Source organism: Leptothrix sp. (in: b-proteobacteria) (assembly GCF_965250675.1).
In the GTDB taxonomy this organism is placed as follows: Bacteria; Pseudomonadota; Gammaproteobacteria; order Burkholderiales; family Burkholderiaceae_C; genus Sphaerotilus.
On record NZ_CBDFPH010000001.1, the window covers coordinates 282,635 to 336,541 of the forward strand.

General features: G+C 69.0%; 55 protein-coding genes (2 of these 55 only partly in view). 29 read left to right on the forward strand and 26 right to left on the reverse strand.

All coding sequences use genetic code 11. The annotated features are described in order from the left end of the window. The 9 genes from cysW to AC5IG3_RS01095 form a co-directional block, all read right to left on the reverse strand. On the reverse strand, window positions 1-63 hold the beginning of the coding sequence (gene cysW / locus AC5IG3_RS01055) for a sulfate ABC transporter permease subunit CysW (RefSeq protein ID WP_491896963.1). Its footprint begins 804 nt before the window's first position; only the first 63 of its 867 coding nucleotides appear in the window; it begins with the start codon at window positions 61-63; the stop codon falls past the left edge of the window. A 14-nt stretch (window positions 64-77) separates the two neighbouring features. After that, window positions 78-911: a sulfate ABC transporter permease subunit CysT gene (cysT, locus tag AC5IG3_RS01060; RefSeq protein ID WP_491896964.1), complete on the reverse strand. Its 834-nt coding sequence runs from the start codon at window positions 909-911 to the stop codon at window positions 78-80. A gap of 14 nt (window positions 912-925) precedes the next feature. Beyond that, complete coding sequence (locus AC5IG3_RS01065) at window positions 926-1,948, reverse strand: sulfate ABC transporter substrate-binding protein (protein ID WP_491896965.1); 1,023 nt, start codon at window positions 1,946-1,948, stop codon at window positions 926-928. Window positions 1,949-2,070: 122 nt separating this feature from the next. Next, on the reverse strand, window positions 2,071-3,078 hold the full coding sequence (locus AC5IG3_RS01070; RefSeq protein ID WP_491896966.1) for a sulfate ABC transporter substrate-binding protein: 1,008 nt from the start codon (window positions 3,076-3,078) through the stop codon (window positions 2,071-2,073). A 143-nt stretch (window positions 3,079-3,221) separates the two neighbouring features. Further along, window positions 3,222-3,851 (reverse strand): GTP cyclohydrolase II, encoded by a 630-nt coding sequence (gene ribA / locus AC5IG3_RS01075; RefSeq protein ID WP_491896967.1) that lies wholly within the window; start codon window positions 3,849-3,851, stop codon window positions 3,222-3,224. Between the two features lie 57 nt (window positions 3,852-3,908). Beyond that, complete coding sequence (locus tag AC5IG3_RS01080; RefSeq protein ID WP_491896968.1) at window positions 3,909-4,949, reverse strand: SLAC1 family transporter; 1,041 nt, start codon at window positions 4,947-4,949, stop codon at window positions 3,909-3,911. 50 nt (window positions 4,950-4,999) lie between these two features. Beyond that, window positions 5,000-5,290, reverse strand: coding sequence for a metal-sensing transcriptional repressor (locus tag AC5IG3_RS01085; protein WP_491896969.1), 291 nt, complete (start codon window positions 5,288-5,290; stop codon window positions 5,000-5,002). Window positions 5,291-5,367: 77 nt separating this feature from the next. Further along, on the reverse strand, window positions 5,368-6,570 hold the full coding sequence (locus tag AC5IG3_RS01090) for a DUF1501 domain-containing protein (RefSeq protein WP_491896970.1): 1,203 nt from the start codon (window positions 6,568-6,570) through the stop codon (window positions 5,368-5,370). 48 nt (window positions 6,571-6,618) lie between these two features. Next, window positions 6,619-7,983: a DUF1800 domain-containing protein gene (locus AC5IG3_RS01095; RefSeq protein ID WP_491896971.1), complete on the reverse strand. Its 1,365-nt coding sequence runs from the start codon at window positions 7,981-7,983 to the stop codon at window positions 6,619-6,621. 76 nt (window positions 7,984-8,059) lie between these two features. Between AC5IG3_RS01095 and AC5IG3_RS01100 the strand changes: the two genes are divergently transcribed. The 5 genes from AC5IG3_RS01100 (at window position 8,060) to AC5IG3_RS01120 (ending at window position 14,110) form a co-directional block, all read left to right on the forward strand. After that, window positions 8,060-9,127, forward strand: a complete 1,068-nt coding sequence (locus tag AC5IG3_RS01100; protein WP_491896972.1) for an adenosine deaminase — start codon at window positions 8,060-8,062, stop codon at window positions 9,125-9,127. Window positions 9,128-9,141: 14 nt separating this feature from the next. After that, the gene (locus AC5IG3_RS01105) at window positions 9,142-11,124 is read left to right on the forward strand and encodes a sensor histidine kinase (RefSeq protein ID WP_491896973.1); all 1,983 of its coding nucleotides are present in this window, start codon (window positions 9,142-9,144) and stop codon (window positions 11,122-11,124) included. Between the two features lie 26 nt (window positions 11,125-11,150). Continuing rightward, a complete protein-coding gene (locus AC5IG3_RS01110; RefSeq protein WP_491896974.1) occupies window positions 11,151-11,894 on the forward strand; it encodes a response regulator transcription factor in 744 nt (247 codons plus the stop codon). A gap of 195 nt (window positions 11,895-12,089) precedes the next feature. Next, window positions 12,090-12,908 carry a GGDEF domain-containing protein gene (locus tag AC5IG3_RS01115; RefSeq protein WP_491896975.1) on the forward strand — a complete coding sequence of 273 codons (819 nt, stop codon included), beginning with the start codon at window positions 12,090-12,092 and terminating at the stop codon, window positions 12,906-12,908. Between the two features lie 77 nt (window positions 12,909-12,985). After that, window positions 12,986-14,110 (forward strand): BMP family ABC transporter substrate-binding protein, encoded by a 1,125-nt coding sequence (locus AC5IG3_RS01120; protein ID WP_491896976.1) that lies wholly within the window; start codon window positions 12,986-12,988, stop codon window positions 14,108-14,110. A gap of 21 nt (window positions 14,111-14,131) precedes the next feature. Here the strand turns inward: AC5IG3_RS01120 and AC5IG3_RS01125 are convergent, their stop codons facing one another. Further along, on the reverse strand, window positions 14,132-14,749 hold the full coding sequence (locus AC5IG3_RS01125) for a TetR family transcriptional regulator (RefSeq protein WP_491896977.1): 618 nt from the start codon (window positions 14,747-14,749) through the stop codon (window positions 14,132-14,134). A gap of 127 nt (window positions 14,750-14,876) precedes the next feature. Between AC5IG3_RS01125 and AC5IG3_RS01130 the strand changes: the two genes are divergently transcribed. Genes AC5IG3_RS01130 through otnI form a run of 4 tightly spaced genes read left to right on the forward strand, consistent with a single transcriptional unit; the run spans window position 14,877 to window position 21,521 of the window. After that, a complete protein-coding gene (locus AC5IG3_RS01130) occupies window positions 14,877-16,100 on the forward strand; it encodes an efflux RND transporter periplasmic adaptor subunit (RefSeq protein ID WP_491896978.1) in 1,224 nt (407 codons plus the stop codon). Between the two features lie 13 nt (window positions 16,101-16,113). Further along, window positions 16,114-19,290: an efflux RND transporter permease subunit gene (locus tag AC5IG3_RS01135; protein ID WP_491896979.1), complete on the forward strand. Its 3,177-nt coding sequence runs from the start codon at window positions 16,114-16,116 to the stop codon at window positions 19,288-19,290. A gap of 4 nt (window positions 19,291-19,294) precedes the next feature. Continuing rightward, the gene (locus AC5IG3_RS01140; RefSeq protein WP_491896980.1) at window positions 19,295-20,704 is read left to right on the forward strand and encodes an efflux transporter outer membrane subunit; all 1,410 of its coding nucleotides are present in this window, start codon (window positions 19,295-19,297) and stop codon (window positions 20,702-20,704) included. 31 nt (window positions 20,705-20,735) lie between these two features. Then, window positions 20,736-21,521, forward strand: coding sequence for a 2-oxo-tetronate isomerase (gene otnI, locus AC5IG3_RS01145; protein WP_491896981.1), 786 nt, complete (start codon window positions 20,736-20,738; stop codon window positions 21,519-21,521). Window positions 21,522-21,543: 22 nt separating this feature from the next. Here the strand turns inward: otnI and AC5IG3_RS01150 are convergent, their stop codons facing one another. The 3 genes from AC5IG3_RS01150 to AC5IG3_RS01160 are packed head-to-tail and all read right to left on the reverse strand — an operon-like array spanning window position 21,544 to window position 25,000. Beyond that, the gene (locus AC5IG3_RS01150; RefSeq protein WP_491896982.1) at window positions 21,544-22,695 is read right to left on the reverse strand and encodes a GGDEF domain-containing protein; all 1,152 of its coding nucleotides are present in this window, start codon (window positions 22,693-22,695) and stop codon (window positions 21,544-21,546) included. Window positions 22,696-22,725: 30 nt separating this feature from the next. Continuing rightward, entirely contained in the window at window positions 22,726-24,213 is a 1,488-nt protein-coding gene (locus AC5IG3_RS01155; protein ID WP_491896983.1) for an AMP nucleosidase, read from the reverse strand. 28 nt (window positions 24,214-24,241) lie between these two features. Next, a complete protein-coding gene (locus AC5IG3_RS01160) occupies window positions 24,242-25,000 on the reverse strand; it encodes a response regulator (RefSeq protein ID WP_491896984.1) in 759 nt (252 codons plus the stop codon). Window positions 25,001-25,047: 47 nt separating this feature from the next. Between AC5IG3_RS01160 and AC5IG3_RS01165 the strand changes: the two genes are divergently transcribed. Next, window positions 25,048-27,282 (forward strand): ATP-binding protein, encoded by a 2,235-nt coding sequence (locus AC5IG3_RS01165; protein WP_491896985.1) that lies wholly within the window; start codon window positions 25,048-25,050, stop codon window positions 27,280-27,282. Between the two features lie 3 nt (window positions 27,283-27,285). Here the strand turns inward: AC5IG3_RS01165 and AC5IG3_RS01170 are convergent, their stop codons facing one another. Beyond that, entirely contained in the window at window positions 27,286-27,618 is a 333-nt protein-coding gene (locus AC5IG3_RS01170; RefSeq protein WP_491896986.1) for a hypothetical protein, read from the reverse strand. 221 nt (window positions 27,619-27,839) lie between these two features. Here AC5IG3_RS01170 and modB point away from each other — a divergent pair, with 221 nt between their 5' ends. Genes modB through AC5IG3_RS01190 form a run of 4 tightly spaced genes read left to right on the forward strand, consistent with a single transcriptional unit; the run spans window position 27,840 to window position 30,891 of the window. After that, window positions 27,840-28,514, forward strand: coding sequence for a molybdate ABC transporter permease subunit (modB, locus tag AC5IG3_RS01175; RefSeq protein ID WP_491896987.1), 675 nt, complete (start codon window positions 27,840-27,842; stop codon window positions 28,512-28,514). Window positions 28,515-28,542: 28 nt separating this feature from the next. Further along, window positions 28,543-29,295 carry a molybdate ABC transporter substrate-binding protein gene (gene modA / locus AC5IG3_RS01180; RefSeq protein WP_491896988.1) on the forward strand — a complete coding sequence of 251 codons (753 nt, stop codon included), beginning with the start codon at window positions 28,543-28,545 and terminating at the stop codon, window positions 29,293-29,295. Further along, the gene (locus AC5IG3_RS01185) at window positions 29,292-30,104 is read left to right on the forward strand and encodes an ABC transporter ATP-binding protein (RefSeq protein ID WP_491896989.1); all 813 of its coding nucleotides are present in this window, start codon (window positions 29,292-29,294) and stop codon (window positions 30,102-30,104) included. Before modA ends, AC5IG3_RS01185 begins: the two co-directional genes overlap by 4 nt. Beyond that, window positions 30,097-30,891, forward strand: coding sequence for a TOBE domain-containing protein (locus AC5IG3_RS01190; protein WP_491896990.1), 795 nt, complete (start codon window positions 30,097-30,099; stop codon window positions 30,889-30,891). Before AC5IG3_RS01185 ends, AC5IG3_RS01190 begins: the two co-directional genes overlap by 8 nt. A gap of 1 nt (window position 30,892) precedes the next feature. Here AC5IG3_RS01190 and AC5IG3_RS01195 read toward each other — a convergent pair whose 3' ends face one another. Genes AC5IG3_RS01195 through AC5IG3_RS01215 form a run of 5 tightly spaced genes read right to left on the reverse strand, consistent with a single transcriptional unit; the run spans window position 30,893 to window position 36,098 of the window. Continuing rightward, a complete protein-coding gene (locus AC5IG3_RS01195; protein WP_491896991.1) occupies window positions 30,893-32,296 on the reverse strand; it encodes an MATE family efflux transporter in 1,404 nt (467 codons plus the stop codon). Window positions 32,297-32,318: 22 nt separating this feature from the next. Continuing rightward, window positions 32,319-32,837 (reverse strand): heme-degrading domain-containing protein, encoded by a 519-nt coding sequence (locus AC5IG3_RS01200; RefSeq protein WP_491896992.1) that lies wholly within the window; start codon window positions 32,835-32,837, stop codon window positions 32,319-32,321. A 20-nt stretch (window positions 32,838-32,857) separates the two neighbouring features. Continuing rightward, entirely contained in the window at window positions 32,858-34,060 is a 1,203-nt protein-coding gene (locus tag AC5IG3_RS01205) for an AGE family epimerase/isomerase (RefSeq protein ID WP_491896993.1), read from the reverse strand. Window positions 34,061-34,076: 16 nt separating this feature from the next. Continuing rightward, a complete protein-coding gene (locus AC5IG3_RS01210) occupies window positions 34,077-35,072 on the reverse strand; it encodes a Gfo/Idh/MocA family protein (protein WP_491896994.1) in 996 nt (331 codons plus the stop codon). Between the two features lie 36 nt (window positions 35,073-35,108). Continuing rightward, window positions 35,109-36,098, reverse strand: coding sequence for a LacI family DNA-binding transcriptional regulator (locus tag AC5IG3_RS01215; RefSeq protein ID WP_491896995.1), 990 nt, complete (start codon window positions 36,096-36,098; stop codon window positions 35,109-35,111). 211 nt (window positions 36,099-36,309) lie between these two features. Between AC5IG3_RS01215 and AC5IG3_RS01220 the strand changes: the two genes are divergently transcribed. From AC5IG3_RS01220 to AC5IG3_RS01235, 4 genes are all read left to right on the forward strand, one after another. Continuing rightward, window positions 36,310-36,471, forward strand: a complete 162-nt coding sequence (locus AC5IG3_RS01220; RefSeq protein ID WP_491896996.1) for a hypothetical protein — start codon at window positions 36,310-36,312, stop codon at window positions 36,469-36,471. 168 nt (window positions 36,472-36,639) lie between these two features. After that, window positions 36,640-37,425 (forward strand): enoyl-CoA hydratase-related protein, encoded by a 786-nt coding sequence (locus AC5IG3_RS01225; RefSeq protein WP_491896997.1) that lies wholly within the window; start codon window positions 36,640-36,642, stop codon window positions 37,423-37,425. Further along, window positions 37,422-38,981, forward strand: coding sequence for a 3-hydroxyacyl-CoA dehydrogenase (locus AC5IG3_RS01230; protein ID WP_491896998.1), 1,560 nt, complete (start codon window positions 37,422-37,424; stop codon window positions 38,979-38,981). The genes AC5IG3_RS01225 and AC5IG3_RS01230 overlap by 4 nt, the downstream gene beginning before the upstream one ends. A gap of 120 nt (window positions 38,982-39,101) precedes the next feature. After that, entirely contained in the window at window positions 39,102-39,362 is a 261-nt protein-coding gene (locus AC5IG3_RS01235; RefSeq protein WP_491896999.1) for a hypothetical protein, read from the forward strand. Window positions 39,363-39,386: 24 nt separating this feature from the next. On the opposite strand, the gene AC5IG3_RS01240 is transcribed toward AC5IG3_RS01235, so the two are convergent. The 6 genes from AC5IG3_RS01240 to AC5IG3_RS01265 form a co-directional block, all read right to left on the reverse strand. Next, window positions 39,387-39,962: a YceI family protein gene (locus tag AC5IG3_RS01240; protein ID WP_491897000.1), complete on the reverse strand. Its 576-nt coding sequence runs from the start codon at window positions 39,960-39,962 to the stop codon at window positions 39,387-39,389. A 56-nt stretch (window positions 39,963-40,018) separates the two neighbouring features. Then, window positions 40,019-40,591: a YceI family protein gene (locus tag AC5IG3_RS01245; protein WP_491897001.1), complete on the reverse strand. Its 573-nt coding sequence runs from the start codon at window positions 40,589-40,591 to the stop codon at window positions 40,019-40,021. 34 nt (window positions 40,592-40,625) lie between these two features. Then, window positions 40,626-41,192: a cytochrome b gene (locus AC5IG3_RS01250; protein ID WP_491897002.1), complete on the reverse strand. Its 567-nt coding sequence runs from the start codon at window positions 41,190-41,192 to the stop codon at window positions 40,626-40,628. Window positions 41,193-41,299: 107 nt separating this feature from the next. Beyond that, complete coding sequence (locus tag AC5IG3_RS01255; RefSeq protein ID WP_491897003.1) at window positions 41,300-42,235, reverse strand: NUDIX hydrolase; 936 nt, start codon at window positions 42,233-42,235, stop codon at window positions 41,300-41,302. Between the two features lie 4 nt (window positions 42,236-42,239). Then, entirely contained in the window at window positions 42,240-43,112 is an 873-nt protein-coding gene (locus tag AC5IG3_RS01260) for a ferritin family protein (protein ID WP_491897004.1), read from the reverse strand. 78 nt (window positions 43,113-43,190) lie between these two features. Continuing rightward, the gene (locus AC5IG3_RS01265) at window positions 43,191-44,153 is read right to left on the reverse strand and encodes a MerR family transcriptional regulator (protein ID WP_491897005.1); all 963 of its coding nucleotides are present in this window, start codon (window positions 44,151-44,153) and stop codon (window positions 43,191-43,193) included. A 365-nt stretch (window positions 44,154-44,518) separates the two neighbouring features. On the opposite strand from AC5IG3_RS01265, the gene AC5IG3_RS01270 reads away from it, so the two are divergent. The 8 genes from AC5IG3_RS01270 to AC5IG3_RS01305 are packed head-to-tail and all read left to right on the forward strand — an operon-like array spanning window position 44,519 to window position 51,564. After that, window positions 44,519-45,838 carry an NAD(P)/FAD-dependent oxidoreductase gene (locus tag AC5IG3_RS01270; protein ID WP_491897006.1) on the forward strand — a complete coding sequence of 440 codons (1,320 nt, stop codon included), beginning with the start codon at window positions 44,519-44,521 and terminating at the stop codon, window positions 45,836-45,838. Between the two features lie 19 nt (window positions 45,839-45,857). Further along, window positions 45,858-46,649, forward strand: coding sequence for a DUF1365 domain-containing protein (locus AC5IG3_RS01275; RefSeq protein WP_491897007.1), 792 nt, complete (start codon window positions 45,858-45,860; stop codon window positions 46,647-46,649). 43 nt (window positions 46,650-46,692) lie between these two features. Then, a complete protein-coding gene (locus AC5IG3_RS01280; RefSeq protein WP_491897008.1) occupies window positions 46,693-47,928 on the forward strand; it encodes a class I SAM-dependent methyltransferase in 1,236 nt (411 codons plus the stop codon). Window positions 47,929-47,936: 8 nt separating this feature from the next. Beyond that, on the forward strand, window positions 47,937-48,512 hold the full coding sequence (locus AC5IG3_RS01285; RefSeq protein ID WP_491897009.1) for a chalcone isomerase family protein: 576 nt from the start codon (window positions 47,937-47,939) through the stop codon (window positions 48,510-48,512). Continuing rightward, window positions 48,509-49,780 carry an MFS transporter gene (locus AC5IG3_RS01290; protein WP_491897010.1) on the forward strand — a complete coding sequence of 424 codons (1,272 nt, stop codon included), beginning with the start codon at window positions 48,509-48,511 and terminating at the stop codon, window positions 49,778-49,780. Before AC5IG3_RS01285 ends, AC5IG3_RS01290 begins: the two co-directional genes overlap by 4 nt. Beyond that, window positions 49,777-50,328: a DUF3833 domain-containing protein gene (locus tag AC5IG3_RS01295; protein ID WP_491897011.1), complete on the forward strand. Its 552-nt coding sequence runs from the start codon at window positions 49,777-49,779 to the stop codon at window positions 50,326-50,328. Before AC5IG3_RS01290 ends, AC5IG3_RS01295 begins: the two co-directional genes overlap by 4 nt. 7 nt (window positions 50,329-50,335) lie before the next feature. Then, entirely contained in the window at window positions 50,336-51,109 is a 774-nt protein-coding gene (locus tag AC5IG3_RS01300) for an SDR family NAD(P)-dependent oxidoreductase (RefSeq protein ID WP_491897012.1), read from the forward strand. Further along, window positions 51,106-51,564, forward strand: coding sequence for a nuclear transport factor 2 family protein (locus AC5IG3_RS01305; RefSeq protein ID WP_491897013.1), 459 nt, complete (start codon window positions 51,106-51,108; stop codon window positions 51,562-51,564). Before AC5IG3_RS01300 ends, AC5IG3_RS01305 begins: the two co-directional genes overlap by 4 nt. A 16-nt stretch (window positions 51,565-51,580) precedes the next feature. On the opposite strand, the gene corA is transcribed toward AC5IG3_RS01305, so the two are convergent. Next, window positions 51,581-52,543, reverse strand: a complete 963-nt coding sequence (corA, locus tag AC5IG3_RS01310) for a magnesium/cobalt transporter CorA (RefSeq protein ID WP_491897014.1) — start codon at window positions 52,541-52,543, stop codon at window positions 51,581-51,583. Window positions 52,544-52,768: 225 nt separating this feature from the next. Here corA and hpf point away from each other — a divergent pair, with 225 nt between their 5' ends. The 3 genes from hpf to hprK all read left to right on the forward strand — a co-directional run. Continuing rightward, window positions 52,769-53,116: a ribosome hibernation-promoting factor, HPF/YfiA family gene (gene hpf, locus AC5IG3_RS01315; protein ID WP_491897015.1), complete on the forward strand. Its 348-nt coding sequence runs from the start codon at window positions 52,769-52,771 to the stop codon at window positions 53,114-53,116. A 238-nt stretch (window positions 53,117-53,354) separates the two neighbouring features. After that, window positions 53,355-53,825: a PTS sugar transporter subunit IIA gene (locus AC5IG3_RS01320; protein ID WP_491897016.1), complete on the forward strand. Its 471-nt coding sequence runs from the start codon at window positions 53,355-53,357 to the stop codon at window positions 53,823-53,825. A gap of 16 nt (window positions 53,826-53,841) precedes the next feature. Continuing rightward, window positions 53,842-53,907: the 5' end (the start) of an HPr(Ser) kinase/phosphatase gene (gene hprK, locus AC5IG3_RS01325; protein ID WP_491897017.1), read on the forward strand. 894 nt of this gene lie beyond the right edge of the window; only the first 66 of its 960 coding nucleotides appear in the window; the start codon lies at window positions 53,842-53,844; its stop codon lies beyond the right edge, outside the window.

Below are 53,907 nucleotides of genomic sequence, written 5' to 3' on the forward strand. Positions count from 1 at the left end.
CGTGCGGCGCACCCAGGCGGGTTCGCGCGTGGCTTCACGCACGGAATGGGACGATGTACTCATGTCGTGCGCTCCGGTCACTGGCCCTGGCGCTTGCGCGTCCAGGCCTGCAAGAGATTGATGACCAGCAGCATCACGAAGCTCGCCAGCAGCATGACCACCGCAATCGCCGTGGCGCCCAGGTAGTCGTACTGCTCCAGCTTGGCGATGATCATCAGTGGCGTGATCTCGCTCACCATCGGAATGTTGCCGGCAATGAAGATCACCGAGCCGTACTCCCCCAGCGCCCGCGCGAACGCCAGCGCGAAGCCGGTCGTCAGTGCCGGCAGCAGGATCGGCAGCACCACCAGCCGGAAGGTCTGCCAGCGGCTGGCGCCCAGCGTGGCGGCGGCTTCCTCGTACTCGGTCGACAGGTCTTCGAGCACCGGCTGCAGCGTGCGCACCACGAAGGGCAGGCCGATGAACAGCAGCGCCACGAACACGCCCAGCGGCTTGAAGCTGACCTTGAAGGGCAGGTACTGGCCGATCCAGCCGTTCTCGGCGTACAGCGCCGTCAGCGTGATGCCGGCCACCGCGGTGGGCAGCGCAAACGGCAGGTCGACCAGCGCGTCGATGAAACGCTTGCCCGGAAACTCGTAGCGCACCAGCACCCAGGCGATCAGCAGGCCGAAGATGGCGTTGATCAGCGCCGCAGCCAGCGACGCGCCAAACGTCAGCCGGTAGCTGGCGACCACGCGGGGCGAGGCCACCGCCTCCCAGAACGCCGGCCAGGTCATGCCGGCAGTCTTGATGAAGGCGGCCGACAGCGGGATCAGCACCACCAGGCTCAGGTAGAGCAGGGTGAAGCCCAGCGCCAGGTCAAAGCCCGGCAGCACGCTGTGGCGCTTGAGGAGCAAGCGGGAAAAGATCATCGGCTCAACTCAACTCAGCGCTTGGCCAGGATCTGGTCGTAGATGCCGCCGTCGTTGAAGTGGTCGGCCTGCGCCTTCTTCCAGCCGCCGAAGACCTCATCGACCGTGAAGGTGTTGATCTTCGGGAAGCTGGCCGCGTTCTGCGCCATCAGCGCCTCGTTGCGCACGCGCAGGTTGTGCTTGATGCCGATGGCCTGCGCCTCGTCCGACCACAGGTACTTCAGGTAGGCCTCGGCCTGCTTGCGGGTGCCCTTCTTGTCGGCCACCTTGTCGACGACCGCGACCGGGTTTTCGGCCAGCACGGTGCGGCTGGGGTAGACCATGTCGTAGTTCTTGCCGAACTCCTCGACGATGGACTGCACCTCGCTCTCGAAGGTCACCAGCACATCGCCGATGCCGCGCTGCGCAAACGTGGTGGTGGCCGCGCGCCCACCGCCGTCGAACACCGGCACGTTGGCGAAGATCTTCTGCACCTGCTCGCGCGCTTGCGCCGGCGTGGCACCGCCCTTGATCGCCGCGCCCCAGGCGGCCAGGTAGCCGTAGCGGCCGTTGCCGGTCACCTTGGGGTTGGGGATGATGACGCTGGTGCCGGCCTTGGCCAAGTCCGCCCAGTCCTTGATGCCCTTGGGGTTGCCCTTGCGCACCATGAAGATGGTGATCGAGCTGGTGGGCGCCGCGTTGTTGGGCAGGCGCTTGGCCCAGTCCGGTGCCATCAGGCCGCTGGCGGCCACCATATCGATGTCCAGCGCTTGGTTCATGGTGATGACGTCGGCGTCCAGCCCTTCGATGATCGAGCGCGCCTGCTTGCTGGAGCCACCGTGGGACTGGTTGATCACCAGATCCTCGCCGGCGGTCTTCTTCCAGTAGGCGGTGAAGGCCTTGTTGTAGTCCTTGTAGAACTCGCGCGAGACGTCGTAGCTGACGTTGAGCAGCGGCCCGGCCGCCAGTGCGGCGCCGGAGGCCAGCAGGGCGCTGGCGCCGAGGCCCAAGGCCAGGACGTGATTCAGGGCAGAACGGCGGTTGATGGCGGTTTTCATGGCGAGTCTCGTGGCGTGTGCGTAGGGCGCGGATGCTAGAGGCTCGCCAATGGCCTTTCAACCACTGATTTGCTCGTTGCTTATGTGTTTTGCAAATAAGCGATCGCCAAACGGCGCGGGAGTCAACGCTTGACCACGATCCGGTCGAAGATGCCGCCGTCGTTGAAGTGGGTTTTCTGGGCCTCGCGCCAGCTGCCGAACACGTCTTCGAGCTTGAAGAGGTCCAGCTTCGGAAACTGACGGGCGTACTTGGCGGCGGCCTTGGGGTCGGTCGGGCGGTAGTAGTTCTGGCCGGCAATGTCCTGGCCTTCCGGGCTGTAGAGGTACTCCAGATAGGCCTGGGCCACGGCGCGGGTGCCCTTCTTGTCGACCACCTTGTCGACCAGCGCGACCGGCGGCTCGGCCAGGATCGAGCTGCTGGGCGCGACGATGTCGAACTTCTCGGGGCCGAGTTCCTTGATGGCCAGCAGCGCCTCGTTTTCCCAGGCCAGCAGCACGTCGCCGATGCCGCGCTCAACAAAGGTCACGGTCGAGCCGCGTGCGCCGGTGTCCAGCACCGGCACGTTGGCGAAGATTTTCTGCACGAAGTCCTGTGCCTTGGCGTCCGAACCGTACTTCTTCTTGCCGTAGCCCCAGGCCGCCAGGTAGTTCCAGCGCGCGCCGCCGCTGGTCTTGGGGTTGGGGGTGATCACGGCGACGCCGGGCTTGACGAGGTCGTCCCAGTCCTTGATCGCCTTCGGGTTGCCCTTGCGGACCAGGAAGACGATGGTGCTGGTGTAGGGCGAGCTGTTGTGCGGCAGGCGCTTCTGCCAGTCGGGCGGCAGGAGCTTGGCCTTGTCGCCGATCTCGTCGATGTCATAGGCCAGCGCCAGCGTCACGACGTCGGCTTCGAGCCCGTCGATCACCGAGCGCGCCTGCTTGCCCGAGCCGCCGTGCGAGGCCTTGACGCTGACGTTGTCGCCTGTCCGGGCCTTGTACTGGGCGGCGAAGGCCTTGTTGAAGTCCTGGTAGAGCTCGCGCGTCGGGTCGTAGGAGACGTTGAGCAGCGTGAAGTCTTTGGCCTGGGCCAGGCCGCCGATGGCGGTCAGGGCCGTGGCCAGGAACAGGGTGCGGAGGGCGTGACGGCGCATGGTGGGGTCGCAAGAAGCGTGGAGTGAAGCCATGCCGCCACGTTATCGACCGCCCTTATTTGCGCCAACGAAGCAATTGGCGCTTGCTTATGCGCAAAAAAATCATGCGGAAAACGTTGCTGCCACCCTGGGTCTAAATCCGGTCAACGCGCCAGCAGGTGCCCCATGCGGTCGCGCTTGGTGTTGAGGTAGGCGCCGCTCTCGGCGGTGGGGTCGACTTCATGCGCCTCGCGCTGCGACACCCGCACGCCGTGTTCCTGCAGCGCCAGCAACTTGAGCGGGTTGTTGCTCATCAGCCGCACCGACTGCACGCCCAGGTGGTGCAGGATGGCAGCGGCCGCGTCGAAGCGGCGGCTGTCGACCGGCAGGCCCAGCGCTTCATTGGCCTCGACCGTGTCCAGGCCCTGGTCCTGCAGCGCGTAGGCGCGCAGTTTCTGGGTGATGCCGATGCCGCGGCCTTCGTGGCCGCGCATGTAGATCAGCACGCCGCGGCCTTCGGCGTCGATGCGGCGCAGCGCCAGCGCGAGCTGTTCGCCGCAGTCGCAGCGCAGCGAGCCGAAGATGTCGCCCGTCAGGCACTCGGAGTGGATGCGCAGCAGCGTGTCCTCGCCGGCCACCTCGCCCTTGACCAGCGCGATGTGCTCCAGCGCCTCGCCTTCGAGGTGGTAGCTGTGCATGGTGAACTCGCCGAAGCGCGTCGGCAGGCGCGCGGCGGCCAGGTGTTGCAACTGAGGGGTGGGCGACGCAGGCGGCGCAGGGGAACGGGAACTCATGCCGGAATGATAGGTGTCGGGCCGGCGGCGGGCATTCACCCGGCGCGCACGCTGCGTTCAGCCGGCAGCGGCCTGAACCGGCTGGATCACCGCCACCTGCTCGGGCGCCAGCATCGTGCCCTGGCGCAGGCCGCGCACGGTGGCCAGGCCCAGCCCGAGGATCACCAGCGACGTGATCGCCAGCAGCATCGGCCCCAGCACTGCCAGCAGCCCGCCGGGCTGCGCCAGCCGCAGCGTCAGCGCCGTGAAGGCGGCCAGCGGAAACGACATGCCCCAGTGCGCCAGCCCGAAGGGCTGGGCCAGGATGCGCGGCATCAGCGCTCCGGCCCACAGCAGCGAAAACAGCGCCATGCCCCACAGCGCCCAGCCCAGCAGCAGCGGCGCGCCCAGCTGCAGCGCCGACAGGCCCACCACCGCCGGCGGCGCGATCAGGATGAAGGCCGCCGGCAGCAGCCGCTCCGGCCACAGGCCCTGCAGGGCGATGCGCACCAGCAGCAGCGCCATCACCACCGGCCAGAACATCAGGCCGACGCCGAACTGCGCGGCGGCCCACTCGACCTGACCGAGTGGCACGCCCGCCAGCGGTGCCAGCACATTGCCAACGATCGGAATCAACAGCACGGGCGTCACCCCGGCCCATTGCAGCCCGCCGGTCTTTGGGGAGGTCGCGCCGCGCCACCAGCGCGTCACGACCCACAGCGTCACCGCCAGCTGCGCCAGGCAGCCCAGCCACCACAGCCCGACCAGGGCCGAGCGCAGCGTGGGCAGGCTGTCGAGCGGGGCACCCAGCGCGCTGGTGCCGACCGTCGCCAGCAGGATCACCGCCGCCGGCCCCGCTGCGACGAAGGCGTAGCGCACCGGGTGGGCTGCGTCTTCCTGCCAGGCCTGCGGGTGCTGCCGCAGCCGCATCACGCTGGCGGCCAGCAGCAGCACGAACACCAGCGCGCTGGCCGCGCCCAGCGCCAGCGCGATGCCCTGCGCCGCCTCGCCCATCAAGGGCACGGCCCGCAGCCACGCCAGCGACAGCCCGCAGCCGCCCATCACGATGGAGAACCAGGCGGGGCCGAGGAATTTGAGCGGGGTGGGGTGTGCAGCCATGGCGGGATGTTAGGGGCCTGATGCCGCGCGTTGTGGTCGCCGCAAGGGGATTAGCGCACCTTGCCCAGCAGCGTCTGCACGTCGTCGAGCAGTGGGGCCAGTTCGGCCATCGTGTCGTCGCTGGCGCCCAGGCGCTGCTGCAATTCCTGCTGCATGAAGCACACCGTCATGCGCACATAGGCGCTGTCGAGCGCCTTGCGCACGGCGGCCATCTGGCCGGCGATGTCGAGGCAGGGCTGGCCCTCTTCGATCATGCGCTGGATGCCACGCAACTGCCCCTCGGCGCGCTTGAGGCGGTTGAGGAGGTCTTTTTGTGCGGTGCCATCTTGCAGTTGAGCCATGGTGCAGGCGATGAGGTGAAGCGGTGAAGGGTGAGTGTCGATTGTCAGCCCGCCGGGGCGACAGGCCTCAAGACGTGTCACGTGCGGGCGTCCGCCGCGTCCAGCAGCAGGTCGCTCCAGGCCGCAGGCGCGCCGGGCAGCACGGTTTTTTCCATCGCGGCGCGCGGGATCGGCCAAGTGGCTTCGAGCACGGCGCGTTGCAGGCCACGCAGGTCGGCGGTGGGGCGCAGGTCGCGCTGCTGGTGCAGTTGGGCCGGTGCCAGGCCGGGCCAGTCGGTGCGCACGCGGCCGCCGCGTACCCGGCCACCGGCCAGCAGTGCGATGCCGGCGGTGCCGTGGTCGGTGCCGCCGCTGCCGTTCAGGGCGGCGGTGCGGCCGAATTCGGTCATCACCAGCACCAGGGTCCGGGCCCAGCGGGGGCCGAGCGCTTCGCGCAGCGCGACCAGGCCGGCGTCGAGTTCGCCCATCGGCGTCTGCAGGCGCTGGGCCTGGGCGCTGTGGGTGTCCCAGCCGCCCACTTCCAGCCACGCCAGGCGCGGCCCGGTCGGATCAGCCAGGAATCGGCCCGCTTGCCGGGCCAGGGCGGCAAAGGCGCCGGTGCGCACGGCCCGGCCGTTCATGGCCGTATCGGCACTCACCCTGTCCTGCTGCGCCATGGCCCTGGCCCACGGGGCGGCCAGCTGTGTGTCGGCGCTGTAGAGGTGCTGCACGCGCTCCAGCAGGTCGGTGTCGGCCTCGCGTTCGCTGCTGGGCGCCCAGTTGCCGGCCTGGTCGCTGCCACGCAGCGCCAGCGGCAGTTGCGGCGACAGCGCCATGCCGGGCTGTCGCATCACGGCCAGCGCGCGGCCGAGCCAGCCGGTGTCCAGCTCGAACGGCACGCGCCCGCCGCTTTCAAGCATCTGCTGGGCATCGAAGTGCGAGCGCTCGCGGTAGGGCTGGGCCACCGCATGCGCGATCAGCAGGCTGCCGTCGCCCCACCAGCCGTGCAGGCCGGCGAGTTGCGGGTGCAGCGCAAAGGTGTCGTCCAGCGGCAGCGGTGCGCCCAGGCGGGCAAAGTCGGCCTGCGCGGCGGGGCGCAGGGCGTTCCATTGCGGGTCGCCCAGCGCGGGCACTGCCGCCAGGCCGTCGAGCGCACCACGCAGCAGCACCACGGCCAGGCGCGGTGCGGTGGCCGGATCGGCGGTCGGGTTGGCCGCGCCCAGGGCGAGGCGGGCGGTCGCGCTGCCCAGCAGCAGGCCGGTGGCGCTGCGGGTGAGCCAGTGACGTCGGTTCAGGTTCATGAGGTGTGCGTCTCCAGCTTCGGGGCCAACTCCGGGAAGTTCTGGGCTTCAGCGCCGCATGAAGTCCGGGCTGACCAGCAGCAGCGCCAGCGCTTGCGCGCCGCTGTCGGCGCGGGCGATTTCGCGGGCGCTGGCCTCGCTCAACTGCGGCCCGAGGCTGGCGGCGGCCAGCGCGCGGGCGTCCAGGTTCGGCCCGGCGCGCGAGGCAGCGGTCTCGACCTGGCTGAAGCGCTGCGCCCACTGCACGCGCTTGAGCAGCGCGTCCGGGCCGAGCCAGTCCTCGGCGCGATCCGGCCAGCCCTGCGGCGAGGGTGGCCGGCCCGGCGGCTGGCCCATCTGCGTCAGCGTGCCGATCAGTCGGGCGGGCGCGGGCGGCGCGATGCCCAGCAGCCGGTGGGCCGAGATCAGCCATTCCTCCGGTCGCTTGAGCTTGGCCGGCGGCCCCTGCCAGGCAGCGGGATGCTGGAACAGCGTCTGCGCCACCGCCATCAGGTCGCCCTGGCTGCGCAGCCACTGCCCGATCAGCGCCTGGACCAGCGCGGGCGGCGGGTCGTCGGCCACGAAGTGCCGCGCCAGCTGGGTGCTGACGTGGCGGGCGGTCGCCGGGTGCGTGGCCAGGCGCTGGAAGAGCTGCCCGGCTGCTTGCGGTCCGGCCTCGTAGCGCTGGCCCAGCACGGTCTTGGCGCCGGGCTCGTGCAGCTGCGGGTTGAACTGGACGGCAAAGGGTTCGCCGCGCCGCGCCACCGTCCAGCCGGTCAGCAGTTGCGCTGCCTGGGTGACGTCGGCCTGGCTGTAGCCGGCGTCCACGCCCAGGGTGTGCAACTCCAGCAGCTCGCGGGCCTGGTTTTCGTTCAGGCCTTTGCTACGGCGCTGGCCGGCGCGCGAATTCGGACCGATGGAGGCGGCGTTGTCCAGGTACAGCAGCATGGCCGGGTGCAGGCTGGCGGCGCGCAGCAGCGCCTCGAACGAACCGAGCGCGTGGGGCCGGATCGCCTCGCGCTCATACGGCAGCACCAGCGGCCCGACCAGCCCGCGCGTGCCCGAGACGCAGAAGTGGTTGGCCCAGAACGCCACCCAGCGCTCGTAGACCGGGCTGGCCGTGCTGACCTGGTGTTGCCACAGGCGGCCCTGCGCGCGCACGGTGGCGTTGCGCAGGGTCTGGCGGGCGTCGATGCGCTCGCGCTCGGCCGCGTCGCCCGCACCTTCGGCCACCACGCGGTGGTTGAGGGCGCCGACTTGGAGCGTGCCGAGCAGATCGTCGGCGTTGAACGGCACCGGCTGGCGCAGCTGCTGCATCACCCAGGTGGCCGGATCGGCGCCCACCCCCGCCAGATCGGCCTCGCCCAGCCCGAAGCGGTGGGCAGCCATGGCGCTTTGGCGCAACAGGGAGGCATTCGGTGCATTCAGGGCCATGGAGACAGCTCGGTTCGGGGTCGATGGCGGCAGCGTGATCGGGCACAGTACACACCTACGATTCTGGAGCCTTTCAATGAGCACTGCCCCGCTGTCCGCCGACCTGAGCCGCGCGCTCGACACCCTGCCGCGCGAGCGCCTGCCCACGCTGCTGCGCCTGATCCCGAAGGCCGAGCTGCACATCCACATCGAAGGCTCGCTGGAGCCCGAGCTGATCTTCAAGCTCGCCCAGCGCAACGGCGTCAAGCTCGCCTACGACAGCGTCGAGGCGCTGCGCGCCGCCTACGCCTTCAGCGACCTGCAGAGCTTTCTGGACATCTACTACGCCGGCGCCAGCGTGCTGCTCAAGGAGGCCGATTTCTTCGACATGGCCTGGGCCTATCTGGAGAAGGCGGCGGCCGACAACGTCGTGCATGCCGAAATCTTCTTCGACCCGCAGACCCACACCGAACGCGGCGTGCCGTTCGAGACCGTCATCAAGGGCCTGAACCACGCGGTGCACCGCGCCAAGACCGAACTGGGCGTGAGCGCCCGGCTGATCCTGTGCTTCCTGCGCCACCTGAGCGAAGAAGACGCCTTCAAGACGCTGGAAGAAGCCTTGCCCTGGCGGCATCACTTCATCGGCGTGGGCCTGGACAGCAGCGAGCGCGGCCACCCGCCGAGCAAGTTCGAGCGCGTGTTCGCGCGCTGCCGCGAACTCGGCCTGCACATCGTCGCCCACGCGGGCGAGGAAGGCCCGCCGGCTTATATCTACGAGGCGCTCGACCTGCTGAAAACCGAGCGCATCGACCACGGCGTGCGCTGCGTCGAAGACCCGGCGCTGGTCGCCCGGCTGGCCGCCGAGCGCATGCCGCTGACGGTCTGCCCGCTGTCGAACATCAAGCTCTGCGTCTTCAGGACGATGGCCGAGCACAACCTGCCCGCGCTGCTCGACGCCGGCCTGTGCGCCACGATCAACAGCGACGACCCGGCCTACTTCGGCGGCTACATGAACGAAAACTGGCTCGAAACCTTCGCCGCGCTGCCGCAACTCGGCGCGCGCCAGGCCTATCAGCTGGCTGCCAACAGTTTTGAGGCGAGCTTTGCGACGCCGGAGCAGAAGGCGGCCTGGATGCGGCAGCTGGATGCGGTGGTGCTGGGGTAAGAAATCCCCGGCCCATGAAACGCCTCCTCACGTCCCCTGGCTGGCCGGCCTTGTGGATCGTCGCCCTGCTGCTGAGCGCCACGACGGCCTTCGCGCTGCCCTTGTCGGGGTCGATGCTGCCGGTCGAGCTCAGCGCCACCACCCATCAGGTCAACCTGGGCGCCCAGGTGGAGCGCTGGGTCGACCCGACCGGCCGGGCCGACTTCGAGCAGGCGCAGCAGCACTGGGCTGCGGGCGACTTCAAGGCCTTTCCGGGCCTGCCCAGCGCTGGCTTCACGCTGGCGGCGCACTGGTTCCGGGTCCGGCTGGCGCCCCAGCCCGCAGCGCCTAAGCATTGGGTGCTGGCCATCGGCGCCAACTACCTCAACGACGTGCAGGTCTGGACCCGCGAGGTGGACGGCACTTGGGCGCATCACCAGCGGGGCGATCGCTTCACCGTCGAGCCGCGCCCCTTCGCCGCCCGGCTGAACGCCGTCAACCTTCGGCTGACACCCGGCCAGCCCGCCGAGGTCTGGGTGCGCGTGCAGACCACCAGCGTCATGAACGTCACGCTGGACCTTTGGCAACCCGACGCCTACGCGGCCAGCGAGACGCTGGCCGGCATGGCCTATGGCAGCTTCGTCGCCGTGATCGCGCTGGTGGTGCTGGTCTACGCCATGCTGGGCCTCGGGCTGCGCGACCGGGTGCTGCTGTCCTACGCCGGCTATATGTCGACGCTGGCGGTGCTGTACTTCTGCAACGGCGGCCTGCTGCAGATGCTGCTGCCGATCCGGCCCTGGTGGCTGAGCGACATCCTGGTGTCGTACGGTGCGCTGGGGGCGTTCTACATCGGCAACCTGATGTGGGCGGAGGTGCTGGAGCTGCGCCGTTACTTCCGTCGCCTGGCCTGGGTGTATTACGCCGCCTCGGCGCTGGTGGCGGTGCTGTTGCCGCTGTCAGCCACCGATTTCTACTCGGTCATGGCCAACACGGTGTACTTTGCCGCCCTGCCGCTGGCGCTGTGCAACCTCTATGCCGTGCTGGCCCTGTGGCGGCGGCGGCGCGAGTCGATCAACGTCATCTATGTGATCTCCTTCGGCATCAGCAGCGCGGGCACCTGGGTCATCCTCGGCGTGTTGCTGGGCTGGCTGCCGCGCAATGCGTGGACGCTGGGCGTCTATCCCGCCAGCACCGCCATTCACATCGCGATGATGAGCGTGGCCATGGTCATGCGCGTCATCCGCGTCCAGCGCGACAAGAACGAGGCACAGAAGGCCAGCGCCCTGGCGGCCCTGCACACCGAGAACCAGCGCCGCTTCGTCGCCATGCTGACGCACGAGTTCCGCAACCCGCTGGCCGGCATCGACCGCGCGGCCAACCTGCTGCAGGCCATGCCCGGCCAGAAGCCCGAGGACGTGGCCCGGCGGCTGGGCGGCATCCGCACCCAGGTCAGCCGCCTGGGCACGCTGGTCGACAGTTTCCTGCTGTCCGAGGCGGCCGACCAGAAGCATCTGCAGCCCCGGCTGCAGACCGTCGATCTGCAGCACACCTTGCACGACCTGCAGCAAGGCCTCAGCGCGGAGATGCGCGACCGCATCGAGGTGCGGGTCGAGCCGCCCCATCTGCAGGCCCGCGTCGACGTGAGCCTGCTCGGCCTGGCCTTGCACAACCTGACGGACAACGCCTTGCGCTACGCGCCCGAGGGCACGCCCGTGGGACTGCACGCCCGGATGGACGCTGGCGACCCGGCCTGGCTGCGCATCGAGGTGAGCGACCAGGGCCCCGGCCTGTCGGGTGACGAACTGGCCCTGCTGGGCACGCCGTACTACCGCGCCAGCAGCGCGATCGGCAAGCAGGGCACGGGCCTGGGCTATCACTTCTGCCGCAGCCTGGCGCAGGCCCACGGCGGCCACATCGAAGCCCGCCCGAACGGAGCGCGCGGTTTGCGCGTGACCTTGCGTCTGCCCCAGCCTCAGCCTCAGCCTCAGCCTCAGCCTCAGCAATCGACTCATCGATGACCGCATCCACCTTGTCCGCCCCGCCCATGCATGTGCCCCGCCCTCACCGGATCGCGGTCGTCGAGGACGACCACCACCTGCGGCATGACCTGCTCGATTTCCTGAACTGGAAGGGCTTCGACGCCCAGGGCTGCGAAAGCGCCGAGGCCTTCGACGTCCTGCACGGCCGCCGTCCTGTGGACCTGGTGCTGCTGGACATCGGCCTGGCGGGCCGCAGCGGCCTGGTGCTGGCGCGCGAGCTGCGGGCCTTGCCGCAGCCTCCGGGCATCGTGATGCTGACGTCCTTCGGCACCGATGCGGATCACATCAGCGGCCTGGCTGAAGGGGCTGACGCCTATCTGGTGAAAGGCAGCTCGCTGGAGCTGATCATGGCCACCTGCCAGAGCGTGCTCCGGCGCCTGGCGATGGGCGCCGCCGAGGCGCCGCCCGGCCCCGCTCTGCCCGTCCTGGCCACCGGCGCGGGTCCCTGGCACCTGCACGTCGCTGCGGCTGAGCTGCGCGCGCCCGACGGGCAGCGGATCGGCCTCACGCACATGGAGTGCGTGTTCCTGCACCACCTCATGACGTCGCCCGGGCAAGCCGTGGCGCGTGGTGTGATCCTGGACGAACTGGGCAAGCCCGGCAGCTACAACAGCCTGCGCAACCTCGACAACTGCGCCACCCGCCTGCGCCGCAAGGTGCTGCAGGGCGTGGGCCAGGAGCTGCCGGTCCGCTCCTGCTACGGACAGGGCTATGCCTTCGGCGGCCTGGCCCGCATCGTCCTGACGTGAACGGCTCACGCTCTTGAGACAGGGTTTGACAGTGTTCGACTGAATTCAATGCAGCGCGCGTGATCGGGTTTTTCTACATTGCCACCTCGACCGAATTGCAGGAACGCGATTCCGAGCAGCGTGTGGCGGATGACAAAGACACTGACAGCATCGACGACGAATGAATCCCACCGCACCCCGGACCTTTCGCCGCGATTGACGGCGCTGCTGGACCTGGCCTTGCGGTGGGGAGCGCTGCGCCTGAGCCTGCTGGTCGGTTTCATCGGGGCCTGTGTCACGCTGCTGATCTTCGTGCTGGCGGACGCCTGGCTGGGTGTCAGGCATCCCTTGTTGTCCGCGTGGATTGGCGGTGTTGCGGTCTGTGTCGGTCTGCCCTTCACGCTGCTCAGTGCCGGGCTGGGATGGCGGCTGGTGCTGGCGCTGGAGCGCACGCGGCGTGCCGCCCGCGAGATGGCGATGACGGACGCACTGACCGGCCTGGGCAACCGTCACTACCTGTTCCACCACGCGCAGCGCCTGTGGACGCAGGATCACGTCGATGCGCAGGTGCGCCCGCTGGCCGTGCTGATGGTGGATGTGGACGCGTTCAAGCGCGTCAACGACCTGCACGGCCATCTGGTGGGTGATGCGGTACTGACCCTGGTGGCTGCGCAGTGCAAAGCCATCTTCCGGTCCACCGACGTGCTGGTCCGCTATGGGGGCGAGGAGTTCGTCGTGCTGCTGCCCCGGGTGTTCACGGCGCAGGCCATGGCGCTGGCCGAGCGGCTGCGAGCCCAGGTGGCCACCGTTTCCGGGCCTGCCGGCCTGCTGCCTCTGGTGACCATCAGCATCGGCGTGGCGGCGCTCGACACCTGCCGCTGCGCGACGTTGGCCGATTTGATCGCCGCGGCGGACCGGGCGTTGTTCATTGCCAAGAGCGATGGCCGCAACCGCATTCATGGTGCTCACCAACTGCCTGCGGGCCGGGGCGATCCGGATATCAATGTATGGCACCCGCCCAGTGCATTGCTGTGACAATCATTCCGAGCCGCCTGTATGCCCCAGCAGGCGGCTTTTTCACTCCTGAATCCGGGGCCATGTAGAGGACCACCATGTCAAAAAACCTCGCCAACGGCCGCCGTGCCGTTCTCCGTGCCGTTGCGCACGCTTCCACCGGCCTGATGCTCGCGCCGTTTCTTGCGAGGTCCGCGCAGGCGGCCAAGCCGCCGATCCTCGGGCCCTTGAAAGTCGGCTTCGTCTACGTCAGCCCGGTGGGCGACGCGGGCTGGACCTATCAGCACAACCTCGGCCGCCTGGCGATGGAGCAGGCGCTGGGCGACAAGGTCTTCACCACCGTGGTCGAGAACGTCGCCGAGGGGCCGGACAGCGAGCGCGTCATGCGCGACCTGGCCGCACGCGGCCACCACCTGGTCTTTGCCACCAGCTTCGGCTACCTGGAGCCGGCGCTGCGCGTGGCGGCGGATTTTCCGGGCGTGATGTTCGAGCACATGGGCGGCTACAAGACCGCGCCCAACCTCAACACCTACAACGCCCGCTTCTACGAGGGCCGCTATCTGGCCGGCATGGTGGCGGGCCGGATGAGCCGCACCGGCGTGGCCGGCTACGTGGCAGGTTTCCCGATCCCCGAGGTGATGCAGGGCATCAATGCCTTCACGCTGGGCATGCGTGCGGCCAACCCGCAGGCGCAGGTCAAGGTGGTGTGGCTCAACACCTGGTTCGACCCGGCGCGCGAGCGCGAGGCCGCACTCAGCCTCATCAACCAAGGCGCCGACGCCCTGACGCACCACAGCGGCTCTACCGCCATTGCGGCGCTGTGCGAGGAAAAAGGCGTCATGCTGCTGGGCTACCAGAGCGACATGCGCCACATCGCCCCGACGGCGCAACTCACCAGCGTCACCCACGTCTGGGGCGATTACTACACCCGCGTGGCGCGGTCCGTCATTGCGGGCACCTGGCAGCCGCAGCCCTACTCGGGCGGCCTGCGCGAGCGGGTGATCCGCATGGCGCCCTACGCCAGGAGCGTACCGGTGCAGGTGCAGTACCAGGTGACCGAGGTGGAGCGCGCCATCGCCGCCGGCCGCATCCGCCCTTTCGCGGGCCGCATCGTCGGCCAGGACGGCCAGGTGCGGCAGGCCAAGGGCACGATGAGCGATGCCGACATCGCCGGCATGAACTTCTTCGTGCAGGGCGTGGTGGGGGTGTTGCCGGTGCGGTGACGGCGGGTTAGCGGTGCGGCTTCAAGGGCTCTTCAGCCCCGCCAGATACACATCCAGCGCCTGCAGCCCGGCGGTGATGCTGGGCTCGGCGGTGGGCTTGAGCGTGGCGTGCATCAGCAGGCCGTCGAGCAGGGCCGACAGGCCGAGGGCGGCGCTGGCGGCGTCGAGGTCGGTGCGCACTTGGCCCAGTGCCTGGGCGGCGCGCAGCAGGCGTTCGATGCGGGCTGCGAACTGCGCCAGCGCCTGTAGGTGGCGTTCGCGCGCGGGCTGCAACTCGGCGGTGTATTCGGTGTGGTGGATGGCGATGGTGAAGACACGGCGCAGCCGGTCGTCCTGGCGCAGTTTCTGCATCGGCTTCTGCAGGAGGTCGCGCAGCATGCCGAGCGGATCGTCGTGGATGCGCTGCTCGGCGGCGTCGAACTCGGCCTCGCAGGGCAGCACGACGCGATCCATCATGGCAATGAACAGGTCGACCTTGTCCTTGAAATGCCAGTAGATGGCGCCGCGCGTCAGGCCGGCGGCGCTGGCGATGTCCTGCAGCGACGAGCGTGACACGCCGTGCTGCAGAAACACCGCTTCGGCGGTGTCGAGCAGCAACTCGCGTGTGGCGGCGGCTTCTTCCTTGGTGCGGCGGACCATGGTCAGGTTGTCATCGTGATTTCACGGCAAACAGTAAACATACATGCTTGATTGTATGTAAACTGCGGACCAAATTCTGAAGCGCCGCCTGCGGCGCAATCGAGGCTCTGTGATGAAGAACAAACCCATGCATTTTTCTGCCCTTTGGGCGCCTGCACTGCTCACGCTCGCCGTGTTGGCGGGCTGTGGCGAGGGCTCGGGCGCCGCCCCTGCCGCCGGCCCGGGCGGCGGCATGCCCCCGCCGCCGCAGGTGAGCGTGATCACGGTGCAGACCGGCGCGGTGTCGATTGCCGCCGAGCTGCCGGGTCGGCTTGAAGCCTGGCGCACGGCTCAGGTGCGCGCCCGGGTGCCCGGCGTGGTGCAGAAGCGCCTGTTCACCGAAGGCAGCGAGGTCAAGGCCGGCCAGTCGCTGTTCCAGCTGGACGCGGCGGTCTACCGCGCCGCGCTCGAGAGCACGCTGGCCGCGCAGGCCAAGGCCGATGCCAACCTCGCCCAGGCCCAGGCCACCTACGACCGCAACGAGTCGCTGGCGGCGGCCAAGGCCATCAGCCAGACCGAATGGATTGCGGCGCAGACGGCGGTCAAGCAGGCTCAGGCCGATCTGGCCACGGCCAGGGCCGCCGTGCAGACCGCGCGCCTGAACGTCGACTACGCCGCCGTGCAGGCGCCGATCGGCGGCCGCATCGGCCGCGCGCTGGTGACCGAAGGCGCGCTGGTCGGCCAGGGCGAGGCCACCCAGCTGGCGCTGATCCAGCAGACCCATCCGCTCTACGTCAACTTCACCCAGTCGGCGGCCGAGGCGCTCAAGCTGCGCCGCGCGTTCGAGTCTGGCCAGTTCAAGAAGCTGGGCGGCGCGGCCGAGGTGCGCGTGGTGCTCGACGACGGCAGCGACTACCCGCTGGCCGGCAAGCTGCTGTTCTCGGACCTGACGGTCGACCCCGGCACCGGCCAGGTCAACCTGCGCGCCGAGCTGCCCAACCCGCAAGGGCTGCTGCTGCCCGGGCTGTACGTGCGCGTCAAGCTGACGCAGGCGCAGGCCGAAGGCGGCGTGCTGATTCCGCAGCAGGCGGTCACGCGCGGCACGGCCGGCGACACGGTGCTGGTGGTGGGCGAGGGCAATGTGCCCGCGCCGCGCCCGATCAGGATCGCGGGTGCGCAGGGCTCGAGCTGGGTGGTGCTGGAGGGCCTGAAGGCCGGCGAGCAGGTCATCGTCGACGGCTTCCAGAAGATGCGGCCCAAGTCGCCGGTGACGCCGGTGCCGTGGACGCCGGGTGGTGCGCCGTCGGGGGGCAAGCCGGTGGCGTCCGCCGCTTCAGCGGCTGCGCCGTCGGCCTCGGCGGCCAGCCGTTGAGCGGGGTCTGAGCATGTCATCGCAATTCTTCATCACGCGGCCCATCTTTGCGTGGGTGATCGCGCTGTTCATCGCCGTGCTCGGTGCGCTGTCCATCAGCCGCCTGCCGGTCGCGCAATACCCCAGCGTGGCGCCGCCGTCGCTGGTCATCAGTGCCGCGTATCCGGGCGCCTCGCCGCAGGTGCTCGAAAGCAGCGTGCTGGCCGTCATCGAGCAGGAGCTCAACGGCGCGCCCGGCATGATCTACATGGAATCGACCGCGCAGGCCAACGGCGGCGGCTCCATCAACGTGACCTTCGAGCCGGGCACCAACATCGAGCTGGCGCAGGTCGAGGTGCAGAACCGCCTGAGCCGCGCCACGCCCCGCCTGCCCGCCGCCGTGGTGCAGCAGGGCGTGCGCGTGGACAAGGCGCGCACCAACTTCCTGATGTTCGTGTCGGTCACGTCCACCAACCCGGCGTGGGACCCGATTGCGCTGGGCGACTACGCCGCGCGCAACATCCTGCCCGAGCTGCAGCGCGTCTCCGGCGTGGGCCAGGCGCAGCTGTTCGGCACCGAGCGCGCCATGCGCATCTGGATCGACCCGGCCAAGCTCGCCAGCCTCGGCCTGTCGCCGGCGGACGTGAGCACCGCGCTGCGGGCGCAGAACGCGCAGGTCTCGGCCGGCAGCATCGGTGAGCAGCCGGGCCTGCCCGGCACGACGATGAGTGCGGTGGTGGTCGTCAACGGCCAGCTGCGCACGGCCGCCGAGTTCGGCGCCGTGGTGCTGCGCGCCAATGCCGACGGCTCGTCGGTGCGCTTGCGCGACGTGGCGCGCATCGAGCTCGGCGCGCAGGCGTACGCGACCTCGTCGCGCCTGAACGGCAAGCCGTCCACCGGCATCGGCGTGCAGCTCGCGCCCACCGGCAACGCGCTGGGCGCAGCCACCGCCATCCGCGAGCGCATGGAGGCGCTCAAGCCCTACTTCCCCGAGGGCGTGAACTACGAGATTCCGTTCGACAGCTCGCGCTTCGTCAAGATCTCCATCCAGCAGGTGGTGCAGACGCTGGCCGAGGCCATCGTGCTGGTCTTCCTGGTGATGCTGCTGTTCCTGCAGAACCTGCGCTACACGCTGATCCCGACCATCGTGGTGCCGGTGGCGCTGCTGGGCACCTTCGGCGTCATGCTGATGGCGGGCTTCTCCATCAACGTGCTGACGCTGTTCGGCATGGTGCTGGCCATCGGCATCCTGGTCGATGACGCCATCGTGGTGGTGGAGAACGTCGAGCGCATCATGGCCGAGGAGGGGCTGGGGCCCAAGGAAGCCACCGCCAAGGCGATGGGCCAGATCACGGGCGCCATCATCGGCATCACCGTGGTGCTGGTGAGCGTGTTCATCCCGATGGCGTTCTTCAGCGGCTCGGTGGGCAATATCTACCGGCAGTTCTCGATGTCGATGGTGGCGTCGATCCTGTTCTCGGCGCTGATGGCGCTGACGCTGACGCCCGCGCTGTGCGCGACCTTCCTCAAGCCGATCGCACCGGGCCACCATGAAAAGCGCGGCTTCTTCGGCGCCTTCAACCGTGGCTTCAAGCGCACCGCCAAGGGCTACGAAGGCTGGGTGGCGCGCATCCTGCGCCGTGCCGGTCGCTACGTCGTGATCTTCGGCGTGGTGGTGGCGGCGGTGGGCTGGATGTACACGCGCCTGCCGACGTCCTTCCTGCCCAACGAAGACCAGGGCTATCTGCTGGTGAACGTGCAGCTGCCACCGGGCGCGACGGCGGAGCGCACGCGCGCCGTGCTGCAGCAGGTCGAGGGCTTCTTCATGGCCCAGCCCGAGGTCGACAAGGTCACCACCGTGGTGGGCTTCAGCTTCTCGGGCCAGGGCCAGAACGCGGCGCTGGGTTTCATCACGCTCAAGGACTGGAAGGACCGCGCAGGGCCGCAGCACAGCGCACAGGCCGTGGCCGGCCGGGCCTTCGGCGCGCTGATGGGGGTCAAGGACGCCTTCATCTTCCCGCTCAGCCCGCCGCCGATTCCTGAACTCGGCACCGCCACCGGCTTCAACTTCCGGCTGCAGGACCGCAACGCGCAGGGCCGCGAGGCGCTGGTCGCCGCGCGCAACCAGTTGCTGGGTATGGCGAGCCAGTCCAAGATCCTGTCCGGCGTGCGTCCGGACGGCCTGGAAGACGCGCCGCAGCTGCAGCTCGACATCGACCGCGAGCGCGCCTACGCCCAGGGCGTGAGCTTCGACGCCATCAACGGCGTCCTCGCCACGGCCATGGGCTCGGCCTACGTCAACGACTTCCCGAGCCAGGGCCGCCTGCAGCGCGTGATCGTGCAGGCGGACGCCAACGCCCGCATGTCGCCCGAGGACCTGCTCAAGCTCTACGTGCCCAACACGCGTAGCCAGCAGGTGCCGGTGTCGTCGTTCGCCAGCGTCAAGTGGATCACCGGCCCGATGCAGACCGTGCGCTACAACGGCTACCCGGCCATGAAGATCGGCGGCGACGTCGCGCCGGGCCGCAGTACCGGCGAGGGCATGGCCGAGATGGAGCGCCTGGCCGCGCAACTGCCCCCGGGCTTCGGCTTCGAGTGGACCGGCCAGTCCCGCGAGGAAAAGCTCTCGGGCTCGCAGGCCACCATCCTGCTGGCGTTCTCGATGCTGGCGGTGTTCCTGTGCCTGGCGGCGCTGTACGAGAGCTGGAGCATTCCGCTGGCGGTGCTGCTGGTCGTGCCGCTGGGCGTGCTTGGCGCGTTGCTGGGCGTGACGCTGCGCGGTATGCCCAACGACGTGTACTTCAAGGTCGGCCTGATCACGGTGATCGGCCTGTCGGCCAAGAACGCCATCCTGATCATCGAGTTCGCCAAGGACCTGCAGGCCGAGGGCAAGGGCCTGCTGGAGGCGACGCTGGAAGCCTGCCACCTGCGCTTCCGCCCGATCCTGATGACCTCGCTGGCCTTCATGCTGGGCGTGCTGCCGCTGGCGATTGCCACGGGTGCCGGCTCGGCCAGCCAGCGCGCCATCGGCACGGGGGTGATGGGCGGCATGTTCACGGCCACCGTGCTGGCGGTGTTCTTCGTGCCGGTGTTCTACGTGGTGGTGCGGAAAATTTTCCCCAGCACCCACGTCGCACCGCACAGCACGGCGCTATCGTCCGCAGCCAACGACGCGGCCGCTGCCGCCGCACTCCAACGCGCAGAGCATTGAGATGATGAATCGAACTCACTTGCCCAACCTGTCCCGGCTGACGCTGCTGGCCTCGGCCCTGATGCTGGCCGGCTGCATGAACCTGGCCCCCACCTACCAGCGCCCCGCTGCGCCGGTGCCAGCGCAGCTGCCTGAAGCCGCAGGCGCGGTCCAGGCTGAAGCGGCCCAGCCGATGGGCTGGCAGCGCTTCATCCAGGCGCCGGCCCTGCGCCAGCTGGTCGAGCGCGCGCTGGCCAACAACCGGGACTTGCGCGTGGCGGTGCTCAACGTCGAGCGCGCCCGGGCGCTGGTCGGTGCCAGCGAAGCCGATCGCTTCCCCACCGTCGGCGCCGGCCTGACCGCCAGCCGTGCGCCCAACAGCGCCGGCAAGCAGTCCAACAGCTACAACGCCGGCCTGCAGATCAACGCCTGGGAGGCTGACTTCTTCGGCCGCATCCGCAACCTCAACGAAGCGGCCCGCGCGCAACTGCTGGCCAGCGATGCCGGCCGGCGCAGTGCCGAGCTGGCGCTGGTGGGCGCGGTGGCCAGCAGCTACCTGAGCCTGGCGGCCGACGCCGACCTGCTGGCCGTGGCCGAGCGCACCGCCGCCAGCCGCGAGTCCACGCTCAAGCTGACGCAGCTGCGCGCCGACGCCGGCGCCAGCTCGCAGCTGGAGTTGCAGGCTGCGCAGAGCCTGACGGCGCAAGCCCGCGTGGCGCTGGTGCAGGCCACCCGCCAGCGCGCGCAGGACCTCAACGCGCTGGCGCTGCTGCTGGGCGAGCCGGTGCCGGCCGATCTGGTGCCGCAGGCGGCGCCTGCGACGGCTGATGGCGCGCCCGCGTCGTACGCCGCCGCGCTGGCCGACGTGCCGGTGGGCCTCAGCTCCGACGTGCTGCTGGCCCGGCCCGACGTGATCCAGGCCGAGCAGGCGCTGATCGCCGCCAACGCCAACATCGGCGTCGCCCGCGCGGCCTTCTACCCGCGCCTGACGCTGACCACCAGCGCCGGCCTGGCGTCCAACTCGCTGAGCAACCTGTTCGAGGCCGGCAACTTCGCCTGGACCCTGAGCGGCCAGGCGCTGGCGACCATCTTCGACTCGGGCCGCAACCAGGCCAACCTGGACGCTGCCAAGATCAGCCGCGACATCGCCGTGGCGCAGTACGAGCGGGCGGTGCAGGGCGCCTTCCGCGACACCGCCGACGCGCTGGCCGGCCTCGCCACCTGGCGCGACCAGCTCACCGCCCAGCAGCAGCAACTGCAGGCCAGCCGCGACATCGCCCGCCTGACCGAGTTGCGCTACAGCAAGGGTGCGGCCAGCGAGCTGGAGCGCCTGGATGCCCAGCGCAGCCTCTACGCGGCCGAGCAGGCCGAGGTGCAGACCCGGCTGGCCGAGCAGATCAACCGCGTCGCGCTGTTCAAGGCGCTGGGCGGTTGAGCGCACAGGGCTGATTTTTACGAGGGCTGCCATGCCGCGCTTCGCTGCCAACCTGTCGCTGATGTATGGCGAGCACGACTTCCTCGACCGCTACGCCGCTGCGGCGGCGGACGGCTTCGAGGCGGTCGAGTGCCTGTTCCCCTACGCCTGGCCGCAGCGGGAAGTCGCCGCGCGGCTGCACGGCACCGGCCTGCAGCAGGTGCTGATCAACGCACCGCCGGGTGACTGGGCAGCGGGCGAGCGCGGTATCGCCGCCTTGGCCGGCCGCGAAGACGAGTTCCGGCGCAGCTTTCTGGAGCAGGCGCTGCCCTACGCGCAGGCGCTGGGCTGCGCGCGCATCCACGTCATGGCCGGTCTCGTTCCGGCAGGCCACGCGGATCAACGTGAACGCATGCTCGACACCTTCCGCGCCAACCTCGCCTGGGCGGCCGAGCAGGCCGCCAGCGCGGACGTGACGCTGCTGATCGAGCCGCTCAATCCGCGTGACATGCCGGGCTACCTGTTCAGCCACCAGGCCGAGGCGCACGCCATCAACCGCGACGTGGGCGCCGCCAACCTGCAGGTGCAGATGGACCTGTACCACTGCCAGATCGTCGAGGGCGATCTGGCCACCCGGCTCAAAACCTGGCTGCCGAGTGGCGGTGTCGGCCACCTGCAGATTGCTGGCGTGCCGGACCGGCACGAGCCGGACACCGGCGAGGTGCATTACCCCTATCTGTTCGAGCTGATCGACGACCTGGGCTACGACGGCTGGGTCGGGTGTGAATACCGGCCGCGCGGCGCCACCTCGGCGGGCCTGGGCTGGTTGCCGCGCTGAACCCTTTCGCTGACTGCAGCGGTCAGACCGCTGCGATCAGCTGGCCGCGTCCTGCGTCCTTGGCCTGATACAAGGCCGCGTCGGCGCGGCGCAGCAGGTCATCGAGCGACGTGTCCGAGGGCCGGTATTCGGCCAGGCCGACGCTGTAGTCGAGCGCAAAGCCCAGCTCGGCCATCGAGCGCCGCTGCAACCGGCGGCGCAGGCGCTGGTCGAACACCCGGGCCGCCGCTTCGCTGGTGTGCGACAGCAGCACGCAGAACTCCTCGCCGCCGTAGCGGCCGATCAGGTCGCTGTGGCGCAACTCCTCGCGCAGCACGCGGGCGGCCAGTTGCAGCGCCTGGTCGCCGGTGGCGTGGCCGTGCTGGTCGTTGATTTCCTTGAAGTGGTCGAGGTCGATCATCAGCATGATGACCGGGTGGCCGTAGCGGCGCGCGTCGGCCAGCAGCACGGTGGCGCGTTCGGCCCAGGTGCGGCGGTTGAGCAGCTGGGTCAGGCCGTCGGTGATGGCCAGCATGCGCAGCTGGGTTTCGGCTTCTTCGCGGTAGGCCACCAGCAGGCCGATGGCCGTCAGCACCACGGTCACGTTGTTGACCAGCAAGGCCAGCACGTTGACCGGATGCGGCGCCCCGAAGCTGGGATATTCGGCCGTGAAGAAGGCGCCCAGCACGCCGCGCCAAGCCGTCAGCACGGCCATCATCGCCATGCAGGTGAAGACCAGCAGGCGCCAGCGGCCACTGCCGGTCGTCCCCGGGCGCGCGACCTCGGCACAGATCAGCAGCATCTGCGCGGCCAGCACCGCGTTGGCCAGCCCGACCCGGAACGGGTAGTCATCGAAGCCCAGCCCGTAGGCCAGCGGCATGAGCAGCAGCAGCCACGCGGCCTGGGGCGCCACGCCGCGCCGGCCCAGCCACAGCCGGATCGCCTGCCACAGCAAGGCCAGCGCCGCCGACACACCTACCATGGACAGCATGGACAGCGCGCGGTCGGGCCATTGGCCGGTCCAATGGTCGGAGGCAATCAGGCAGGCCCACGCCAGCGCCTGTACCACCGTGCTGCCGACCGCGCAGCGCGCCGGCAGGCTGACCCGCCAGCCCAGCAGCGTCGCCAAGGCCAGCGCCACCGCGAAGATGTTCACGGTGTAGACGATCAGCAGGGTGGGGACATCCAGCGCCATGAAGCGACCCGTGCAGGGGCTGCGCCGGACTTACTGGAACGCCACCTCGGCAAAGCTTCTCAGCTTGCGGCTGTGGAGGTGGTCGAGCCCTTGGTGCCGCAGGATCTCGATCGCCCGGATGCCGATGCGCAGGTGCTGGTCGACCCGCTCGCGGTAGAAGGCGTTGGCCATGCCGGGCAGCTTGATCTCGCCGTGCAGCGGCTTGTCGCTCACGCACAGCAGCGTCCCGTAGGGCACCCGGAAGCGGAAGCCGTTGGCGGCAATCGTCGCGCTTTCCATGTCCAGCGCCACCGCGCGGCTCTGGCTGAAGCGGCGCTCCGGACCCGGGTGCGGCAGCAGCTCCCAGTTGCGGTTGTCGGTGCTGGCCACCGTGCCGGTGCGCATGATCTTCTTCAACTCGTAGCCGGAGAGCTGCGTCACGTCGGCCACTGCGGCTTCGAGCGCGAGCTGGATCTCGGCCAGTGGCGGGATCGGCACCCACAGCGGCAGCTCTTCGTCGAGCACGTGGTCCTCGCGCACGTAGCCGTGCGCCAGCACGTAGTCGCCCAGCTGCTGGGTGTTGCGCAGGCCGGCGCAGTGGCCGAGCATCAGCCAGGCGTGCGGGCGCAGCACGGCAATGTGGTCGGTGATGGTCTTGGCGTTGGCCGGCCCCACGCCGATGTTGACCATCGTGATGCCGCTGTGGCCGTGGCGCTTCAAGTGGTAGGCCGGCATCTGCGGCAGGCGCGGCGGCGGGGCACCCAGCTCATCGCCCGGCTCGGCAGCCAGGCCGGTGCGGCGCGTCACGACGTTGCCAGGCTCGACGAAGGCGGCGTATTCGCTGTTCCCGTCGGCCATCAGCTCATGGCCCAGGCGCACGAATTCGTCGATGTAGAACTGGTAGTTGGTGAACAGCACGTAGTTCTGGAAGTGCTCGGGCGCGGTGCCGGTGTAGTGGCGCAGCCGGTGCAGCGAGTAGTCGACCCGCGGCGCGGTGAACAGCGCCAGCGGGTGGCGCACCACGCCGTCGTGGCCGGGCTTCGGGTCGTCGCTGCCGTTGGCGATGCCGTCGTCCATGGCGGCCAGGTCGGGCAGGTCGAACAGGTCGCGCATCAGCTGGCGGCGCTCGGGCGGCATCGCGCCTTCCAGATGGTCGCCTTCGCCGAGGCTGAAGTGCACCGGAATCGGCTGGCTGGAGAGGCCCACTTCCAGCGCCACGCCGTGGTTCTTCAGCAGCAGCTCGAACTGCTCGCGGTAGTAGTGGCGGAACAGGTCCGGCCGGGTCAGCGTGGTCTCGTAGACGCCCGGGCCGGCGACAAAGCCGTAGGCCAGGCGCGAGTCGGCGCGGGCCACGGTGTCGACCTTGACGCGCACGAAGGGGTAGCAGGCACGCACGCGCCCGGGGAAATCATGTCCGCCGACGAACTCTCTCAGCGCCTGCCGCAGGTGGCCGATGCCGCTGTCGTAGATCGATTTGGCATGCGCCAGCGCGGCGTCGGCATCGGTGTAGGACTGGGTGTTGATGAGGGTGCGCGTCATGCGGGGCATTGTCACCGCTCGACCCTGCTTAATACAGCGTCTGCACCTCGGCATCGAGCAGATATCCCGCGCCGCGCTGGGTGACGATCAGCGCGGGCTGGGCGGGATCGGCCTCGATCTTGCGGCGCAGGCGCAGGATCTGCACGTCGATGCTGCGGTCGTAGACCTCGGCCTCGTGCAGGCGCGACAGCGACAGCAGTTGCTCGCGGCTCAGCACCCGGCGCGGCGCGCCGCACAGCGCGGCCAGCAGGCTCAACTCGCCGTTGGACAGCTCCACATCGGCGCCGTCGGGCGAGCGCAGGCGGCGGCTGCGCAGGTTCAGCTCCCAGCCGGCAAAGCGGAAGGCGCGGCGGCTGCTGTCGCGCTCGGGCAGCGTCGCCTGGATCTGGTAGCGGCGCAGCACGGCGCGCACGCGCGCCAGCAACTCGCGCGGGCTGAAGGGCTTGGTGATGTAGTCGTCGGCACCCAGCTCCAGCCCCATCACCCGGTCGGCCTCTTCGGCGCGGCCGGTGAGCAGGATGATGGGCACGGTGGCGCGTTCGCGCAACGCGCGTGCGATCTGCATGCCGTCCTCGCCGGGCAGCTTGAGGTCGAGCAGCACCAGGTCGATGGCCTCGCGCTCCAGCAGCGCGTTCAGGTCGCGCCCGCTCTGGCCCACGCTCACGCGCAGGTCGTGGCTGGAGAGGTATTCATGAATCAGGTGGCCCACGCTCGGGTCATCGTCGATCACGACGATGTGAGGGGCCACGGTCAGCGGCGCGGGCGCCGTCACTGCATCGTTCAACATAGGCGGGTGATGCTAGTGCAGCCGGACCGTGGTGGTAGGCTGAATGCATGAAGTCCTTGCTCACATGGCGTCTTGGCGTGATCTCCCGCAATCGTTCCGAGCCCGATGCGGGCGACGACACGGTGGCCGGTCGCCTGCGTGTGTCGCCGGCCATGCTGGTGGCGGGCGGCCTGGCGCTGCTGCTGGTGGTCGTGGTGATGGCCGGGCTGTGGCAGCTGCGCAGCGACGCCATCAGCGGCCAGTCGCGCGAGCTGACCTCGCTGACCCGCGTCCAGGCCGATGCACTGGAGCGCAGCCTGCAAGGCGTCGAGCTGGCGCTGCTGGGCACGCGCCTGGAGATGCAGGAGGGCGGCCTGGCGGCGGTCTCGGGCCGGGGCGACCGCCAGCTGGCGCGGCGCGTGGCGCTGCTGTCGCTGGTCCACAGCGTGACGGTGCTGGACGAGCAGCGCCAGCTGGTGGCCTCGTCCGACGCGGTCGCCAGCCACATCCCGACCGATTTCCTGCCCGACCTGAGCGCGTTGGGTACCGACGAGGTCGCCTTCAGCCAGCCCTATGGCGCTGACGACGGCCGCCGCGTCGCCGCTGCCGTGCGCCTGATGCCGCACGCCGGCCAGCCCGGTGGCTGGGTGCTGGCCGAGTTGTCCCCCAGCGCGCTGGTCGGGCTGTTTGCCCGGCTGGCGCCGGCGGCCGACGCGCGCATGGTGGTTTACCGGCGTGACGGCGTGCTGCTGGGCGGCTCGCTGGCGCGTGGCCGGGGCCAGGCCGAGCCGGACGTGCAGGCCTGGGTCAACGGCAGCGCCGCTGCCGAGGGTCGCCAGGCGCTGGACGACGGCACGCGCCGGCTGGTGCACGCGCAGGCGCTGTCTCGGTTTCCGCTGGTGGTGGTGCTGACGCGCAAGTTCGACGCCGCCATCGATGCCTGGTTCGGCGTGGTCCGCTTCGCCGCCATCGGCGTGACGCTGGCGCTGGGCCTGCTGATGGCCTCCGCCTGGCGGCTGCACCTCGCCGAGCAGCGGCGGCGCCAGTCGCAGGCGGCGCTGCAGGCGCACCTGGAGCGCACCAACAAGCTCGAATCCCTGGGCACGCTGGCCGGCGGCGTGGCGCATGACTTCAACAACATCCTCGCCGCCGTGCAGGGCTATGGCGAGATGGCGCGCGGCAACGCGCCCGAAGGCAGTGCCCAGGCCCGCCAGCTCGACCATGTGCTGCAGGCCGCCACGCGCGGGCAGAAACTGGTCGCGCGCATCATGGCCTTCAGCCGCGAGCGGCGGCGCTCGCGCACGGTGTTCGCGGTGCGCGCGGTGGTGGAAGAGGTGCTGGGCCTGCTGCACGCGTCCTTGCCCGCCGGCGTGTACATCGACCGGCACCTGAGCGGCGCCGACCTGCACCTGGAGGGCGACCCGACCCTGGTCTTCGAGGCCGTGATGAACCTCTGCACCAATGCCGTCCAGGCCATGCCCGAGGGCGGCAGCCTGAGCGTGAGCCTGGCGCGTGAAGACGTGCTGAAGGCGGGCCTGATTTCGCACGGCGAACTGCGCCCCGGCGCCTACGCGCGCCTGAGCGTCTGCGACAACGGCCCCGGCATGACACCCGAAGTCATGGCCCACCTGTTCGAGCCCTTCTTCACCACGCGCGGCCAGCACAGCGGCACCGGCCTGGGGCTGGCGGTCGTGCATGGGGTGGTGGCCGATTTCAGTGGCGCCATCGACGTGCGCACCCAGCCCGGCCAGGGCAGCTGTTTCGTGCTTTACCTGGGCTTGAGCGAGCGGCCACTGCGCCCGGAGAGCAGCGATGTCCGCCGTGAAGCCCACCGCGCCAGCGAACTGCCGCCTGGCCAGGGCCAGACCCTGCTCGTGCTGGACGACGAACCGGCACTGGTGCGGCTGGCGGAAGAACGGTTGGCCGAGATCGGCTACGAGCCCATTGGCTTCACCGACCCGGCGGCGGCGTTGGCAGCACTGCAGGCCGACCCGGCGCGCTTCGATCTGGTCATCACCGACGAGGTGATGCCCGGCATGTGCGGTACCGAGTTCGCCACCGCCGCCCGCCGTTGCGCTCCCGCGCTGCCGGTGGTGATGGTCAGTGGCTACGGCGGCCAGCAACTTTCGGCACGGGCGGCCAAGGCCGGCATTGCGCGCCTGCTGACCAAGCCGATCCAGCGTGGCGAACTGGCTCAGGTGCTGGCCGAATTGCTGACGGCGCCCGGGTCGCCGTCAGCTGCTTCGACCGCATCCATCCACTCGGCCCAGTCGCCCCAGTCCGGGCGACAGCCGGGCGGCTGAAGTTCACTCCAGGCGGTTGAGTTCGTAAAACCCGGCGTTCACGCGCTGGCTGGAGATCACGCGGCCTTGGGCGTCGTAGTTCACCTGCAGCACCCATTCGCTGCCCAGCGTGCCCCCGCTGATGTAGTACAGGTCGCTGGAACCCGGGGCGAACAGGTAGCTGTTGCGCTTGGTCGGCTCGCCGAAGGCGGCGTGCACCGAGTCCATGCTCTGGCCGATCGACACCTGGCCGACAGCGTTGGGTTCCACGTCCTTGGCCATGACGGCACTGGCGCCACCGAAGGCGAGTGCAGCAGCCAGGGCGAGGCGGGCGGTCAGGGATGAGGTCTTGTTCATGATGCGTTCCTTGAAGTGCGGTTGATGTTTCACGGAACCGGCTTTGCTGGAGTGCTTGGCCTTGATCCGATGACTTCAGTGTGCAATCGGCCCGTTGCCGCTGCATTACCGCCCGCAGACGCTTTGTTTCATCTGTCATGGAGCCCGACACAGATCGTGAAACGGGCCGGGATCTGTCGTTATCATCGTTATGTAATTTATGACATAGCGATTGAGGCTCCATGCTCGCCACCCTGTCCACGCTCGACTGGTTTCCGCTCTGGCTCACGCTCCAGGTCGCGGCGCTGGCCACGCTGCTGGCGCTGGTCGTGGGGGTGAGTCTGGGCTGGCTGCTGGCGCGGCGGGTGTTTCCGGGCCGCACGCTGCTGGAGGCGGCGCTGATGCTGCCGCTGGTGCTGCCGCCCACCGTGATCGGTTACGCCATCCTGGTGCTGGCCGGTCGGCAAAGTGCGCTGGGCCACTGGCTGCGCACGCATCTGGACTACAGCCTGATCTTTCACTGGCACGGCGCGGCGGTGGCCTCAGCCCTGGTGGCCTTGCCGCTGGTGCTCAAGTCGGCCAGCACCGCGTTTGCGGGCGTGGACCGCACGCTTGAGCAGGCCGCGCGCACCTTGCGCCAGTCGCCCTGGGGCGTGTTCTGGCGCGTGACCCTGCCGCTGGCCTGGCCCGGCATCCTGGCCGGCACGCTGCTGGCGTTTGCACGGGCGATGGGCGAGTTCGGCGCCTCGCTGATGGTGGCCGGCTCCATTCCCGGCCAGACCCAGACGCTGGCGATGGCCATCTACGACGCCGCCCAGGCCGGTCAGGACGACCTGGCCTGGCTGCTGGTGCTGATCACCTCCGGCGTGTCGATGGCGCTGCTGCTGCTGTCGAACCGGATCTTTTCGCCGCGCTGAACCTTGCCTTGACCGCTGGAGCCTCACCATGAAACGACGTGTCCTGACCCTGTGCGCTGCACTGGCGCTGACCCTGCCGACTTGGGCTGCCGCGCAGACCTTGACCGTCTCCGCTGCCGCCAGCCTGGGCGAGGCCATCAAGGACATCGCCAGCGCCTTCAAGGCCACGCGGCCGGGCGTGGACGTGCGCATCAACCTGGGCGCCTCGGGCGTGCTGCTGCAGCAGATCAGCCAGGGTGCGCCGGCCGATGTGCTGTTGAGCGCCGATGAGGCCACGGTGGATCGCGGCCTGAGCCAGAAGCTGCTCGACCCCGCCACCCGGCGCGACTTCGCCACCAATGCGCTGGTGCTGGTCGCGCCGCTCGACGGCCCGGCCACGCTGCGCGGCCTGGCCGATTTGAGCGCGCCCGGCGTCAGGCGCATCGCGCTTGGCAAGCCCGCCACCGTGCCCGCCGGCCGCTATGCGCAGGAGGTGCTCGAAGCCGCGCGCCTGTGGCAGCCGCTGGCGCCCAAATACATCTACGCCGACAGCGTGCGGCAGGTGCTCGACTACGTCGCGCGCGGCGAGGTCGACGCCGGGCTGGTCTATCGCACCGACGCCGCACTGCTGGCCGACCGGCTGCGCGTGGTCGCGCCACTGGCCACCGCGACGCCGATCCGCTATCCGGCAGTCGTGGTCAGCGACAGCCGCCAGCCGGCGCTGGCGCGCGACTTCGTCACCTTCCTGGCCAGCGAGCCGGCGCGGCAGGTGCTGCAGCGCCACGGCTTCGGTTGGCCATGATCGACCTCGACATCCGCCTGCGCGTGCAGGACCGCACCCGCCAGTTCGATCTGGCCGTGACGCTGCGGAGCAGCGCACCGGTGGTGGCGCTGTTCGGGCCGTCGGGCGCCGGCAAGTCGCTGACGCTGCAGGCCCTGGCCGGGCTGCTGCGGCCGGACGCCGGCCATGTGCGCGTGGCCGGGCGCACGCTCTTTGATGCCGCAGCCGGCACCGATCTGCCGCCCGAGCAGCGTGGCCTGGGCTACCTGTTCCAGCACTACGCGCTGTTTCCGCACCTGAGCGTGCGCGACAACATCGCCTTCGGCCTGGCGCGCCCGCGACTTTTCCGCCGGGGGCTGGACGCCGCGCAGGCGCAGCGCGTCGATGCGCTGCTGGCGTCGTTCGGGCTGGAGGCGCTGGCACACAGCAAGCCCGCCACCCTGTCGGGCGGCCAGCAGCAGCGCGTCGCGCTGGCGCGGGCGCTGGCCTGCGAGCCGGACTTGCTGTTGCTGGACGAGCCCTTCGCCGCGCTCAACCCCTTGCTGCGCCTGAGCCTGCGCGAGGAATTGCGCCAGCTGCAGCGCCGCACCGGCGTGCCGATGGTGATGATCACGCACGACATCGACGACGTGCTGGCGCTGGCCGACGTCGCCTTCGTGATGGAGGCCGGCGCGGTGGTGCGCGAGATCGATCTGTCGACACTCACCCACCGCGAGCACGCCCGTCCGCTGCTGCTGCCTGATGCGGGACTTGATGTCGATCCGCAACGCCGCAGCCGGCTGGCTCGCCTGTTGAGCCTGTCTGGCCTGTCCGGTCTGGGCCATGACTGAAGCCACGCTGCTGCAAGGCGATCTGCGTCTGGCCGGCAAGCTCGATGCGCGCTTCTTCGCGCTGCTGCAGGCCGTCGCCGACACCGGCTCCATCAACCGCGCGGCCCGCACCGCCGGCTACAGCTACAAGGGGGCCTGGCTGCTGCTCGAACAAGCCGGCGAGCTGGCGCGTCAGCCGCTGGTGACGCGCGCCGTGGGCGGGCGTGGCGGCGGTGGTTCGGCGCTCACACCCGCTGCGCTGCAACTGCTGGCCGCGTGGCGCCAGTTGCAGGCTGCGCACCGGCGCTTCCTCAGCGACCAGGACATCTGGCTCACCCAGGACCCGCTGCTGGCGGGTCTGCTTCGGAGAATCGGCATGAAAACCACCGCCCGCAACCAGTTCGCCGGCCGCATCGCCACGGTTGATATCGACGGCATCAGCGCGCAGGTCACGCTGGCGCTGCCCGGCGGCGAGACCGTCACCGCCAGCCTGACCCACGCCGCCGCGCAACGCCTGAAGGTTGAGCCGGGCCGCGACGCCATCGCGCTGGTCAAGTCGTCCGAGGTGGTGCTGGTGACCGACTTCGCCGGCTACGCGCTCTCGGCCCGCAACCAGCTGGCCGGCACGGTGTCGCGCGTCGAGCGCAGCGCGGTGTCATCGCTGGTGGTGCTGACGCTGGCCGGCGGCAGCACGGTCACGGCCAGCGTCACCAACGACGCGGTCGATGCGCTGGAACTGGCCATCGGCCAGGCCGCCACCGCCGTGTTCAAGGCCTATGCGGTGATGCTGGCGGTGGCGCGGGATTGAGTCAGTAGAACGTCTGCGACCCGCCCGGCGAGTGGATGCGCTGGTGGATGGCGCGGGCGTGGCGCACCCAGCCGTGGGTTTCCCAGCGCCAGTACATCAGCGCGCCGCGAATCCATTCGTCGGCGGCGTAGGCGATCCAGATGCCGACCAGGCCGTAGTGCCGGCTCAGCACCACCGAACCGACGCCCAGCACCAGGATCAGCGAGGTGATGCTGGCGGCCACCGGCCAGACCGCATCGCCGGTGGAGCGCAGTGCGCCGAGCACGACCAGGTTGGCGACGCGGCCGGTCTCGAGCGCGAACGAGATCCACAGCAGCGTCTGCGCCGCCTCGATCACGGCAGGGTCGCGGGTGAAGGCACGCATGATCCACGGCGCGCATGCGGCGGCAATCAAGGCCAGCGCACCGGAGGCCAGCAGGCCGTTGCGCAGGCCCTTGCGCACCAGCTTGTGCGCGGTGCGGAATTCGCCCGCGCCGATCAGGTGGCCGACCATGATCTCGCAGGCCCAGCCGATGGCCAGGCTGATGAGCAGCACGTACTTGAGCGTCTGCAGCGTGTAGGCCTGGGTGGCCAGTGCGGCGACGCCGAGCTTGGCGGCAGCGGCCAGCGACATCATGAAGGCGATGCGGTAGCCCAGCTCCAGCGCCGCGCCGGGCACGCCGATCTTGAGCACCGGCATCAACGCGCGCAGCGGGCAGTACCACCAGTCGCGCAGGGTGGGCACCAGTTGCATGCGGTGTTTCCACAGCCACAGGTGCAGGCCGAGGCCGATGGCGCGGCTGAGCGTCAGCGCCAGCGCGTAGCCGGCCAGCCCGAAGCCATCCCAGCTGCCCAGGCCCAGCATGAGCGGAAACGCCAGCAGCAGGTGGCTGCTGTGCATCACCACCATCACGAACAGCGTGTCGCGCGCATGCAGGTGGGCGCGCAGGATGCTGGCCATGGTCAGGTTGTAGGCCTCCAGCAGCAGCGCCAGCGCCAGCAGCGGCAGGTAGGGCGCGGCCAGCTCGACCACCGCCGCCGGGGCGTTGAGCACGTCGAGTGTCCAGTCGCCCGCCAGCAGCACCCAGGCCGCCGCTGTCAACCCTGCCCAGGTGTTGGCGCCCAGGCCGACCAGCGCGGTGCGGCGCGCGGCCGTGGGCTGATGGCCGCCCAGCGTCTGCGTGATGACCACGCCCACGCCGATGGCCAGCACGCGGAACAGCACGAACAGCGTCTCCATCACCTGGTTGGCCATGCCGAAGGCCCCGGCGGAGGCGTCCGACACCTGCGCCGCCATCCACAGCCCGGCCATGGCCACGCTGATGCCGAGCAGGAACTCGCCCAGGATCGGCCCGGCGATGGCGTTCAGGCGGGGGCGGCCGGGGGCCTTGTGGCTGGGCGGGTCAAGCGGCATGGGGGCAGACATGGTGGGAGGTCCTTAGGGGTTCTCAGTCGAGCGCGAGATCGGTCACATCCACACCGCACAACGCCGCCAGTTCGGCGACGACCATCGCGTGGTCCTCGCGCTGCGGCAGGCCCGAGACGGTGACGACGCCGACGCAGGCGCCGCCCGCCGAGGCCACCAGGCGCAGCGGAAAGCTGCCGCCGTGGCAGCCGTAGTCGCGCGTGGGCAGGCCCATCTTGGCTTCGAGCGAGCTGCCCTCGAGCGCCAGCGCCTGGCCGAGCGCGTAGGAGCTCTGCTGCAGCAGCTCGACCGCGTTGCGCTTGCGCCGGGCCCAGTCGGCGTTGGCGGGCGTGGTGCCGGCCATGGCGTGGAAGAAGACGGTCTCGCGCGCCAGGCGGACTTCGATGGTGACGGCTGCGCCGCACGCCTCGGCCCGGCGCTTGAGCGCCTCGCCGAGCGTCCAGGCCACCGATTCGTCGAAATGCGCCAGCCGCAGGCGGCGCTCCTGCTCGGCCATGCGGTCGATGTCGCGGCGCAGCGCGGCGGTCTGGGTGTCGGTCATGCTCAGGTTTCCGTTCAGGCTCAGGCGTTCAAGGCGCGCAGCACGTCGTAGCAGGCGCCCATGGTGTGGTAATCGGTCTTGCCGGCGGGACTTTTTTCGTCGGAGTAGGCGCGGTTGTCGGGCGTGCGGATGCGATACCAGGCGCCGTGCTCATGGTCGATCATGTGCGCCCAGCTGTAGGCCCAGAGGCGGTGGTAGGCGTCCCAACAACGGGCGTCGCCGGTGCGCACGGCCAGCAGCGCAGCGGCGGCAAAGCTCTCGGCCTGGACCCAGAAGTACTTGTCGGCGTCGCAGACTTCGCCGCCTGGCGCAAAGCCGTAGACCAAGCCGCCGTGTTGCGCGTCCCAGCCGTGCTGCATGGCCGTGTCGAAGAAGTGGCGTGCGGTGGGCACGATCCACGCCGGGCGTTCTGCGGCGGGCAGATGGGCCTCCAGTTGCAGCAGCAGCTTGGCCCACTCGGTCAGGTGGCCGACCTGGTAGCCCCAGGGGCGGAAGATGTTGGTTTTGTCGTCGCGGTTGTAGTCCCCGTCGACCGACCAGTCGGCGCGGTAATGCTCCCAGACCAGGCCGCCGGCCAAGGCCGCCTGACGTTGCGTGATCGACTCGGCCAGCGTCAGCGCGCGGTCGAGGTATTGGCGCTCACGCGTGGCATCGAAGGCGGCGATCAACGCCTCGCAGCTGTGCATGTTGGCGTTCTGGCCGCGGTAGGGGCCGACGATCCAGTCGGGCGTGGCCTCGTCGGCGTAGAGGTTGTGGGTGGGTTCCCAGAAGCGTTGCTCCATCAGATCAAAGGCCGCCGCCAGCCCGGCGCGGGCTTCGTCGACGCCCGCCATCACCGCATGCGCGTGCGCCAGCAGCACGAAGGCCAGGCCGTAGCAGTGGTTGGTGCCATCCTGCACCGTGGCGCGGCTGCCGTCCCAGTCGATCTGCCAGGCGTAGCCGCCCTGCGGCTGCGCATGCGCCTGTTGCAGAAAGGCCAGGCCGTGGCGCACGCGGGCCTGGTCTTCTGTGCGCCCGAAGCGCCGCCACGCCATCGCGTGGTTGAAGACGAAGCGGGTGCTGCTGACCAGATGGCGTGTGCGGCGGTCGTAGACCGTGCCGTCGTCCTTGTAGAAGTGGAAAAAGCCGCCGCTGGGGTCGACGCAGCGGGTGTCGTAGAACGCCAGCGTGTGACGGATGTGGCCGAGCAGGAAGTCGGGCGATCGGAAGTCGGGCGGGGTCATGGTGGGCGTGATCGGTTCAGGGCGCCGGGGCGATGCGCTGGCGCTGGCCGCTGGCAGCGGAGGCCAGTGCGGCCAGGGCAATCGCCATCGAGCGTTCACCATCGGCGCCGCTGGCCAGCGGCTGGCCGTGGCCGGCGCAGGCGTTGACGAAGGCGGTGAAGCCGGCCTCGTACAGGTCGACCGGTGGCACCGAGAGCTTGTGCTCGCCGTCGGCATCGCGCAGCCACAGGCGCGAGGTGCCGGCCTGGCTGAGCGAGCCTTCGGCGTAGAGGCTGCCCTCGGTGCCCAGCACGTGCAGCCGCGTCGCGCTGTGGCGGGCGACGAAGCTCTCGTGCGTCTGTGCCAGCACGCCGCCTTCGAACTCGATCGTGCTCATGGCGCCGTCTTCGACCGGGCCCTGGCCCATGCCGTTGTGCTGCACGGCGGTCTGGATCGCGACCGCTTCCCGGCCGAGCAGGTAGCGCAGCAGGTCGGCGTCATGGACGAGGATGTCGAGCACCACGCCGCCGCCGGCGCCCGGCGCATCCAGCCGCCAGCCCTGCAGGTGCGGCGGCAGGTAGACCGCGTGCGAGACCTGCACGCCGTGCACCCGGCCGATGCGGCCCTGGGCGATCAGCGCGCGGATCTGCTGGTGCGCGGCCTGCCCGCGCAGGTGGTGGTTGGTGGCCAGCACGCGGTGGCGCTCGCGGGCGCGCGCCAGCATCTGCGCGGCGTCGGGCAGTGTCATGGCCAGCGGCTTTTCGCACATGACGTGGCAACCGGCATCGAGCGCGGCCAGCGTCTGGGCGTGGTGCTGTTCGTTGGTCGAGCTGATGTAGACCGCGTCCAGCCGCTGGTCGAGCAGCTCGGCCAGCTCGGTGTGCGCGCTGTACAGGCCCTGCTGATCGGCAAATTCCTGCGCGCGGGCGGCGCTGCGTGACACCACGCCGACCAACTCCTGCCCGGCGATCTTGCGCAGCGACGGGATCACCCGTTCGGCGATGTTGCTGGCCCCGATGAAACCCCAACGCATGGCGTGCTCCTTGGTGAATGGCTGTGAGGGATGCGGTTACGACACCGTGGACACCGTGCTCTGGCGCACGATCAGCTCGACCGGCAGGGTGGATTCCTGCGGCAGCTCGGCGCCGCGCAGGATCAGCTCGACCCCGGCGCGGCCGAGCGCTTCCTTGTCGACCCGCAGCGTGGTCAGCGGCGTGGCACCGAAGCCGGCGGCGGGAATGTCGTCGAAGCCGACGATGGCGATGTCCTGCGGCACGCGCAGCCCGGCGTCCTGGCAGACCTTGAGCGCAGCCAGCGCCGAGGTGTCGTTGTAGGCGAACACCGCATCGGGCCGCTCGCGCAGCCGCAGCAGCGCGCGCATGGCGGCTTCGGCGCCCTGGGTGGCGTCGAGGCCGGGCGGGGCGATCACTTCCAGATCGGGGTCGGCCAGCATGGCGGCCTCGAACAGCGCGCGCCGGTAGCCGCGCTCGCGCTCGCGAATGCTGAAGTGCGCCAGCGACCCGGCCAGAAAGCCGATGCGGCGCCGGCCGATGTCGATCAGATGCCGCGTGGCCAGATAGCCGCCCTGGGCGTTGTCGGGGTTGACCGACGCGCAGCCGGGCATCCAGGAGTCGACCAGCGCCAGTGGCAAATCCAGGCCGGCCAGCAGCTGCAGCAACTCGGTCTCGAAGTAGCCGGCGGCCAGCAGCGCGTCGGGCTCGTGCAGGCGCAGCAGGTCGCGCAGCGGGTCGGCCGGGCCGGCGGTCAGCAGCGTGGGCGCCACGCCGAACTCGCGGCAGGCCTCCTCGACGCCATGCATCACCTGGGCGAAGAACGGGTTGCCCGAAAAGCTGCTGTGGTGGCGGTGCACCAGGAACACCAGCCGCTGCGCCCGGCCCGAGCGCAGCCGGTCGCTGTCGTAGCCGAGCTGCCGCGCCACGGCGCGCACGTGGCGCCGGGTGTCGTCGGACAGGCCGCGCTGGTTCTTGAGGGCGCGCGAGACGGTGCCGATCGACACGCCGGCGGCGAGGGCAATGTCACGGATGGTGGTGCTGGTCACAGTGAACAAGTGTAGAAAGCGTGTTTCGTTTAGTAAACGGTGCTCGGTGCGATCCTTGTTGAGGGATTTCCCGCAGTTTTGTTTCGCTGTCAGACGAAAAACGCCATGAATTCTTGTCATCCGATGCGCAGGCCGGTCCGTTGTGGTCCTCAACGCCGCACTTCAGACGGCCTTTTTGAACAAGCCCATCGTCGTTTTCGGATTGACTGCCATGAATTACCTGCTCCGCACCGAACACCAGCCTCTGCGCCGCGCGCCCCTCCAGGAGCGCCAGACCGACAAGGGTCGCAAGCATGAGTCTTTCGACTACGGCCGCATCGGCTTCGATCAGCGCAGCGTCGCCTTCGCGCTGCGCATGGATCGCAAACGCTGACTCGCTGATCCACTGACTTTTATCCCCTGCACTCCGTCCCCCGGAGTTACCCGCAGGCGCGAGTTCCCCGGCTTGGTTTGAGAGTTGTCGAGCACTATCATGCATAGTGCCTTTTCATCAGGAAATATATTGCCTGATGCGACATCCATCGAAGCCAGGAGTGTGAGCTTGCAGACCCTCAAGATCGATCGTGACGCGCGCGGCGTTGCCACCGTCACCATGGCCCGCCCGGCCGTGTTCAACGCCTTCGACGAACAGATGATCGGCGAGCTGGAGCAGGCTTTCAGCAGCCTGAGCCAGGACCCGCAGGTGCGCCTCATCGTGCTGGCCGGTGAGGGCAAGGCCTTCAGCGCTGGCGCCGATCTGCAGTGGATGCAGCGCGCCAGCACCGCCACGCTGGAGTGGAACCTGCAGGACGCGCGCCGCTTCGCGCAGATGCTGCACACCATCGACACCAGCCCCAAACCGACCCTCGCCCGCGTGCAGGGCGTGGCGCTCGGCGGCGGCGTGGGCCTGGCCTGCGCCTGCGACATTGCGGTGGCCAGCACCGAGGCCAGGTTCGCCGTGAGCGAGGCGCGCTTCGGCATCCTGCCGGCGGTGATCGGGCCGTATGTGGTCAACGCGGTGGGCCGGCGCCAGGCGCGCCGGCTGGCGCTGACGGCCCAGCGCATCGGCGCGGCCGAGGCGCTGCAGATCGGCCTGGTGCAGCAGGTGGTGTCGCCTGACGAGCTGGATGCCGCGGTCGAAGCCCAGATCCGCGAACTGCTGGCCGGCGCACCGCAGGCCCAGGCCGAGATCAAGACGCTGCTGGCGCAACTCGCGCCCGGCCCGGTCACCGCCGAGGTGCGCGAGCTGACCGCGCAGACCATCAGCCGCGTGCGCGGCACCGATGAGGCGCGCGAAGGCTTCGCGGCCTTTCTGGGCAAGCGTGCGCCGAACTGGACGCAGTCATGAGCGCGGTGGTGAACACGTCTTCCACATCGCCCGTGCCGGTCCTGGTGATCGGTGCCGGCCTGATGGGCGCCGGCATTGCCCAGGTGGCGGCGCAGGCGGGGCACGCCGTGCGCCTTTATGACACCCGTGCCGGTGCGGCGGCAGCGGCCTGCGAGAAGCTCGCCGCCACGCTCGACCAGCTCGCGGCCAAGGGCAAGATCAGCGCCGAGGCGGCCCGCGCCAGCGCCGCACGCCTGGGCGTGGCCGAGACGCTGGCCGATGCCGCCGATGCCGGGCTGGTGGTCGAGGCCATCGTCGAGCGCCTCGACGCCAAGCGCGCACTGCTGCGCGAACTGGAAGCGGTGGTCGGCGCCGACTGCGTGCTGGCGTCCAACACTTCGTCGATTTCCGTCACCGCGCTGGCGAACGGCTTGCGGCATCCGGGTCGCGTCGTCGGCATGCATTTCTTCAACCCAGTGCCGCTGATGAAGCTGGTCGAGGTCGTCTCCGGCCTGCAGACCGCGCCGGCGGTGGCGCAGCAGATCGAGGCGCTGGCGCGCCACTGGGGCAAGACGCCGGTGCACACGCGCTCGACGCCGGGTTTCATCGTCAACCGCATCGCCCGGCCGTATTACGCCGAAACGCTGGCGCTGCTGCAGGAGCAGGCCGCGACGCCCGCGCTGCTGGACGCCTGCCTGCGCGCGGCGGGTTTCCGCATGGGGCCGTGCGAGTTGATGGACCTGATCGGCCACGACACCAACTTTGCCGTGACCGAGTCGGTCTACGCCGCCAACTTCAGCGACAAGCGCTACCAGCCTTCGCTGGTGCAGCGCGAACTGGTCGACGCCGGCCTGTTCGGGCGCAAGAGCGGGCGGGGTTTCTATGACTACAGCGCGGCTGTGCCTATCGCCACGGCAGATGCGGTTGTCACCGCAGAGCGGCCAGCGGCCGAACGCATCGTCGTCCATGGCCGGGGCCATGTGGCCGAGCAATGGGCGGCACGGTTGCAGGCTGAGGACTGCGTCTTCGAGCGCGCAGCGGCCAGCGACTGGACCGGCCTGCAGGTCGACCAGGCCCGGCTGGCGCTGACCGATGGCCGGCCCGCCACGCAGTGCGTGGCCGAGGGCGCGCCTGCCGACCTGGTGCTGATGGACTGGCCGATCGCCAGCGCGGTCGCGTCAGCGCCCTGGGTGGCGGGCACCCGCGTCGCGGTGAGCGTGGCCGCGCAGGCGGGCGAGGCGTGGATTGCGCAGGCAGCGCAATGGCTGCGCTGGGCCGGTCTGGCACCACAGCCGATGGCCGATGCGCCGGGGCTGGTGGTGGCGCGCACGGTCGCCATGCTCATCAACGAGGCCTCGGACGCCGTCCATCAGGGCGTGTGCGACGCCCAGGGCGCTGACGCCGCCATGAAGCTGGGTGTCAACTACCCCGCCGGGCCGTTCGAGTGGCTGGCGGCGTGCGATGCGCGTGCGGTGGTGCAGGTGCTGGATGCACTTGATGCGCACTACCGGGGCGAGCGTTACCGCGTCAGCCCAGGGCTGCGCCTGAGGGTTTGGCGTGATGTGACGCCGGTGTGAAAAATTGAATTTTTCACTTCAAGGGTGTTCGATTCAGGATAAAGTGATAAACGTCATTACCGCCAACCAAGCGCGCATGATGTTTTTCACGGTCGGTTTCGTTCTGCTCAAGGAGTCCGCATGTCGCCTCTTGCCCCTTCCACGCTGCTCCGGCTTCTGGGTCAACCTTCCGGTTGGATGCGCTTGCTGCTGACGGTTTTGCTGACGCTGAGCGTGACCGCAGGCGCCGTGATGGCGGCGCTGCTGACGTTGTTGCTGTTGCCGGCGCTGCTCCTGGGCATGCGTTCGCACCGCCCGTTGCGCATGTCCCGCCACACGCGGCGCGGAGCCCGTGGGCCGGGACTGGCCACAGCACTCACACCCCGCGAACGCGGGGTGTGAGCTTGACGGCCGAAGCCGTACTGATCACTGCTTGACGGCTTCGACCTGAACCACCAGACGCATGTCGTCCGAGAAGCCGTAGTTGATGCCGTAGTCAGCGCCCCACTGGCTGCGCTTGATGGTGGCTTCGAAGTCGCCGCCGCAGACTTCGCGCTTGACCATCGGGTTCATGTAGCAGTTGAACTTGTTGGCCTTGAGCGTGACCGGCAGGGTCTTGCCCTTCAGCGTGAACTGGCCTTGCACTTCGCTGACCTTGTCACCGTTGAAGACGAACTTGTCGCCGACGAAACGCGCGGTCGGGTACTTGGCGGCGTCGAGGATCTCGGCGCTCTTGAGGTGGCCGTCAAACGGACCGGTGCCCGTGTTGATGGAGGTGACATCGATGGTCACGTCCACTTTGCCCGACTTGCCGGCGCGGTCGAACTGCACCGAGCCTTCTTTCTTGTCGAAGCGGCCTCGGTTGGTCGAGGTGCCGAAGTGGTCGATCTCGAACGTCACGAAGGTGTGCGTCGGCTCGATGGCGTAGGACACGACTTCAGCCTGGGCTGCACCCGTGGTCAGGGCGGCAAGGGCGGCGAAAGCGAGCAGGGTTTTCTTCATGGAATGACTCCTTGGTGTGGGGTGAGGTAAAAAAGGGAACAGGAACGGAAAAGCGCTCAGAGCGCGCCCACGCCGCTGAGCGTGAGCTTGAACTTCACTTGCACGTCGTTGGCGACCATGGACGTGTCGGCCCAGTCGCCTTCGCCGATCTTGAAATCGAGCCGCTTGATCGGGAAGCTGCCCACCGCGGTGGTGATGCCGCCGGCCTGGGTCAGCGCCACCGGCACGACCACATCCTTGGTGGCGCCTTTGATGGCGAGCTTGCCGGTGACTTCGAACTTGCCGCCGCCCAGGCCCTTGATGGCGCTCGACTGGAAGGTGGCCTGCGGGAACTTGGGCACGTTGAACCAGACCGACTTGGGCAGCTCGACATCGGTCTCGGGCACGCCCAGCGTGGCGCTGTTCATGTCGATGCTGAAGCTGACCTTGCCGCCCTCGGGCTTCTTGGGGTCGAAGGCCAGCTGGGCGTCGAACTTCTTGAAGCGGCCGTCGACCGGCACGCCCATCTGCTTGCTGGTGAACAGGATCTCGCTCTTGGCAGCGTCGAGCTTCTGCTGGGCGAGTGCCGAGGCGCTGGCCAGCGCAGCCAGACCGAGCAGGGCGGCAGAGCGGATGAAGTTGTATTTCATGGTGAATCCTTTGAGGTGCGGGTCGGCTGGCGTTTCAGGCGCGGCCGATGCCCATGCGGGTCAGCAGGCCATCGCGGTCGATGAAATGGTGCTTGAGGGCTGCCGCCACGTGCAGCACCACCAGCAGCGCTAGCCCCTTGGCGCAGAGTTCATGGAAGGGCTTGATGACCTGGGCGAACTCCTTGTCCACCGCCATCAAATCCGGCAGTTGCAGCACGCCGAACCAGACGATGGGGAAGCCCGCCGCCGAGCTGTAGGCCCAGCCGGTCAGCGGCACGGCGAAGAACAGCAAATACATCAGGTGGTGCGTGCCGTGGTGGGCTACGCGTTGCCAAGCGGGCATGGCGTCGTTGATGTGCGCCGGCAGTGCCGGCGGGCGGTGCGTCAGGCGCCACAGCAGGCGCAGGGCCGACAGCACCAGGATCGTCACACCCGCCCATTTGTGCCAGTTGTAGAGCTTGAGCCGCTGGGGCGAGAACGGAAGATCCGTCATGTAGAGGCCCATGCCGAACATGGCCACGATGGCGATTCCCAGCAGCCAGTGCACGGCAATGGCTGTGCCCGAGTAGCGGGCAGCAGGCGGGGTGATGGTGGTTTTCATGCGGGCCGTCGAAACAGTTTCAACAGCTGCGGAGCTTATGGGCGCCTAAGCTGGATCAGGTTCACCGACCTTGACGCAAGCGTAGAAAAACACTGAATGACCGCCGGTCAGTGCCCGCCCGGCGTTGATGTCGACGGTTCGGTCAACGGTTCGCGCAGCACGGCGGTGGCGGCCTGCAGGCACGCGTGTTCGTCGGCAGGCAGCAGGCCGTGGCGCAGCGCGAAGTCGAGTGTGGTCAGGGCGGCGTCGACCGTCATTTCAACGCCCACGGCCAGCGCCAGCGCGTCGTCGATGCTCAGGCGCAGGAACTCGTGCACCTCGCCGTCCTGGTTCTGTGGCGTCAGGCCGTCGGGCATGGCGAGGTCGAAGACGTGCAGGTGTTCGCGCTGCAGGCCTTCGGGAATGTCGGCCAGCAGCGCGTAGACGCCGCCAGCGCGGGCCTGTCGCATGTGCACGGCCGCCAGTCCGGCTTCTTCCCAGCCTTCGCGCACCAGTGCCTCGAACGGCGTCTGGCCGATCGGCACGCCGCCGCCGATCAGGTTGTCGAGCCGGCCCGGGTCGGTGGCCTTGCTGTACGAGCGCCGGGCGATCCACAGATGGGTGGGCCGGCCTTGCGCATCGGCCACGTAGCCGTTGCAGTGCGCACCCAGCGTCAGCGTGCCCCAGAAGCGCGAGGCGGCGCGCTCGATGCGCACCAGCACCGCCGGCAGTGGGGTGCCGGGCGGGTGGGCGTCGAGGTCGACCATCGCGTAGGCCTCGTCGCGCCAGCCGGGCAGCAGACCGTCGGCCTGGCGCTGGCGGTGCAGTTGGTGCAGGCGCAGGGCCAGGTCTGCTTCGGCGGACTCGGGCCATTGCAGCCAGAGCCCGTCGGGCTGAACGCGGCTGCAGTCGCTCAGGTGCTGAGCCAGCCAGGGCAGGTGGGCGCGCGCCACGCTGCCTACGCGCGATGGTGCTTGAGCGCCGCGCTGCAGCCAGGCCGGCACGCGTTGCAGCGGGTCATGCCGCCGCACGCTTTCCAGGCAGGCCCAGCGCCGAACGCTCATCCGTTCAGGCTGGCTGGGCGCCTGCTGCGCCGGCAGCGGTGTCTGCCGCCACGCGCGCCATCATTTCCTTGCGGAAGCGGTTGAGCTCCTGCACGCTGGTGAAGCTGCGCTCCATCAGCAGGCTCATGTTGTGCAGGATGCGGTCGACCACCTTGCTCTCCCAGACGCTGTCGAACTGGATCTGCGTGTCCAGCCACGCTTCCAGCCATGCCGGATCGGGCAGGCGGCTCTGCACGGTGTCGCGCGGAAACAGCGCGGCGTTGACGTGCAGGTTGGTCGGGTGCAATGCCTGCGCGGTGCGGCGGGCGCTGGCCATCAGCACGCCGACCTTGGCAAACGCGGCACGCGCCTCGTCGCCGAACTTCTGCATGGCGCGCTTCATGTAGCGCAGGTAGGCGCCGCCGTGGCGGGCTTCGTCACGCGCCAGGGTCTCGTAGATCGCCTTGATGACCGGCTCGGTGTGCCATTCGGCGGCGCGGCGGTACCAGTGGTTGAGGCGGATCTCGCCGCAGAAGTGCAGCATCAGCGTCTCCAGGGCGGGGGCGGGGTCGAACTCGAAGCGGACTTCGTGCAGTTCGGCCTCGGTGGGCACCAGGTCGGGCCGGAAGCGGCGCAGGTACTCCATCAGCACCAGCGAGTGCTTCTGCTCCTCGAAGAACCACACGCTCATGAAGGCGCTGAAATCGCTGTCATCGCGGTTGTCACGCAGGAACATCTCGGTGGCCGGCAGCGCCGCCCACTCGGTGATCGCGTTCATCTTGATGGTCTGGGCCTGCTCCTCGGTGAGCGTGGCGGCGTCGAATTTATCCCATGGAATGTCGGTGTCCATGTTCCAACGCACGGCTTCGAGTTGCTTGAAAAGTTCGGGATAGAGCATGGCGAACACTCTCTGAAAGGGATGAAAAGGATTGTAGGAGCGCGTCGTGACACAAGTGTCACTTGCGGTCATGCGTGATCAGGCGCGGCCCTGGCGCCAGCGGCCCACTTGCTCGGTAATCTGCCCCAGGCCGCCCAGCAGCAGCACGCCGTCCAGGCCGCGGCGATGCAGGGCAGCATGGGGGCAGCCGGCCCAGATTTCAACCGATGCGGGCAACAGCGTGCGCAATTCGCCCAGTGCGTCGGCCACCTGACCGGGTTGGCCGGCAGCGGAAAAACTCAAGGCGACGATGTCGGCCCGGCAGGCGCGTGCCGCCAGGGCCAGATCCTGCAGCGGTGTCTGGCGGCCCAGGTTCATGCAGGCGCAGGATTCGACCGAAAACAGGGCCTCGGCCATCACCAGTGCCAGGCTGTGCGTCTCGCCGGGAAAAGTCGACAGCAGCACGCGCGGTGCGCTCAGTGGCGTCGGCTCGGGCACGGAGGCCAGTGCGGCGCGCAGCGTGTTCTCCAGCACCTCGCTGCACAGGTGCTCCTCGAAGATCTGCAACTCGCCGCGCGCCCAGATCTGCCCGACCGCCTGCACCAGCGGTACCGCCACGTCGGTCACGAAGCGCGCCAGGCCGACTCGCAGCAGGCTCTGCCGCAGGGCGCGGCGCAGGTGGCTGGGCTCATGGCTGCGCAGGATCTGCACCAGCTGGGCGGTTTCGCTGTCGGGTGCGTCGGCTGCCAAGTCGTACGCCATGCCGGCGTTGCCTCGGCGGACGGTGGCGCCGCCGACTGGCCCGCCCAGGCGCTGCAGTTCGTCCAGCTCCAGCGCCACCACGCGCCCAGGCCGGTGGCCGGCGTCCAGTAGGCGCTTGATGACGCGCAGCCGCTCGACCTGCTCGGGCGGGTAGAGCCGCTCGTCGTGGCGGTCACGCTGCGGCTGTGGAAAACCATAGCGCCGCTCCCAGGCGCGCAGCGTGTCTTTGCCGATGCGGGTGTCGCGTTCGACGGCGGCGATGTTGAGAAGCAGGCTGGAGGCGGCCGCACGGTCGTTCATGATGGACAGATCAACATTGCAACAGCGCTATTTTGTCATTTTGTCCAAGACAAAACATTGAATGAAGGTGATTTAAAGCTTAATATAGCTTTTATGTTTCAATTTGCCCAAGACAAATCGGGGCCCGATCTGAGTGGGTGCAGACTTGTCTGCATCCACTTCGCCCTGGGCTGCGTAAGGTCTCTTCACGGCTTTCCTTGCACGAACTGCAACAAACGACACCTACCCTTTTCAACCGCGCAGCCTGCCGTTCCGGCTGGCAGCCCCGCCTGAAGCGGCTCTTCTCCTCATCTCTCCCTCTTCTCTATTGAGCTTCAGGCCGCTGCGCGGTTTTTTTCTTTCATCCCGCCGTCAAGGTCTGAGTCATGCGACGCATAGCAATCATCGGGTCGGGTATTTCCGGCCTGTCCACCGCCTGGCAGCTGAGTGACCCGGCCGACCCGTGCCGCGTCACGCTGTTCGAGGCCGCCGACTACGTCGGTGGTCATACCCACACCGTGGACGTGACCCTGCCCGCCGTAGATGGCCTGCCCATCACGCAGGGCGTCGACACCGGCTTCCTGGTCTTCAACGAGCGCACCTACCCGAACCTGATCAAGCTGTTTGCCGATCTGGGCGTCGAGACCGCGCCGTCGGACATGTCGTTCTCGGTGCAGGCCGAGCGCGGTGCGCTGGAGTGGAGCGGCTGCGATCTCAACACCGTCTTCGCCCAGCGCCGCAACCTGGTGCGCCCGCGTTTCCTGGGCATGCTGTGGGAGCTGACGCGCTTCAACCGCCTCACCACCGAACTGGCGCGCAGCGGCAGCGAAGCCCAGCTGCAGCAGAGCATTGCCGATTTCCTCGACGAGCACCGCTTCTCCGACACCTTCCGGCGCTGGTACTTCCTGCCGATGATCGGCTGCATCTGGTCCTGCCCGACCGAGCAGATGCTGCGCTTCCCCATCGCCACCATGATCCGCTTCTGCCATAACCATGGCCTGCTGCAGGTCACCGACCGGCCGCAGTGGTACACGGTCAAGGGCGGCGCGCGCAACTACGTGCAGCGCATGCTGCCGCGCATCGCCGACCTGCGCCTGTCCAGTCCGGTGTACTCGGTGCGCCGCCATGGCACGGGTCAGGGCGTGATGGTGCACAGCCCGGCGGGGGCCGAGCACTTCGATGAAGTCGTCTTCGCCAGCCACTCCGACCAGACGCTGCGCATCCTGGGCGACGACGCCAGCGCCGACGAGCGCGCGGTACTTGGCGCCATCGCCTATCACCCCAACCGCGCCGTGCTGCACACCGATACGGCCCAGCTGCCGCGCCGCCCACGTGCCTGGGCCGCCTGGAACTACGAGCACGCCGCGCAACCCGAGGTCGAAGGCTCCGGCGTCTGCCTGCACTACCTGCTCAACCGCCTGCAGCCGCTGCCTTTCCAGCAGCCGGTGGTGGTGTCGCTCAACCCGGTGCGCGCGCCGCAGGCCGGCAAGGTGCTGGCCCGCTTCGACTACGCCCACCCGGTATTCGACCGCGCCGCCATCCACGCCCAGGCCCGACTGCCGGCGCTGCAGGGCCGGCAGCACAGCTGGTTCTGCGGCGCCTGGACGGGCTACGGTTTTCACGAAGACGGCCTGAAATCCGGCCTGGCCGTGGCGGCCGGCCTGCGTGCGCAATGGGCCGCCGGTGTTGAGCGGCTCGCCGCTTGAGCCTCAGTTTCAGCCTGCCATGACCGCGCAGACGCCATCGCCCGCCCACCTGCCGTTGATCGGCCGGGGCTTGGTGCGCCATGCGCGGCTGCGGCCGGTGGCGCACGAGTTCCGCTACCCGACCTGGTTCCTGATGCTGCCGATGCGCAGCCTGCGCGGGCGCAACGTGCCCGGGCTGGCGCGCAACCGTGCCGGCTGGGTCAGCTTTCAGGACCGCGACCATGGCGTGGGCGGTGACGACGCGTTGGCGTGGTTCGAGTCGCTGCTGGCCGAGGCCGGTATCACCGACGCCGACGGAGAAGTCTGGCTGCACACCTACCCGCGCGTATTGGGCTATGCCTTCAAGCCGGTCAGTTTCTGGTACGCGCACGCCGCCGACGGCACGCTCAAGGCGGTGCTGGCCGAGGTCAACAACACCTTCGGCGAGCGCCACTGCTACCTGCTGCATGGCCCGACGCTGGGTTGGGGCCGCGAGCTGCGTGCTGACAAGGTTTTCCACGTCTCGCCCTTCTGCGCCGTGCAGGGCGAATACCGCTTCCGCTTCATGCGCACCGCAGCCCGCGCCGGTCACGGCGAGCGCACTGTCGTGCGCATCGAGCACGACGACGCCCAGGGCCCGCTGCTGCAGACCAGCGTCAGTGGCGAGTTGCAGCCCTTGACGCGCGCCTCGCTCTGGCGCGTCAGCGTGGCCATGCCGGCGCTGACGCTGGGCGTGATGGCACGCATCCACTGGCAGGCGCTGCGGCTGTGGCTCAAGCGCGTGCCCTTCTTCCGCAAGCCGGTGCCGCCATCGGCCTTGGTCAGCCGCTGACCGTTCCGTTTCACCGCCCGATTGCTCCTATCGCACTATCGCCATGACTGATTCCGCCACCCGTTCCAAGCTCACGGCGCCTGCGCTGCCTGAGTTGCACCTCGCGCCCGCCGCCGCGCGTGCGGTCTTCAAGCTGCTGGAGAAGATCGAGCAGGGCACGCTGGAAGTGCAACTGCCCGACGGCTCGCACGCCCGCATGGGCAATGGCGAGGCGCCGCGTGCAGCCATCCGGTTGCACAACTGGCACGTGTGCTCGGCGGCGCTCAAGTCGGGCGACATCGGCTTTGCCGAGAGCTATATCCGCGGCGACTGGACCACGCCCGACCTGGCCGCGCTGCTGCGCCTGTTCATCAGCAACCGCGAGCGGATCGAATCGGTCATCTACGGCTCCTGGTGGGGCGCATTGCTCTACCGCGTCAAGCACGCCTTCAACCGCAACAGCCGCAGTGGCAGCAAGCGCAACATCCACGCGCACTACGACCTGGGCAACCGCTTCTACCAGCGCTGGCTGGATGAGACGATGAACTACTCCAGCGCCTGGTTCGACGGCGACCTGGCCCGTCCGCTGCCCGAAGCCCAGCACGCCAAGGTGCGCCGCGCGCTCGATGAAACCCAGCTGCAGCCCGGCCAGCGCGTGCTCGAAATCGGCTGTGGCTGGGGCGCGGTGGCCGAAGCGGCGGCACGGGACCGCCAGGCGCACCTGACCGGCGTGACGCTGTCGACCGAACAGCTCGACTACGCCCGCCAGCGCATGGCCGCCGCCGGCGTGGCCGACGCCGCCGACCTGCGCCTGCAGGACTACCGCGACGTGGCGGATGCACCGTTCGACGCCGTGATCTCGATCGAGATGTTCGAGGCGGTGGGCCGCACCTACTGGCCGTCGTACTTCGAGACCGTGCACCGCTGCCTCAAGCCGGGCGGCCGCGCCTGCATCCAGAGCATCACCATCCGCGACGACCTGTTCGAGCGCTACGTGCGCTCGACCGACTTCATCCAGCAGTACATCTTCCCCGGCGGCATGCTGCCCAGCGAACTGGAGTTTCGCCTGGCCGCCGAGCGTGCCGGGCTGGTGGTCGAGCGCAGCTTCGCCTTCGGCCCCGACTACGCCGAAACCCTGCGCCGCTGGCGCGAACGCTTCCTGGCCGAGGAGCGCGAGGTGCTCAAGCTCGGTTTCGACGTTGCCTTCATGCGCACCTGGGAGTTCTACCTGGCCTACTGCGAAGCGGCCTTCGACACCGGCAACACCAATGTCGTGCAGTTCACGCTGCGCCGGCCTTGAGGCCTGACATGCGGCCAGCCGTCACCGTTGCAGAACGCCGCCGCGCGCTCAGGCGGCTGGCCGGTGGCCTGTTGGCTGCTGCGTTCAGCGCCGTTGCGCAAGACAAGACCGCGCCGCCGCCCGAGCTGGCCAGCCCGCTGCCCGGCGTGCAGTTGCAGGGCCAGATGCGCTATCGCTGGTTTGGCCTGCAGGTCTATGACGGCCGCCTGTGGAGCGCCAGCCCCGTGCGCGCCGACGACTACGCCACGCGTGAATTCGCGCTGGAGCTGATCTACGCCCGCGCGCTGCGCGGTGTCGAGATCGCCGACAAGACGATCTCCGAGATGCGCCGCATCGCCGATTTCTCTGACGCCCAGGCCGGCATCTGGCTCGATTTCATGCGTGCGGCTTTCCCGGATGTGCAGCCCGGCGACCGGCTGCTGGGCGTGCATCGGCCGGGGCAGGGTGTGAGCTTCTTTCACAACGGCCGGCCGACCCGCACGCTGGCCGACGCAGCGTTTCCCTCGCGCTTCTTCGGCATCTGGCTGTCGCCGCGCAGCCGCGAGCCGGCGCTGCGCGACGCCTTGCTGGGCCTGGCCCAGTGAGCCGCGCCGGGCTGGCCTATGGCGCGCTGGGCCTGCCGTTGGCCTTCGTGGCGCTGCCGCTCTACGTGCTGCTGCCGCACCATTACGCCGAGCAGTTCGGCATGCCGCTGGCGACCCTCGGCGCCTTGCTGCTGGCGGTGCGCGGGCTCGATGCCCTGGTCGATCCGTTCATCGGCCGCTGGGCTGATGCGCTGCTGTCGCGTGGCGCGGCGGTGGCGCGGCGTGCGCTGGGCGTGGCGGCGCTGGTGCTGTTGCTGGGCTTCGTCGCGATCTTCTTTCCGCCTTTCCAGCCTGCGCACCAGACCGCTCTGCTGGCGTGGTGCGCCGCCGCGCTGGTGCTGACCTACCTGGCCTACAGCTTTTCCACCGTGCTGCATCAGGCCTGGGGCGCGCGGCTGGGTGGTGGCGATGCGGCGCAGAGCGGCTGGGTGGCGTGGCGCGAAGGCGCGGCGCTGGCCGGCGTGCTGCTGGCCAGCGTGTTGCCGAGCCTGGCGGGCCTGCCGGTCACGACCGGCGTGTTCGCCGCCGCGCTGCTGCTGGGCTGGTGGGCGCTGCACCGCGCGCCCAGGCCGGATCGGGCCGCACACGCGCCACATTCATCTCAGGACACCGGGCTCGCGCGCCTGCTGCAGCCGTGGCGGGTGAAGGCGTTCCGGCGCCTGCTGGGGGTGTTCATGTTCAACGGCATTGCCAGCGCGGTGCCGGCCACGCTGCTGCTGTTCTTTGTGCGCGACCGCCTGCAGGCACCGGCCTGGGAGGGTGGCTTGCTGGCGGCCTACTTTGCCTGCGGCGCGCTGTCGCTGCCACTGTGGGTACGGCTGGTGCGGCGCTGGGGCCTGAGCCGCTGCTGGGCGCTGGGCATGGCGCTGGCAGTGCTGGCGTTCATGGGCGCGGGTCGACTGGGCGCGGGCGATGCACCCTGGTTCCTGCTGATCTGCATGGCCAGCGGCCTGACGCTGGGCGCCGATCTGGCGTTGCCAGGCGCGCTGCTGGCGCGCGTCATCCACCAAAGCGGCCACGCCGGCGCCGATGAAGGCGCCTACTTCGGCTGGTGGAACAGCGCGACCAAGCTGAATCTGGCGCTGGCCGCCGGCTTGGCGTTGCCGCTGCTGCAGTGGGCTGGCTATGAGCCGGGCGCGCGTGACCCGGCCGCGCTGCAGATGCTGGGCTGGGCCTACGGGCTGCTGCCCTGTGGATTGAAATTGTTGGCGTTGGCGGCGCTGTGGCGCTGGCGCTCCGCATGGGAACCTGAAGGAGTCACGACATGATCAACATCCAACACTGGAGTCGCCGCCTGCGCTGGGCCGCGCTCGCCCTCACCAGCGCCGGCCTGCTGGCCTGCGCCTCGCCGCAGCCGAGCGACTACGCCGCGCAGACGCCGAAACTCGACCTGCGCGAGTATTTCAACGGCGACCTGGACGCCCACGGCATCTTCACCGACCGCTCCGGCCAGGTCGTGCGCCGCTTCGCCGTCAAGATGAAGGGCACGTGGACAGGTGACCAGGGCGTGCTGGAAGAGGACTTCGTCTACAGCGACGGCAAGACCGAGCGCCGCGTCTGGCGCCTGACGCGCGGGGCCGACGGCCGCTACACCGGCCGCGCTGACGATGTGGTCGGCGAGGCCCTCGGCGTGGCCGCCGGCAACGCGCTGCAGTGGCGCTACACCCTGAGCCTGCCGGTCGATGGCACGACGTACCACGTGCAGTTCAACGACTGGATGTACCTGATGGACAACAAGGTGATGCTCAACAAGGCCGAGATGAGCAAGTTCGGCATCCGGCTGGGCGAAGTCACGCTGTCGTTCTACAAGCGTTGAGGCGGCCATGTCACTCAACCCGGGCATCAAGGACTGGAACGGTCGCGTGGTCTGGCTGGTGGGCGCGTCCAGCGGCATCGGGCTGGCGCTGGCCGAGCAACTGGCGGCGCAGGGTGCGAAGGTCGCGGTGTCGGCGCGCCAGGCCGAGCCGCTGCAGCGTTTTGTCCACACCCATCCGGGTGGGCTGGCGCTGCCGGTGGACGTGACCGAGCCCGAAGCGGTGGCACGCGCGGCCGGGCTGCTGCGCCAGCACTACGGCCGGCTCGACCACGTGGTCTATTGCGCCGGCCACTACCGCGCCCAGCGCGCCACGGCCTTCGATCTGGCCGACATGCTGCGCCACCAGCAGATCAACTACGTCGGCGCGCTGCATGTGCTGGACGCGGTGCTGCCGACGCTGCTGGCGCAACGCAGCGGTCACATCAGCCTGATCTCCAGCGTGGCCGGCTTTCGCGGCCTGCCGCAGGGGCTGGCCTACGGGCCGACCAAGGCGGCGCTCATCAACCTGGCCGAGACGCTTTACCTGGACCTGCAGCCGCGCGGCGTGGCGGTGTCGGTGGTCAATCCCGGCTTTGTCGAGACGCCGCTGACGGCGCAGAACGAGTTTCCGATGCCCGGCCTGATCACGGCCGACAAGGCGGCGCAGGAAATCATTGTCGGCTGGCGGCGCGGCGAGTTCGAGATCCACTTCCCCAAGCGCTTCACCCGCATGCTCAAGCTGCTGGGGCTGCTGCCGCACCGCTGGTATTTCGCGGCGGTGCGCAAGGGGACGGGGCTGTGAGCGGCGCGGCGAACGTCACGCCGCGCCATGCCGACGCCCGCGTCGACCGGCTGGTGCGCTATTACGAAAGCCTGCAGCCGGCCGGGCTGGACGCGCTGGCCGAGGTCTACACGCCCGACGCCTTCTTCAAGGACCCGTTCAACGAGGTGCGCGGCCTGCCGGCGATCCGCGCCATCTTCGAGCACATGTTCACCGCGTTGCAGCAGCCGCGCTTCGTGGTGCGCGACGTGGTCGCCGAGGGCGACCAGTGCTTCATGAGCTGGGACTTTTTGTTCATCGCGCCCGGCATGGGGCCGCAGACGCAGACCATCCGCGGCGCGACCCAGCTGCGCTTTGCCACCGACGGCCGCGCCAGCTTCCATCGTGATTACTGGGACGCCGCCGAGGAGCTGTACGAAAAGCTGCCGGTGGTGGGCGCGCTGATGCGCTGGTTGAAGCGCCGGGCGCGCTCGTGAAGCTGCGCCGGGCGGATCAGCGCATCCAGCCCTTGCGGCGGAAGTAGATCAGCGGCGCGGCCACCGACGCGACCATCAGGCCGAGCGCAAACGGGTAGCCCCAGGTCTTGTCCAGCTCGGGCATGTGCTGGAAGTTCATGCCGTAGATGCTGGCGATCAGCGTGGGCGGCAGCAGCGCCACGCTGGCCACCGAGAAGATCTTGATGATCTTGTTCTGGTTGATGTTGATGAAGCCGACCGTGGCGTCCATCAGGAAGTTGATCTTGTCGAACAGGAAGGCGGTGTGGCTGTCCAGGCTGTCGATGTCGCGCAGGATCTGCCGCGCTTCCTCGAACTGCTCGGCGCTCAGCATGCGGCTGCGCAGCATGAAGCTGACCGCGCGGCGCGTGTCCATCACGTTGCGGCGGATGCGGCCGTTCAGGTCTTCCTCGCGGGCGATGGCGCCCAGCGCTTCGCCGGCGGCGCGGTCGTCCACGTCCTGCTTGAGCACGCGGGCGCTGACCTTCTCCAGCGAGTCGTAGATGCCTTCGAGCGCGTCGGCCGAGTATTCGGCGTCGGCGTCGTAGAGCTTGAGCAGCACGTCCTTGGCGTCCTCGATCAGCGCCGGAATGCGCCGCGCGCGCAGCCGCAGCAGCCGGAACACCGGCAGGTCTTCGGAGTGGACCGAGAACAGCACTTTCTGGTGCAGCACGAAGGCGACGCGCACGTTACGTGGTGTTTCACCATCGTCGATCAGGAAGTCCGAGCGGATGTGCAACTCGCCGTTGTCCTCCTCGTAGAAGCGCGCGGACTCTTCCAGGTCTTCATCGACGATGTCGTCTGGAATCGTCAGGCCGAAGCGCGCCTGGACCCAGCCTTTTTCCTGCGCGGTGGGCGCTTCCAGGTCGACCCAGACGGGCGCCACGTGCGCCAGGTCCTGCGGGTTGTCGATTTCTTCCTGGATCAGGCGGCCGTTGGCCAGCGTGAAGACGTTGAGCATCGCGAATGGAGGAGGGGGTTGGGAGGGACGGTCACCGAGCGTGGCAGCTGTCCAAGATCAACTCCGTGGCGATCGCAAGAGACGATTATTGCATCGGGGTTCTCAGTCGCGCCGATTTCCGCACGGTGCCGCTCGGGCGTCGGCGTCGGGGCTTGTCAGGTCGTCATGAAGGCGTCACACTGGACTCGTCCTGTTCCCCCAACCACCCTCTTGAATGGAGGTCTCATGAATCTGACGATCAGTGGTCATCACCTGGAAGTTACGCCCGCCCTGCGTGAGTACGTACGCACCAAGCTGGATCGCGTGACACGGCATTTCGATCAGGTCGTGGACGTCAATGTCCTGCTCACGGTCGAGAAGCAGAAGGAAAAGGATCGTCGACAACGCGCTGAAGTCACCTTGCACGTCAAGGGCCGAGACATCTTTGTTGAAAATTCTCATGAGGACATGTACGCCGCGATTGACCAACTGATGGACAAGCTCGACCGCCAGGTCGTGCGTCACAAGGACAAGTTGCAGGACCACCACCACGAGACCCTCAAGCGTGTGGACACCGCAGGCGAGATCGCCTGATCTCTGAAGCTGGCGCCCCCGTGGCGCGCATGACGGAAGGCCTCGATTCGAGGCCTTTTTCATTTCCGGCCGTCAGCGAATGCACACGCCGACAACGGGTATCGCATTTATACCGATTCAGGAAAAGTTTACCGAGCACGGAATAGTTAACGATTCCTATAATTCATTTCTCTATACCGTCATGCGCCTGTCTCGGTTTTTACCTTGTGGTGAAAGCTTCCCGCGGCGCCCCAACCCGATGAACCGTCTCGCTGCCATCCTGCCCCCCAGCAATGTGCTGGTGCATGTCGACGCTTCCAGCAAGAAGCGCACGTTCGAGCAGGCTGGCTTGCTGTTCGAAAACCAGCACGCGATTGCGCGCGCCACGGTCACCGACAACCTGTTTGCTCGCGAGCGGCTAGGCTCCACCGGTCTGGGGCATGGCGTGGCCATCCCGCATGGCCGCATCAAGGGGTTGAAGAATCCGCTCGCCGCCGTGCTGCGCGTGGCCCAGCCGATCGCCTTCGAGGCGCCCGATGACGAACCCGTCACGCTGCTGATCTTCCTGCTCGTGCCCGAGGCCGCCACCCAGCGGCACCTGGAGATCCTGTCGGAAATTGCCGAGTTGCTGTCCGACCGCGAACTGCGCGAGCAACTCAAGACCGAGCCGGATCCGGCCAGGGTGCATGAGCTGATCTCGCGCTGGGAGCCGCTCAAGTCGGTCGCCTGAGGCAAGGCGGCCGCGTGTGAAATCCACCGTCATCAGCGCCGATGCACTCTTCGATGCCCACCGCACCACGCTGAAGTGGGAG

Excerpts from the sequence above, each read along its gene's own strand:
- AC5IG3_RS01085 (WP_491896969.1), bottom strand. The coding sequence starts at position 5,290 with ATGGCTCAACTGCAAGATGGCACCGCACAAAAAGACCTCCTCAACCGC.
- cysT (WP_491896964.1), bottom strand. The coding sequence starts at position 911 with ATGATCTTTTCCCGCTTGCTCCTCAAGCGCCACAGCGTGCTGCCGGGC.
- AC5IG3_RS01205 (WP_491896993.1), bottom strand. The coding sequence starts at position 34,060 with ATGACCCCGCCCGACTTCCGATCGCCCGACTTCCTGCTCGGCCACATC.
- AC5IG3_RS01210 (WP_491896994.1), bottom strand. The coding sequence starts at position 35,072 with ATGCGTTGGGGTTTCATCGGGGCCAGCAACATCGCCGAACGGGTGATC.
- AC5IG3_RS01270 (WP_491897006.1), top strand. The coding sequence starts at position 44,519 with ATGCGACGCATAGCAATCATCGGGTCGGGTATTTCCGGCCTGTCCACC.
- AC5IG3_RS01155 (WP_491896983.1), bottom strand. The coding sequence starts at position 24,213 with ATGACGCGCACCCTCATCAACACCCAGTCCTACACCGATGCCGACGCC.
- AC5IG3_RS01150 (WP_491896982.1), bottom strand. The coding sequence starts at position 22,695 with ATGGCGCTGGATGTCCCCACCCTGCTGATCGTCTACACCGTGAACATC.
- AC5IG3_RS01245 (WP_491897001.1), bottom strand. The coding sequence starts at position 40,591 with ATGAAATACAACTTCATCCGCTCTGCCGCCCTGCTCGGTCTGGCTGCG.
- AC5IG3_RS01195 (WP_491896991.1), bottom strand. The coding sequence starts at position 32,296 with ATGTCTGCCCCCATGCCGCTTGACCCGCCCAGCCACAAGGCCCCCGGC.
- AC5IG3_RS01200 (WP_491896992.1), bottom strand. The coding sequence starts at position 32,837 with ATGACCGACACCCAGACCGCCGCGCTGCGCCGCGACATCGACCGCATG.
- ribA (WP_491896967.1), bottom strand. The coding sequence starts at position 3,851 with ATGAGTTCCCGTTCCCCTGCGCCGCCTGCGTCGCCCACCCCTCAGTTG.
- AC5IG3_RS01220 (WP_491896996.1), top strand. The coding sequence starts at position 36,310 with ATGAATTACCTGCTCCGCACCGAACACCAGCCTCTGCGCCGCGCGCCC.
- modA (WP_491896988.1), top strand. The coding sequence starts at position 28,543 with ATGAAACGACGTGTCCTGACCCTGTGCGCTGCACTGGCGCTGACCCTG.
- AC5IG3_RS01285 (WP_491897009.1), top strand. The coding sequence starts at position 47,937 with ATGCGGCCAGCCGTCACCGTTGCAGAACGCCGCCGCGCGCTCAGGCGG.
- AC5IG3_RS01090 (WP_491896970.1), bottom strand. The coding sequence starts at position 6,570 with ATGAACCTGAACCGACGTCACTGGCTCACCCGCAGCGCCACCGGCCTG.
- AC5IG3_RS01070 (WP_491896966.1), bottom strand. The coding sequence starts at position 3,078 with ATGCGCCGTCACGCCCTCCGCACCCTGTTCCTGGCCACGGCCCTGACC.
- AC5IG3_RS01185 (WP_491896989.1), top strand. The coding sequence starts at position 29,292 with ATGATCGACCTCGACATCCGCCTGCGCGTGCAGGACCGCACCCGCCAG.
- AC5IG3_RS01190 (WP_491896990.1), top strand. The coding sequence starts at position 30,097 with ATGACTGAAGCCACGCTGCTGCAAGGCGATCTGCGTCTGGCCGGCAAG.
- AC5IG3_RS01105 (WP_491896973.1), top strand. The coding sequence starts at position 9,142 with ATGAAACGCCTCCTCACGTCCCCTGGCTGGCCGGCCTTGTGGATCGTC.
- AC5IG3_RS01295 (WP_491897011.1), top strand. The coding sequence starts at position 49,777 with ATGATCAACATCCAACACTGGAGTCGCCGCCTGCGCTGGGCCGCGCTC.
- otnI (WP_491896981.1), top strand. The coding sequence starts at position 20,736 with ATGCCGCGCTTCGCTGCCAACCTGTCGCTGATGTATGGCGAGCACGAC.
- AC5IG3_RS01125 (WP_491896977.1), bottom strand. The coding sequence starts at position 14,749 with ATGGTCCGCCGCACCAAGGAAGAAGCCGCCGCCACACGCGAGTTGCTG.
- AC5IG3_RS01135 (WP_491896979.1), top strand. The coding sequence starts at position 16,114 with ATGTCATCGCAATTCTTCATCACGCGGCCCATCTTTGCGTGGGTGATC.
- AC5IG3_RS01110 (WP_491896974.1), top strand. The coding sequence starts at position 11,151 with ATGCATGTGCCCCGCCCTCACCGGATCGCGGTCGTCGAGGACGACCAC.
- AC5IG3_RS01065 (WP_491896965.1), bottom strand. The coding sequence starts at position 1,948 with ATGAAAACCGCCATCAACCGCCGTTCTGCCCTGAATCACGTCCTGGCC.
- AC5IG3_RS01300 (WP_491897012.1), top strand. The coding sequence starts at position 50,336 with ATGTCACTCAACCCGGGCATCAAGGACTGGAACGGTCGCGTGGTCTGG.
- AC5IG3_RS01230 (WP_491896998.1), top strand. The coding sequence starts at position 37,422 with ATGAGCGCGGTGGTGAACACGTCTTCCACATCGCCCGTGCCGGTCCTG.
- AC5IG3_RS01275 (WP_491897007.1), top strand. The coding sequence starts at position 45,858 with ATGACCGCGCAGACGCCATCGCCCGCCCACCTGCCGTTGATCGGCCGG.
- AC5IG3_RS01240 (WP_491897000.1), bottom strand. The coding sequence starts at position 39,962 with ATGAAGAAAACCCTGCTCGCTTTCGCCGCCCTTGCCGCCCTGACCACG.
- AC5IG3_RS01265 (WP_491897005.1), bottom strand. The coding sequence starts at position 44,153 with ATGAACGACCGTGCGGCCGCCTCCAGCCTGCTTCTCAACATCGCCGCC.
- AC5IG3_RS01260 (WP_491897004.1), bottom strand. The coding sequence starts at position 43,112 with ATGCTCTATCCCGAACTTTTCAAGCAACTCGAAGCCGTGCGTTGGAAC.
- AC5IG3_RS01320 (WP_491897016.1), top strand. The coding sequence starts at position 53,355 with ATGAACCGTCTCGCTGCCATCCTGCCCCCCAGCAATGTGCTGGTGCAT.
- AC5IG3_RS01080 (WP_491896968.1), bottom strand. The coding sequence starts at position 4,949 with ATGGCTGCACACCCCACCCCGCTCAAATTCCTCGGCCCCGCCTGGTTC.
- AC5IG3_RS01165 (WP_491896985.1), top strand. The coding sequence starts at position 25,048 with ATGAAGTCCTTGCTCACATGGCGTCTTGGCGTGATCTCCCGCAATCGT.
- AC5IG3_RS01095 (WP_491896971.1), bottom strand. The coding sequence starts at position 7,983 with ATGGCCCTGAATGCACCGAATGCCTCCCTGTTGCGCCAAAGCGCCATG.
- AC5IG3_RS01255 (WP_491897003.1), bottom strand. The coding sequence starts at position 42,235 with ATGAGCGTTCGGCGCTGGGCCTGCCTGGAAAGCGTGCGGCGGCATGAC.
- AC5IG3_RS01170 (WP_491896986.1), bottom strand. The coding sequence starts at position 27,618 with ATGAACAAGACCTCATCCCTGACCGCCCGCCTCGCCCTGGCTGCTGCA.
- hpf (WP_491897015.1), top strand. The coding sequence starts at position 52,769 with ATGAATCTGACGATCAGTGGTCATCACCTGGAAGTTACGCCCGCCCTG.
- AC5IG3_RS01250 (WP_491897002.1), bottom strand. The coding sequence starts at position 41,192 with ATGAAAACCACCATCACCCCGCCTGCTGCCCGCTACTCGGGCACAGCC.
- AC5IG3_RS01120 (WP_491896976.1), top strand. The coding sequence starts at position 12,986 with ATGTCAAAAAACCTCGCCAACGGCCGCCGTGCCGTTCTCCGTGCCGTT.
- modB (WP_491896987.1), top strand. The coding sequence starts at position 27,840 with ATGCTCGCCACCCTGTCCACGCTCGACTGGTTTCCGCTCTGGCTCACG.
- AC5IG3_RS01130 (WP_491896978.1), top strand. The coding sequence starts at position 14,877 with ATGCATTTTTCTGCCCTTTGGGCGCCTGCACTGCTCACGCTCGCCGTG.
- corA (WP_491897014.1), bottom strand. The coding sequence starts at position 52,543 with ATGCTCAACGTCTTCACGCTGGCCAACGGCCGCCTGATCCAGGAAGAA.
- AC5IG3_RS01160 (WP_491896984.1), bottom strand. The coding sequence starts at position 25,000 with ATGTTGAACGATGCAGTGACGGCGCCCGCGCCGCTGACCGTGGCCCCT.
- AC5IG3_RS01140 (WP_491896980.1), top strand. The coding sequence starts at position 19,295 with ATGAATCGAACTCACTTGCCCAACCTGTCCCGGCTGACGCTGCTGGCC.
- AC5IG3_RS01235 (WP_491896999.1), top strand. The coding sequence starts at position 39,102 with ATGTCGCCTCTTGCCCCTTCCACGCTGCTCCGGCTTCTGGGTCAACCT.
- AC5IG3_RS01100 (WP_491896972.1), top strand. The coding sequence starts at position 8,060 with ATGAGCACTGCCCCGCTGTCCGCCGACCTGAGCCGCGCGCTCGACACC.
- AC5IG3_RS01280 (WP_491897008.1), top strand. The coding sequence starts at position 46,693 with ATGACTGATTCCGCCACCCGTTCCAAGCTCACGGCGCCTGCGCTGCCT.